This is a genomic window from Halomonas sp. C22 (assembly GCF_007655045.1).
In the GTDB taxonomy this organism is placed as follows: domain Bacteria; phylum Pseudomonadota; class Gammaproteobacteria; order Pseudomonadales; family Halomonadaceae; genus Vreelandella; species Vreelandella hamiltonii.
This window is the reverse complement of record NZ_VBVC01000014.1, coordinates 1-55,643: the sequence shown is the minus strand read 5'-3', so window position 1 is coordinate 55,643 and position 55,643 is coordinate 1. Positions and strand designations below refer to the sequence as shown.

The window sequence follows — 55,643 nt, the reverse complement described above, 5'->3', positions numbered from 1 at the left end:
TACCCTTCTCATCTGGTGTACAACCCTGTGCTCTTTTAGGATATGACTGAACGATCTGGAGTTATGACTCAGGAGGAGAACTACATGAATACGACGATCATCAAGAAGCTGGCGACTGCGCTTTTCATTGCGCTGATGGTAGGTGGTCTGGCGGCCTGTGATAATCAGGGCCCCGCCGAGGAGGCTGGCGAAAGCATTGATAACAGCATCGAAAGCGCCGGTGAAAGCCTGGAAGAGATGGGCGAGAGCATCGAAGAGTCTGCCGAAAACTAAGCAATACATTACCCGCTATCCGAACATGACGGGTCAAGCATAAAAAAACAGCCGCTGAATCAGCGGCTGTTTTGCGTTGCAGCGGTCAATGACACGCGTATCAGGCACCCGGGTTCTGCTCGATGCCTTGCAGGTACCAGGGAGCCTGGTCACGCATGGCGCGTGTGAGGTGCCAGGTTTCGTTGAACTCGGTCTGTTCGCCGTTCTCTTCCAGTAGGCCATGGAAGATGACCGTGGCTTCGGCAACGCCGTCGTACTCATTGATATCGCCAAGCTCGGCGAACAGGCGCACGACCTCCGTGCGGTTGTTGGCAGGCTCCTGCGCGCGCTCTTCGCGCAGCAGGTTGTAGAGCTCGGGGGTCACGTACTCCTGAATCTGGCTGAAGTCGTTATTGTCCCAGGCGCGCTGCAGCGTCATGAAGTGCTCCTTGGCGCCGCCGAGAAAGCGCTCTTTGTCGAACCAGTCAGGCGTGCTTTGCAGGCCGCTGGCTAAACTGCCGGGAGCCGCAGACGAAGAGAAGCTGGTGGGAGCGGGGGCAGCGTTACCATGCTGCTCGCGCTGGTAACCCGCTTGCGTGGCAGGACGACGTTGGCGCATGAAGGCGCGGAACGCAAAGATGGCGAGCGCCGCAACACCTACCATGACCAGCAGGTCCATCATGCGCAGCTCATCGAAGGCACCGCCAAAGAACAGCGCTGCCAGCAAGCCACCGGCCAGCAAGCCGCCCATCATGCCTCCCATACCGCCACGGCGTGCTGCGGCAGCGCCTGCCTGGCCCTGCTGGGCAGGCTGTGCCTGTTGCTGTGCGGGCGTGCTGGCAGGGCGGTCCGCCGAGCGAGACATGCTGCCCACGTTACCACCACCGCCCATGCGTCGTGCTTCGGCATGCTCGATGGCAGCACTCATACCCATCACGCTGACCAGCAGCATGACAAAAAACTGTCGTAACATTGAGGTTTCTCCCTTCAGGATGCAGAAAACGGAAGGCGCTGGGGACCCAGCTCCCAATCCATAAGCGATGGCCAGTGTACCGTGTAACGTCCTGTCTGGGTTATGCTGACACTCACTATAAAGACAAAAGTAGGGTGAAAAAGTGCGTATTCAAAAGACAGATAGTCTGCTGCTGCTGATCGATTTCCAGGCCGGATTGCTGCCCGTCATCGAGGGTGGCGAACTGGCCATTCGCGAAGCGGCCTGGCTGGCTGGAGTAGCCGAGATGCTGCAGGTGCCACGCTGGCTGACCGAACAGTACCCGGAGCGTTTAGGCGGCACGGAGGCGGGGCTGGTAAAGGCCGTGGGCACACATGAACGATGGCAAAAAACGCATTTCAGCGCCATGGAAGAGCCAGATTTTGCACAGGCCCTCAAAGCGCTGGGGCGGCATCAGATCGTCGTGTGTGGCACGGAAGCCCATATTTGCGTACTGCAAAGTGTGTTGGGCCTGCGAGAGGCGGGCTACGAGGTGTTCTGGCTGAGCGAAGCAACGGCTAGCCGTCGCCGCGAAGAGGCGCAGCTGGCCAAAGCGCGTGCCTGTGCGGCAGGCGCGGTGGCCGTCAGCGCCGACATGGTGGCGTATGAATGGCTGCACCGCTGTGACACCCCGCTTTTCAAGGAGGTGCACCAGCGATTCCTCAAACCGCGCTCACCTCAGCCGGTGACCTTTTTCTAGCGGTCCCGGTCGGCTTCCTTGCGTGTAAAGACCAGCGTATCGCCTTCCGATGCAGCCGAGTCGAAGCGATAACCTGCCACATCGAACGATGCCAGGGCATCGGGGTCGTTGATCTGTTGCTGGATGATCCACGCGCTCATCAAGCCACGGGCTTTCTTGGCATAGAAGCTGATGATCTTGAACGTACCGTTCTTTTCATCCTTGAACACTGGCGTAATGATGCGTGCATCCAGCTTCCGAGTGTCGATGGCCTTGAAGTATTCGTTCGAGGCCAGGTTGACCAGTACCCTGGAACCACTGTCTTCCATTGCCTGGTCGAGCGCGGGAGTCACCACAGGTTTCCAGTAGGCATAAAGGTCCTTGCCAGCATCGTTGGGCAGTTTGGTGCCCATTTCCAGACGGTAGGCCTGAATGAGATCCAGCGGGCGCAGCAAGCCGTAGAGACCTGAGAGAATACGCAGGTGCTGCTGCGCAAAGCGGTTGTCTGCCTCGCTGAAGGTCTCGGCCTGCAGGCCGGTATACACGTCCCCTTGAAATGCCTGAACGGCGGGCTTGGCGTTGTCTAGGGAGAAGGGGGGCTGCCATTCGGCAAAGCGCGCGGCATTGAGCCCGGCCAGCTTGTCGCTGATGCCCATCAAATCGCTCAGCTGTTGCGGTGAATAACCACGCAAGATATCGATCAGCGGCTGGCCATGCTCCAAGAAATCAGGCTGTGTCACCTGGTCGGTAGTGGATGGCGTTTCGAAATCCAGCGTTTTGGCCGGGGAAATGACGCTCAGCATGGAGGGCTCCTTTTGCCGTGACCAAGGTTAGGCCACTGCCCCACGTTAACGTGCGGGCAGTGACGAGAAATCGTGCAGCTATTATATCAAGCCTTGGGGTGTGCCAAGGCTATCGGGGTGATAGCGGCAGGGCTATCGGGCAGGGGCATCAGGGGCAGGGGTTTGGCATGCGGCGATGAATGTCATCGATGGCCGTGAGCACGTCCTCGTCCAGTTTGAGCCCTTCGCTGGCGAGGTTGCTTTCCAGCTGGTCCATGGTCGTCGCGCCGATGATGTTGCTGGTCAAGAAGCTGCGCGAGTTGACGAAGGCCAGCGCCATCTGCGCGGGGTCCAGGTCGTGCTCTCGGGCCAGGTCCACGTAAGCCTGTGTCGCCGCTTCCGCTTCTGGCGAGGTGTAGCGCTTGAAACGCTCATACAGCGTCAGGCGGCCCTTGGGAGGCTGGGCGCCGTTGAGGTATTTGCCTGACAGGACGCCAAAACCCAGTGGAGAATAGGCCAGCAGCCCGACGTCTTCACGATGAGCGATTTCCGCCAGTCCGACCTCGAAGGAACGGTTCAACAGGTTGTAGGGGTTCTGAATGGAGGCGACCCGGGGCAGGCCCAACTGCTCCGACAGATGCAGCATGCGCATGACGCCCCAGGGGGTCTCGTTGGAGAGACCTACGGCGCGAATTTTGCCTGCATCGACGAGTTCCTTCAGTGCCGACAGTGTTTCTTCGAGCGATGTGGTCTCTTCTTGGGCATCGTGCACATAGCCCAGCTTGCCAAAAAAGTTGGTGCTGCGCTCGGGCCAGTGCAGTTGATAAAGATCCACGTAGTCGGTCTGGAGCCGCTCGAGACTGGTGTCGATGGCCTGATGAAGGTGCTCCCGGCTCATCTTGGGCCCGCCGCGAATATGATCCAGGCCCGGGCCGGCTGCCTTGGTGGCGATGATCACGTCATCACGGGCGCCGCGCGCCTGCAGCCATGTGCCAATGTAGCGTTCGGTGAGCCCCTGCGTCTCTGCCTTGGGGGGAACCGGATACATTTCCGCCGTGTCGATGAAGTTGATGCCAAACGCAACGGCGCGATCCAACTGTTCGTGAGCTTCGGCTTCGCTGTTTTGCTCGCCAAAGGTCATGGTGCCTAAACACAGACGACTGACGTCGATGCCCGTTCTACCCAAGGGGCGCGTTTGCATTGACTCTCTCCTTAATTGAGACGTGATGTGCTCGGGTGGCAAGGCGCTGAGAAGCGCCATATTCGACCACTGGCAGCCATGTTAACGAGGCGCTACAAAAGCAGCAAATCAATAGGGTTGAGTCGGCGCCAAGGCAAGCGTATGCTTGCCAGCCCATTGATCGGCCCAGCGCTGATTTATCGCGTGGTTAGCGGCTCCTGAACGGCGCTAGCCGAAGTTTTCCAAGCAAAAGAGGCAGGGTGGTTTGCCATGCCGCAAGTATCATCGCTGTTGACTCGGCTGGAGTTTCGTCTGGCCGAGCAGCTGTTTCACACGCGTTGGCTGTTGCCGCGCTCGCCGCGTACCCAACGGCTGACGATGCGTCTTTTCAAGCGTTGTGCGGAAGCGGGTCACCCCGATGCGCAGTCGCTGTACGGACACATGCTGTTTCACCGTAGCGTGTCGCCTCAGGATAAAGCGCGCGGGGCTCGCTATGTATTGGAAGCTGCCCAGGCGGGTGATGTAAAGTCACAGTATCAGGTTGCGCATATCTACGAGCATGGCTGCGTGCAGTATCCGCGGCGCGAGGATTACGCGGTGACCTGGTATGCACGAGCGGCTCAAGCAGGCCATTATCTGGCGGCACAGCGTTTGGCACGTGCTTACAGCCGAGGTGAGCTAGGGCTGGTGGTGGACCAGGCTCAGGCAGCCTACTGGCTGCGCCTGGCTGAACAGCCTTTACTGGCAGGGCGCAGGGCTGCGGCGTGAGTGCGCTTGCAGCAGGTCGTTTGCCCGACGATAGACTGATGAGGAATGCAGTGTCCGAGACGCTACCAACAGTGCTGGATATTGAAGCGTCCGGATTTGGACGTGGCAGCTACCCGATCGAGGTTGGCATCGCGCGTGCCGACGGCAGCTGCTGCGCGTTTCTGATTCAGCCCCTCGAAGAGTGGACCCACTGGGATCCGAAGGCCGAACTGCTGCATGGTATTTCCCGTGATCGCTTGATCAAGGAGGGCTACCCGGTGCGCCAGGTGGCCCACTGGCTCAACGACGAGCTGCGCGGGCTTGGCAAGGCATACAGTGATAGCTGGGGCTACGACAATACCTGGCTGTCGCTGCTGTTCCATCATGCGGGCATGCTGCCCCGGTTTCGTCTGGAGGCGCTACGCATTCTGATGAGCGAAGAGCAGCAGGCGATCTGGAGTGCCACCAAGGAAGCCATCGTGGCCGAACGCAGTATCCATCGCCATCGGGCAGGCGAGGATGCGCGCCTGTTGCAACTGACGTATCAGCGCACCCTCGCCCAGCTGGTTCGCGCGTCCTGACTAGCGGAGCTGCGCTTCCAGCATGTCCAGCAAGTGAGCAGGCGTGGGCGCGTCCAGCAGCATGTCCCGCGTTGCCTGGGCCATGAATCCGTGGCCAACGGTGCCATCCAGGAAGGTCAGTAGCGGGGCATAGAAACCGTCGGTGTCCAGCAGGCCCATGGGCTTGTCATGGAGACCCAGATAGCCCCACGTCCATATCTCGAACAGCTCTTCAAACGTGCCAATGCCGCCGGGCAGGGCGATGAATGCATCGGCGTTGGCCGCCATGGTCGCCTTGCGTTCGTGCATGTTGGGTACGCGAATCAATTCGGTCAGCCCGAAGTGCGCCTGTTCGCGCTCCACCAGGTGGTCCGGCATGACGCCGATGACGTCACCGCCCGCAGCCAGGACTGCATTGGCCAGCTCCCCCATCAGACCAACCCGTGCGCCACCATATACCAGGGTGTGGCCGCGCTGTGCCAGTGCGCTTCCCAGCGTATTCGCAGCGTGACGAAAGGCGGGGCTGCTGCCCTCGCGTGAACCGAGGTAGACACATATCCGTGACATGGTGACGAGTCCTTATCGTAAACGGGTAGGGGCGATATTTTGCTGCCGTATCAAGCCAGGCAGCGTTGCACGTCGTAATGCTCATCCATCCATTGGCCGATCACATTGTGGCCGCACAAGTGGTGTGCATACTGCGTGTGCAGGCAGCGTACCTGCTGCCAGTTGCTGATGCCGCCAACGCCACGCTCGGTGAGCACATCGGTATAGCCAAGCCGCGCGACTGCTTCCCGCTGGGCCTCGCTCATGAAATGCCAGCGTGCCGCCACGTAATCCTCATGGCTTTGTCGATAGGCGGCGAGAAACTCGGGTTCCTCCTGCAGGCGCTGCTCCAGCGACTTGATGACGCCCACGGCCTCGATACGCGAGATCTCGATCTTGAGCAGGTCCGAGCAGAGCCAGTACAGGGTAGGAAACGGTTTGTCGTCAACGATGGGGGCCATGCGCAGCACGAGAGGGGTGCCATGCGCATCGGTGGCTGCAACGGCTTCGATACCGCGTGGGGCGCGCCCGAGCTGCTGGGTGATAATCGCCAGTTGGCGTTCGTCGGGTGCTTGGTCGGTACGAATAACCATTGCTGAGGGGTCTCACTGTTGGTCGTCTTGGACGAATTTGGTCGAACGGCCTACGGCTCTGAAAAAGCAGCGGTTCAGCTGTTCCGGTGACGCCACGTAGCGCCATTTCTCTTCACAGTACTCCGCCGCACGGGCCATCAGGGCGTCGTAGAGCCGATTGAACGGGGCATCATAATCGTAGGGGTCTGCGCCAAACAAGCGGATGTGCGGGTAATCGGCAAAACGCTCCATGAAATAGCGCTCCAGGTCGGCCTCGACGGCGCGGTGCTGCGCCGTATTGTCGGGATCGATCCAGAGATTGTAGCGGATAGCCATAAGGACTCCTGATGCCCTGCCCTGGGTGGCCCAAGCGGATCAGGCTGTTGCGGGCTCGGCGACTAAATGGGTGGAAAGTGCCCGACGCAGCTCTCCTTCGAGGGGGACGGCACGCTTGGCATGATGGTCATAATGCACCATGACCGTGTGTCCCAGGTTCGTCAACGTTTCGCGCTGGCGAGCTTCCTGTGTCACGGTGAAGGAGCTGTTGCCCAGCCGAGTCAGGTAGGTACGTATTTCGATATCGTGGCCATAAAACAGTTCAGCACGATAATCGATTTCCATTCGGGCCATGATCAGCCGCCACTGGCGTGGGTTCAGGTCGGGGGTGAAAAGCTTGAACAGATCGTTGCGTGCCAGCTCGAACCAGGCGGGCAGGCGGGTATTGTTGATATGGCCCAGAGCGTCGGTGTCGTAAAAGGCAGGCTCGATGATACGTGTAAACATCGTTTTATCCTTGTTATGGAGGCGTCAAAACACCTTGTCAGCATTCACCCAAGCGAGCGCTTGGTCAAGCGCGGCGTCGATGATACCAGGCAGTGAGCTGCATCCAGCCCAGCAGCCAGAGCGTCGCCACGGCAAACCCGGCCAGCGTGCCCCAGAAAAGCCCCAGCGTGTCATAGGTATAGGAAACGCACAGCGCATAGCACAGCAGTGAGCCCAAGCCCATGGGGTAGTGTTTGATGACCGTGGCCACCGGCGCATGTCCGTGATTCAAGTGCAGGATGAGCAAAAAAGGCAGCATGGTGACGGGGAAAGCCGCCAAGGTTCCCGCCCACTGAGGGGGCACCCAATGGGCAATCCGAGTGATGGTGAAGATGATGACGGTGGCCAGCGTGGCGCGTGCCAATAACGCTGACCAGGAAAACGCTCTGCCTGCCGAGCTTTTGACATCGGGCACCGTGCGAAATAGCCAGCTGAACAGCACGATGGCACACAGCGTGACCAGCGTACCAGTGACCCGCGTGAAGCTGAATTGTGCCAGCAGCGTACTGACGGCCAGCCAGGCAGCGAAACCGCCGAGTACGCCGCCGAGTACGCCCGGCATGCCGGGTCGGCGCCCCGCCACGATATAACCAGCCCCAAGGGCCATGGTGGCGGTAAAGCCCGCCAGGGTGTGAACGGCGCTTTCGCTGGCAAAGGCGGGTGAGATTTCCAAACCGATGAAAAACAGCGCCAGTGCCGTGCCCAGCGGATAGCCCGAGAGCAGTCCAGCCACGCGTGGGCTGGCGCGAACGGCGACCGCCCCCAGCCCCAATACCATGCTGACTGACAACCCCAGTTTGGCCAGTTGCCAGGTGAGCGGAACTTCTATCATGCGGCGTTTTCCTTGCTTTATTATGTGATTTATTAGTGGTGTGACAAACGTACGAGGCTCCAGACCGTGACGCGGACGACCCCCTCAAAACAGCATGCGCTTTCACCGCCCCCCAAGCCGCCGTGCTGTGAGCTATGTCAGCGCGACACCGCATTGACCAAGCATCACCTGATCCCCCGCACGCTGCATGACAAGCCGCGTTACCAGAAGCGGCATAGCCGTGAAGAGCGGCTGACGGCGATCGTCTGGATCTGCCACCCCTGCCATAAGCATATCCACCGCCTCTATAGCGAGCGTGAATTGGCCGACCGCTTTGCCAGCCTGGAAGCGCTGCAGGCAGACCCGGAGATTCACGCCTTCGTGACGTGGCTGGCTACCAAACCTGCTGGTTTCAAGCCCAAATCGCCGGTGCGCAAGCGCTGCTGAGCCCGTTTTCAGCCAGAGCCTAAACCAGGCGCAGCCCCTGCTGGTCTTGCCAGGCCGCCTCCAGCGCTTGCTCGAGCGGTGCCTTGAGATGCTCGGGCAGTGCGGCGTGGGCATCGTTCAGCGACACGAAGTCACGGTTGCGCAGCCAGCAGTAGGCCCAGGCGCACGCCTCTTGTTCGCTTTGCGGCGCAGGGCGGGCAGGCATCTGGTTGAGCAGAAACACCGCCGTACGAGGCGCCCAGAGCGGTATTTCAGCGCTCTTCTCTACGCTCCACTGTCGGAGTGTAGCGCCATTGGGGGTCGATTCCGGCGTGCCCAGCTTCGCGACGCGAGCCGTTTCCGCCAGAATCAGCGCCAACTGGTCTCCATCGGCTCTGCCCAGCGACAGCCACTGACGCAGCAGCGCCGGGAGCCCCCTGCGCACCTTGGTATAAAAGTCATCTTGCGGCATGCTGCGTGACTACCTCGTAAACATAAGTGAGACCGATCATGGCATTCGATTTTGCCACGCCTGTTGAGCGACGCGCCCCTGCTGGAGGTTATGCATCCCAAAAATGGCACCGCTTTGATGCCGACGTGTTGCCGCTGTGGGTGGCCGACATGGACTTTCGCTCGCCCCCTGCCGTGATAGACGCGCTGCGGGCACGGGTCGATCATGGCGTCTACGGGTACGGCGAAGTGCCCGCCAGTTTGCCCGATACTCTCTGTCAATGGAGCGCCCAGCACTATGGCTGGACGATTGAGCCGAGCTGGCAGCAGTGGCTGCCAGGCGTGGTGCCGGCGCTGCACTTTGCCGCCATGGCGCTGACCCAGCCAGGCGAAGGCATCTTGACGGTCGCCCCGATCTATCCCCCCTTCATGGCGGTGGCTGCCCGTACAGGGCGCGTGGCGCAGCAGGCGATGTTAGCCGAGCCCGCCGCCCCTGGCGAGCCCTGGACGCTGGATATTGCCGCGCTGGAAGCGGCCATTACCCCACAAACGCGGCTGCTGCTATGGTGCCATCCCCACAACCCAACGGGGCGCGTCTGGTCCACAGAGGAACTGACGGCCCTGGCAGCGTTGGTGGAGCGCCATGACCTGTGGGTGGTCTCGGATGAACTGCACTGTGACCTGCTATTGGGAGAGGGCGACAAGCATCGTCCGTTGGCGGCCATGTTTCCCACCCTGGCCAAGCGCACCATCACGCTGTGGGCACCGTCCAAAACCTTCAACCTGGCCGGGTTGACCAGCGCCTGTGCCGTCATCGCCGATGCCGAACTGAGAGAGCGCTTTGCCACGGCCACCAAAGGGTTCTTGCCCGATGGCAATGTGCTGGGACTGGTGGCTGCCGAGGCTGCCTACCGTGACGGGGAGCCGTGGCGGCAGGCGTTGCTGGAGGTGCTTCGTAGCCATCGGGCAACGCTGGAAGCACGCGTGGCCACGTGGCCCGGTGTCTCGCTGAGCGCGCCAGAGTCCACCTATCTGGCGTGGCTGGATATGCGTGAGGCGGGTCTGGGGGCGTCTCCCGCCCAGGCGCTGTTGGAGCAGGCAGGCGTCGCGTTGTCGGACGGTGCCGCGTTTGGCTGCCCGGGGTTCGTACGGCTCAATTTTGGAACCACCGCTTCCCAGTTGGAAGCGGCGTTATCGCGGATGGATACGCTATTAAAAGCGTGATGCGCAGTGCTGGTTGTACAGCATCAATAAAGCAGGGCGAACAGCTTGCGGCGGTAGGTGACCGTCAACGGGTGGTCGGCTCCCAGCGCATCGAATACCTGCAGTAGCGTTTTGCGGGCCGCGTCGTCGTTATAGGCGCGGTCCTGCTTCATCAGCGCCAGCAGGGCTTCCAGGCCTGCGTCGTACTGGCCATCGGCCACCTGGCGCAGCGCCCGCTGGTATTGAGCTTCGCTATCCGTGCGCTCGCCCAGTGCAGCGATCTCTTCGGCAGGTAGCGCCTGTTCGCTGAACTCGATGCTGGCGCGCACGCCGCGCGCGGGCGCGGCATCGCGCTCTTCGGGGGGCAAATTGTCCAACACACTGCGCGCCTCTTCACCGCGGCCTTCGGCGACCAGCGCTTTGGCCAACCCCACCTGATACGCGTAGTGCTCGGGATATTGGCCCATCAGCGTTTGGTAGATCTCCCGTGCGCCAGCGGCGTCGCCAGCCCCCAAGGCTTCCTCTGCCTGCTCTTCGGGGCTGAGCGGTGCATCACCGGGAGCAGGGAAGTAGCGATTGAGCCACTCGCGGACTTCTTTCTCTGGCAACGCCCCCTGGAAGCTATCCACCAGGCCACCCTGGCTCACCAGCTTCACGTCTGGCACCGAGCGCACGCCAAGCTGGCTGGCAATTTCCGGGTTGGCTTCCACGTCCAGCGTGGCCAGCAGAAACGCCCCGGCATACTCGACGGCCAGCTTCTCGAGCACCGGCATCAGGTTTTTGCACGGCTCGCACCAGGGTGCCCAGCAATCCAGGAGTACCGGTACCTGCATGGACGCTTCCAGCACCTGCTGAATATTGCCCGCGTTCAGTTCGATGATGACCTCTTCGCGAGTAACGGAGGGGCGCTCGCCCTGTGCAGCAGCACTCTGGCTGGTCGCGGGGTCGGCCGTCAAAGGGTTGCCGGTGCGTGGATCGATAATCGACATGGGTAAACTCTGCATCGCGTGAAAAAGGGATTACCCTTGGATATGCAGGCGCGAGGCGGAGGATTCAAGCAATGTGTTGGAAATAAAACGTTGGCCGCAAAAGTTTTGCTGCACAAATGACACGCACAAAAAAGCCGATCCTCGAAAGAATCGGCTTTTTCTATGTTTGGTAGCGGGGACCGGATTTGAACCGATGACCTTCCCGGGGTGATCAAGAGCTGAGCCCGACGAGCTACCTCTCTGTGCACTTACCGCACAGGCACAAAAAAGCCGATCCTCGAAAGAATCGGCTTTTTCTATGTTGGGTAGCGGGGACCGGATTTGAACCGATGACCTTCCCGGGGTGATCAAGAGCTGAGCCCGACGAGCTACCTCTCTGTGCACTTACCGTGCAGGCACAAAAAAGCCGATCCTCGAAAGAATCGGCTTTTCTATGTTGGCTAGCGGGAAGCGGATTTGAACCGATGACCTTCCCGGGGTGATCAAGAGCTGAGCCCGACGAGCTACCTCCCTGTGCACTTACCGTGCAGGCACAAAAAAGCCGATCCTCGAAAGAATCGGCTTTTCTATGTTTGGTAGCGGGGACCGGATTTGAACCGATGACCTTCGGGTTATGAGCCCGACGAGCTACCAGACTGCTCCACCCCGCATCAACGTGTGGCGTATTCTACGCATTTTTATCGCCAAGTCAACCCCTTCGATAAAACGCTTTTATGCTGGCGGTCATGGTCATCGTGCTGCAACATGGCCAGAGTATAGCTATGCTTTCAATAGGCATAATAAAAAGCATGCTGTCAGCAGGCCGTCTCGACATTCACGCGGCGTGCTGTAAGTGAAAAAAGCGTGAAGGCGCTTATTCAAAGTGGCTTGCGACGCCATAACAGTGCTTACAGTCCAAGCCATTTGTCATATCAGGGAGGTAGTCAATGGCCAATCAAGCCCCCGTCGCCTGGGTAACTGGTGGAACTGGTGGAATCGGAACGGCAATCTGCCGCGCGTTGGCAGATGCGGGTTATTTGGTAGTGGCGGGGTATCACAACCCTGACAAGGCCAAGACGTGGCTGGAAGCGCAGCAGGCCGATGGCTATGACAACATTGCATTGTCCGGTGTGGATTTGTCCGACCACAATGCCTGTGTCGAAGGTGCCCGCGAGATCCACGAAAAGCATGGGCCCATCAGTGTGCTGGTCAACTGTGCCGGTATCACTCGCGATGGCACCATGAAAAAGATGTCCTACGAACAGTGGTATCAAGTCATTGATACCAACCTCAATACGGTATTCAACACGTGTCGCAGCGTGATCGAGATGATGCTGGAGAATGGCTACGGCCGGATCATCAACATCTCTTCCATCAATGGACGTAAAGGCCAGTTTGGCCAGGTGAACTATGCGGCGGCCAAGGCCGGTATGCATGGTTTGACCATGTCGCTGGCGCAGGAAACGGCCACCAAGGGGATTACGGTCAATACCGTGTCGCCGGGCTATATCGCCACCGATATGATCATGAAGATTCCCGAGCCGGTGCGCGAAGCGATCCGCGAAACCATTCCGGTGAAGCGCTACGGCACACCGGAAGAGATTGGTCGCCTGGTGACGTTTCTGGCGGACAAGGAGTCAGGGTTCATTACCGGCGCCAATATCGACATCAACGGCGGCCAGTTCATGGGTTAAGCCTTGCTGCCAAGCGCGGCGCTTCACAAGAGCGACGTGGAAAACGGGAGGCCATGCGCCTCCCGTTTGCATGCGTGCCGAATGACGTGTTCGGTTAGCTCAAGGCTGGGGCGGTCTGGCCAGCCGCTGCAGCATGCGGTCGATTTCAGACGCTTCTTTTTGCCACAACGGGCTGGGTAACGGCCCCAGGGCGAGCAGTTCGGCCAAGACGTCATTCAGCTCATCGACGGGGCTGCGCATTTGATGGATACCGCTGTTGAGCCGCTCGACCTGAATGGCCAGGCGCAGCGGCTCGTCACGTTGATTGACGGTTCCTAGCGCCAGCAACGAAAGATGCACCCTCAGGCGGGCCAGTGGCTCTTCCAGAGCGTTATCCTGCGCGGGCGTGCCGGCGGCAAGCAGTGCTTGTCGCGCCTGATTGCGCTGTTGATGAGCGTGTGCAAAGGGCTCGGGTAGCGGTCTGTCATGCACGTCGGGCACCTCGACGTCAGCAGCAGGCCCGCCTTGCAACGCTTGCTGATCGGCCTGCAGGTGCGCATGGACGAGTGGCGTCAGCGCTTGCCATTGATGCACGGCCTCGGTCATGGCCAGCCGGTTCAGACGCTCGCGTTTGGCGCGCACGATGCCGCCCAAACGGCGCTGCATGCCCTCGCTGCGCCGATGCCTGGGCAGGGGTTCCCACTGCTCGATACGAGAGAGATACTCCTCGAGGGTGCGGGTATCGCTGGCGCGGGTGGGCTGCCAGCTTTCCATTTCATCGATGATCTCCTGCAACTGGTCCAGGGACTGCTGTTGTCGCGTGGCTTGGGCCTGCTTGCGTGCTTCCCGCTGTGCAAACAGCTGGTCGCAGGCGCTGCGGAAGGCTTTCCAGAGGGCCTGTTCCTCACCTTTTGGCGCACGTCCCAGGGTTCGCCACTGCTGTTGCAGCTGTTTGGTGCGCGCAATGCGCGCTTCCAGCGGCTGGGCGTCATCGCTTTGCAGAGCATTGACCTGTTCGATCAGATCGCGCTTTTGGTTGGCAATCTGCTCCGCACGCTGATCGATCAAGGCCTGGAGGCGATGGCGAATGGCGCCAAATCGTCGGCCAATCGCTTCGCCATGCTCGCGTGGCACGGGAGAGTAGTGGCGCCACTGAAGACGTGCCTTGTCACGAATTTCTCGTAGCGCGTCCGGGTCGGCATCCTCGGCCGGCTGGGCCAACAGGGTTTCGAGCTGTTCGCAGAGCGCTTCACGGCCACGCAGATTGGCGTCGCGCTCGGCGTCGAGCTGAGCGCGCCAAGGGGCCAGGCGCTCGTGAATCCGGTCGGAGGCGTGGCGAAAGCGTGCGGATTGCTCGCGATTGGCGGCGGCATCTCCCAGCGCTTTCCACTCCTTGACCAGTTGACGGTGATGGCGGTCCAGTGCCGCTTCGGCCATGTGCTGGTCATCGGCCAGGGCCTCGATGCTGGCGCACAGCTGTTCACGTTTGGGGCCTGCCACGAAGCCGCGCCAGTCCCGCAGTTCGGCCAGCCGGGCGCCTAGCTGCTTGAGTCGGCGCTTGAGGGGCTGGGCCTCGTCGCCGGACAGCGCTTCTATCAGAGGCTTGAGACGCTGGTGCTGGCGGCTAGCGCTTTTGAACGAGCCGCGCTCCAGCAGATGCTCGAAGCTGTCCAGGTCGGCTGCCAGGGCCTCGAGCGAGGGCCCCGCGGGTGGTGAAGCGCTGGTCTTGAGCGTATGTGCCAGCTGTTTTTGCGCCTGGATCAGCAGGGCGGGAGGCGTCAAGGTGGCAGGCCAGTCGCACTGGGTCATCAGTGCGCGGAGCGCCGTGGTGTCATGCTGGACCACCGCTTGTTCCAGTGCGCTGCGTACCGACAGCCAGCGCTGCCAGGCCTCCAGGCAGTGTTCGTACTGTTGCAGCACTTGGAAATAGCGCTGCTGGGCAGTCTCGTGAGGGGCGTGCTGATCGGAGAGCGCTTGCCAACGCTGGTCCAGCAGCTGTCGCTGGGCGCGCAGGCTATCGATATCCTGAGCCGTCAGGTCGGTGCCGTGGGTCAGGCCTTCCAGCGTTTCTTCGAGCCCGCTCAACAGCTGATCGCGAGTGTTCTCTACTTCGGCTCTTCTTGCCAGGCTTTGCTGGCGTGCCTGCTCCTGTGCTTCATGGTCTTGCAGCGTTTTGCGGCAACCCAGTACGGCCTGCTGGAAGCGTTGCTCCTGTTCGGCAGTGGCCGGATGATCCAACTGACGCCATTCCCGCTCGAGGTGGCGAAAGCGACCGCCATAGAGTGGTTCCCAAGGCGCGTGAGCGTGCTTTTCCATTTGCGTCAGGAGGTGTTCGCGTTGAGCCAACTGATCGGCCAGCCATTCGGCATCGTCGCGACGCTGGGTGAGCTTTTCCTTGGCCAGCCGCACCACTTGTCGGTCGCGCCGGGCTTCTTTCAACAAGCGCTTGAGGTTGTCTTCTCCGGTGATGCGCTCGGCTGCCTGCTGGCGAACGACTGCCACGCTGTTATGACAGGCGTGCTCCACCAGGGCCTGCTCATCGGTAATCCGCTCCAGGGCGGCCAGGCGCAGGCTCAGGTTGTCGCCTTGGCCAGCCAACGCGTTCAACACTCGTGGGTCGCTCAGCTCGGCCACCAGGGTTTGGCGCGTGGCGAGGTCGGTGCGGCCCTCGGCCCCGGCAAGTCGCTGGCAAAGCGCATTGAACCACGCCTCATTAGCGGCTTGCCCGGAGTAGCCTGCCATCAAGCCTTTCAGGTCATCCAGCGCCAGCAAAGCGGCCAGTGCGACGTCGGCGTTGTCGTCCCGGGCGAGCGTGACAAGCGCGGTGCGCTGCTCAGGATGCTGCGGGTCCAGCGTGTGAAGTGCCTTGAGACGCACCTCGGGATCGGGGTGTTGCCAACGAGGAGCGAACAGGCGTCGTAACAGTCCGTGCATGGATCATCCTGCCAAGAGGTGCGTAACATGAAAAAAATCAGCCATCGATGAGTAGGCGGTTGCAGTCATCGTCGCTGTCGCTTAGCTTTGCCCTATGGTTGTGAGTTTTCCAGTCAATCACAACCCAAGGCGCGAGATTGCGCTACCCTTATTTTACCTGAACAAGACATGGAGTTCGGCCATGAGCCTCAACGCCAACAGTGCCGACATAGCCTTCACCTTCAAAGGCGGCATGCTGCCGATGACCGTCATGGAGTTGACCAGTGCTGATCCGGAGCGCATCCGGCGTCAGTTGGCAGGCAAGTTGTCGCAATCACCCGCGTTCTTTCAGCATACACCGGTTGTGTTGAGTGTGGAAAAGCTCGATGAGCCGCACCTGGCGCTGGAGCGTATCTGTGCCGTATGTCGCGATCACAAGCTGTTGCCCGTGGCCGTACGCGGAGGCGCCGAGCCGATCCGCCAGTCTGCCTGGGCGCTGGGGCTGGGCTGGTTTGCCCCGGTAGAAGAGGGGCGTGCAAGGGCGTTGGAAAGCGTCGCGCCGCTGGCTGAACCAACCCAGGAAGATGAGGAAGAAGCGCTTCAGCCCGCGCAAGTGCCGGGGGTTACGCGCCTCTACAGAGGGACGGTGCGCTCCGGGCAGCAGGTAAGCTCTGCCGCAGGCGACCTGATCGTGATTGGCGCGGTGAACGCAGGCGCCGAAGTATTGGCGGCAGGCAGTATCCATATTTACGGTGCCTTGCGAGGGCGTGCCCTGGCAGGTATCCATGGCAATACCGATGCCGGCATCTACTGCCGGGAACTGGAAGCCGAGCTGCTGTCCGTGGCGGGCAACTACAAGCGCCTGGAAGATATCGACTCTCAACTGCTGGGGCGGGCAGCTGAGGTGCATTTCATCGCGGAACAGCTGGATATCAAACCTTTGGACTGAGCCGAGTGGCTGAACCGCCGGGCAGAGGCTGATGTTTTCTGCCTAGCGACGCCGCCGCCGCGATCCGTTACAGTACCGCTTTTGACGACATTGATGTTCCCGTTAGGTGAATAGCGCCACGGCGCTCGCCATAAACGACTTCAAGAAGGAAGTGACTCTTGGCCAAAATTATTGTGGTGACCTCTGGTAAAGGGGGGGTCGGTAAAACTACCAGCGCTGCGGCGATTTCGACGGGCCTGGCACTGCGCGGCAAGAAAACCGTAGTGATCGATTTCGATGTGGGGCTGCGTAACCTGGATCTGATCATGGGGTGCGAGCGTCGCGTGGTCTACGATCTGGTCAACGTGATTCAGGGAGAGGCTGGTCTGAATCAGGCTTTGATTCGTGACAAGCGGGTAGAGAACCTGTTTATCCTCCCCGCGTCGCAAACCCGTGACAAGGATGCGCTGACCCAGGAAGGCGTGGAAAAGATCCTGGAGCAGTTGAAGGAAGACTTCGACTTCATCCTGTGTGACTCCCCGGCAGGTATCGAGCGTGGCGCCCAGTTGGCCATGTACTTTGCTGACGAAGCCATCGTGGTGACCAATCCCGAGGTGTCGTCGGTACGTGATTCGGATCGTATTCTGGGGCTGCTGGGCTCGAAAACCCAACGTGCCGAGCAGGGGCTGGAGCCGGTCAAGGAGCACCTGTTGATCACCCGCTACAACCCGTCGCGTGTGACCTCGGGCGACATGCTCACGCTGGAAGACATTCGCGAGATTCTGGCCATCGACCTGTTGGGGTTGATTCCGGAATCCGAAGCGGTGCTGCGCGCTTCCAACCAGGGGGTGCCGGTGACCCACGATGCGGCCAGTGATGCTGGGCAAGCCTACACCGACACTGTGTCTCGGCTGCTGGGTGAAGAGATGCCGCTGCGTTTTCATGAGCTTCAGCGCAAGGGATTGCTGAGCCGGATGTTTGGGGGTAGTCGTCGATGAAACTGCTGGAATTCTTGAAGCGTGAGCGCAAGAAATCCGCCTCGGTGGCCAAGGAACGATTGCAAATCATCGTGGCGCATCAGCGTAGCCAGCGTGGTCAGCCAGACTACATGCCGCTGCTTGAGCGCGAACTGCTGGAAGTCATCCGCCGCTATGTGCACGTGGATGACGATGCCATTCAAATCTCCCTGGACAGTGAAGACAACTGTTCGGTGCTGGAGCTGAACGTGACGTTGCCCAAGAGCTAGGGGCTGGGCGATGTAGCGGCGATAGGCGTCGTGGGTGTGCTAGTCTTGAGCTTTTGTTCCCACCCGACCCGCATGGGCGTTGCCTGTGGGTGGGGGATTTCGCTCAAGGGAGTATGCATTCATGGCGCCATCCCATGCCGCCCCGGCCAGTTTTCTATGGCACGACTACGAGACTTTCGGTGCTGACCCACGCCGTGATCGGCCTGCCCAGTTTGCGGCACTGCGCACCGACGCCGAGCTCAACGAAATCGGCGATCCCATCGAGCTCTACTGCAAGCCCGCCGATGACTACCTGCCGCATCCGGCAGCCTGTCTGATTACCGGCATCACGCCTCAGAAAGCCCGTCGCAAAGGGCTGCCGGAAGCCCAGTTTGCCCAGCAGGTACAGCGCGCCATGAGCGAGCCGGGCACCTGTGTCGCGGGTTACAACAGCCTGCGCTTCGACGATGAAGTCTCCCGCCACCTGTTTTATCGTAACCTGCTCGACCCCTATGCCCGTGAGTGGCAGAACGGCAATTCTCGTTGGGACCTGATCGACGTCGTACGGGCTTTTTACGCGCTGCGCCCGGAGGGTATCGAGTGGCCGCTACGTGACGATGGCGCACCCAGCTTCAAACTGGAGCATCTGACGGCGGCCAACGGCATTGCCCATGAAGGGGCCCACGATGCGGTGGCCGATGTGCGTGCCACCATTGCCCTGGCCAGATTGCTCAAGACGCGTAATCCCAAGCTGTTCGACTACTTGCTGGGCCTGCGCGGCAAACGGGCGGTGGCCCAGCAGCTGGATTTGCCGAATGCCAAGCCGCTGCTGCATATCTCGCGCCGCTACCCGGCCAGTCGTGGCTGTAGCGCCCTGGTCATGCCCTTGGCCGAGCATCCCACCAACCCCAACGGGGTGATCGTCTATGACCTGAGCGTGGCACCGGACGACCTGCTCTCATTGAGTGCGGAGCAGATTCGTGAGCGGGTGTTCGTCAGCCAGCAGGATCTTTCTGAAGGCGAGGCGCGTATTCCCCTCAAGGTGATTCACATCAACCGCTGCCCGGTGGTCTTTCCAGCCACGGTGCTCAAGGATATCGAGGGTGAGCACAAGGGAGAGTACGGGGCGATTGCTGCCCGGCTGGGCGTCGATATTGCGGCCTGCCGAGGGCACTGGAAAACCCTGCGCGCTGCCGCCGGGGTGGCCCAGAAGGTCAGAGAGGTGTTTGATGCCAAGCATGACGCATCGCCCCAGGACCCTGACCTGATGCTGTACGCCGGCAGCTTTTTCTCGGCGGCAGACCGCCAGCAGATGGAAAGCGTGCTGGCCATGGAGCCGTGGGATCTGGTGGGCCAGCGCTTTGCCTTTCAGGACCCGCGTCTGGAAGAGATGCTGTTCCGTTTCCGCGCCCGTAGCTATCCGGAAACGCTGGAAGGCGATGAGCGTGAGCAGTGGGAAGCTTTTCGCTGGATGCGCATGAACGATCCGGCGTTATCCGGGTTTACCTTGAAAGCGTTTGCCCGAGAAATCGAACGGTACAATCAGCAGTCGCTGAGTGACCATGAGCGGCAGATACTGGAAGAGCTGGTGATGTACGTGGAGGCCATGATGCCCGCCCAGGCGTTCGACGCCTGAGCGGGGTGGAAGGCTAGCGCTCGTTGAAGGAGGCGCGTGCGTTTCGGTAGGCCGTGATGTCGCTGGGCGCGTCACCTGGGTCGAAGCGGATGTCCAGACGATGGCCGAGCAGCTCGGGCCACAGTGTCTGCAGCGCTTCCGGGGTAACGTCCAGAGCCAGCTCGGCCAGCCGCTCGCGGCGGTCAAAACGAATCTCTTCCAGCGCCGTGGCCTGCCAGTAGCGGTTGGCCATGCCCTGCAGGCTGGTGTCCCGCTGGCGCAGCCGGTCGTGCACGGCCTGACGGTGCGCGGCCAGCTCCTCATCGCTCAGCGCCTCGAGGCGCGCTTGCGCCTGGTGCAAGAAGTCATCCATACGCTCGGCGATCGTGGCGCTATCCACATCGGGCGACTGCACGATCAGCGCAACCCCCGGTGCTTCCAGTAGCGGCGAGTAGCCCGCATTGACGATATAGCCCAGCTGCTCTTCGGTACGCAGCTGCTGGTAGAACGGCGTATCCAGCCACTGTGCCAGGACGCTGAGTCGTGCCTGCTCTTCGAGGCTCTGATCGCGCCCTTGCAGGTAGCGGAGTACCAGCGACTCTTCACGGGTGCTGTGAGGCTGTAGCGTGGTGGATTCATCGGCCACCCGCAGCGGCTGCAGGGTGGGAATGTCGTCACGGCTCAGACGTGGCGTCAGGGCGCCGCGGATCAGACTGGCCTGCTCCCGTGCCTGGTCGGCGGTCAGGTTACCCACGGCCATGGCGTCGATGTACAGATTGCCCAGGAAGCGGCGCCGGAAGTTGTCCAGGTGCTGTTTCTCCAGGCGCTGGCTTGCTTCCAGCAGCTCGGCACTGGACCACTGCGGGGTCAGCAGGGCTTCGCCCAGCGCGCGGCTGGCCTGCCCGGTGAGCGATGCCTGCGGTGCATTACGCCACTCGCGTTGCAGCTGGTAGCGCACGCGCTCGAAGGCACTTGCCGAAATGTCGGCCTGCTGGAGCTGCGCAATGGCCTGCTCGATCAGCGGCGTTTGCCCATCCCGCCAACCCGAGAACGACAGCGTGATGCCGCGTGCATGGGGGTAGGCGCTGAAGGCTTGCCCTGCCAGCCAGGCGGGGTAGAGCGATTCGTTGAGGCTGTCGTTCAGCCAGCTGGCCAGCAGACGTGTCAGCACCGCTTCTTCGGCTGAGTAGCTGGCGCTGGGGTGCTGGAGGCTGACCCGCCATTCGACGCTGGGCGTGTTGAATCGGCTGTCCTGCATGTGCCAGGCGGCAAAGGTCTCCGTGTCGATGAGCGAAGAGGGGCGCTCGTCCTGGCCGGGCTGCAGCGTCAGGTCTTCGGCAATGAAGGGGTTGGGTTCTGCCAGCGCCAGGCCCTCCAGTGCCCGGCCCGGCTGGGCGGGCGTCTGCTCGCGCCACTGGGTGTTGAACCAGGGCGAGACCTGTTCGCTTTCGATATCCGGGGCGGAGTAGAAACGCAGCATGTTCTGAGGCGTCAGCGCATCCAGGTACTCCTGCTGGCGCTCGCTATCCATGCCATCCATACGATACGGCGCGTACTGCACGTCTTCCACGGGGTAGCGCGAAAGGCTCATGGCCAGGCGCGTGGCTTCCTGTTGGGGCGCGCCGTGCTGCTGGAAGCGGAAGGCTTGCTCGCTCAACCGCTGCTGTTCCTCATAGCGCCATTCGGCCAGGCCCTCTTCGCGGATCTGTTCGATGGCGGCAAAGAGGGTAGCCTCGATATCGTCCAGCCGCTCGGCCCCGGCGGGGGTCAGGCTGATGGAGACGGTGAACAGAGCGTCGTTGCCGTCACCGCGGCCCACGCCGGCTGACAGCCCATCGGCCAATCCTGCCTGGCGGAGCACGGCCAGTAAGCTGCCGTCGCTCTCGTCACCCAGCAGATGGGACATGAGCTGGGTAGGCTTGGTGCGGTACTCGTCCGTGGGGTCTGGGATCGGAAAATAAAAGCGCAGCTGGCGGCGGTCCTGCAGTGACTGACGCTCGATATAGCGGGGGAGCGTGTCCGAATCCACCAGCGGTGCATCGATCACCGGCACGCTGAGACCGTGATCCGGGATCTCGGCAAAGCGCTCGACCACCAGGCTTTCCAGCTCGTCCAGCGGCTGGGGAGCGACCACGGCCAGGTTCATCACATTGGCATCGTAGTAGCGATGATAGAAGTCGATCACCCTTTCGCGCAGCGTGGCCTCGCCCTCTGGCGGGCTGGCCAGGGTGTCACGGCTGCCCACGGCAAAGCCGGTGGTGGCGTTCGCCGGGTTGAGCAACTGGTTCAGGACGTCGTTCTCGCGCCGCGATTCGTCACGTATGCGCGCCATGTACTCGGAGTGGACGATATTGCGTTCGCTCTCCAACTGGTCGGCATTGAACAGCGGTGAGAGGAAGAATTCGCTGAAACGATCCAGGGCGCCGGGCAGTGCCGAGGGCGCGACATCGAAGAAGTAGTTAGTGTCCTGCTGGGCAGTGAAGGCGTTATGGGAGCCCGCATTATCGGAAATGAAACGCTGGTAGGCATCCGACTGGGGGTAGGGTTCGGTGCCCAGAAACAGCATGTGTTCCAGGAAGTGCGCCAGCCCCTGCAGGTCTTCCGGGTCTTGTGCACTGCCGACCCGCACGTTCATGGAGGCCGCCGCCTTGTCGGCATTGGGATCGCTGACCAGCAGCGCCTGCAGGCCATTTTCCAGCGTCAGCACCCGGTAGTCACGCTCGTCGAAGGGGCTGACGGTGGGGGTCACGACGTCGGCAATGGGGCTCTCTTCGGCCCAGGCGCCGGGCAGAGCCCCCCAAAGTAGCCCTGTAGACAGGCCAAGGACGATGTGCCGCGCAGCAAGGCGCGGCGGGTAAGCAGGGATGAGTCGCAGCATTACAGCTCCTGTGGCACGGTCCAGCGCAGCATGGGCCCAACGGGATGCGCGCAGGAGGGTGACTGAAAGGCAGGGTTGTTCACATGCCTTGATACCGGAAAAGCGCCCAACAGTTCCAGAGGGGCCGGCATCAATAGCGGTGTCAGTTGGTCGGGGTCGGTGTTCGGGTCCAGCCATGTCGTTACGTCTTCGGGGGCGATCACCACCGGCAGGCGGTCAGTCAGCGGTGACAGGCAGGCATTGGCCGGCACGCTGATCAAGGCCGTCGAGTCGGTAAAGGTCGTCAAGGTGGTGTGGTAGCGGCACCAGAGGGCGCCCAGCAGAAGGGGCGCGCGCTGCACGTGGGTCACCAGATAAGGCTGCTTGTTGCGCGCCTGGGGCTTCCAGACATAAAAGCCGCTCACCGGGATCACGCAGCGCCGGACGTTGAACGCCTCCTGAAACATGGCGCGTTTGCTCAGGGTTTCGGCCCTGGCACAGTGGGGGGCGTGGTCGAGCACTTTCAGCCAAGGGGGGGTAAGGCCCCAGAACAGCGGTGCCAGCGTCATGCGGCCCTGCGCCATGCGAATGGCAGAGACGGGCTGGCGCGGGGCCATGTTCGGCGACTCGATCAGCGGCGCCGCCGAGGCCAGCGCTGGCAATAGACGAGCGAGCGGTAAGCGCTGTACGTGTAGGCGTCCCGTCATGCGGTCTCCTCGAGTGCAACGCGGTCGCTTGACTGCCACTGGGCAAGGTCAAAACGGTGTAAGCGGTGTGAATACGTTAAATGTCGTGTTTTAGTGTCGAAAACAGTGTTCGATGTAAGGTATCCTATCGTAGTCCTTGCTCTCGCTAAAGCGCGATGAGGCAATCTTTCCTGTTTGCCGTTGACCCTAAGAGATCGCCATGGCCCGTCCCAGACAGCATGCGCCCGACGCCCTCCATACGCAGGTCATGCACGCTTGTGATGAGTGGTTGGCTCAGCAGCCAGTTCATGGCCTATCACTGCGTGCCCTGGCCCGAGAAGTGGGCTGTGCGCCCAGTACCCTGCTCAAGTTATATGGCAGCTTCAATAACCTGTTGCAGCATGTCAACGTTGAGACCCTGGCCCGGTTGCAGCAGACCATTACCGGCTTGGCGGCCGATGATCCTGAACCCTGGCTGCGTGCCCTGGCGCATGCCTATTGGCGCTTTGCCGAGCAGGACTGCTACCGCTGGCAGCTGTTGTTCGACTATCCGCTGGCCCAGGAGGGTGAGCTGGATCAGCGCCAAAGCGATCTCATCGAGGCGCTGTTTACTCAGGTGGAAACCTCACTGAAACAGTACCAGCCCGCGCTGGACGACCTCGAAGCGCGCCGCCTGGGGCGCACGCTGTGGGGGAGTGTACATGGCCTGGTGCAGTTGGGGTTGAATGAACGGCTGGGCTACTGGCAGGGGCAGCAGCTGAAGGTCGATGAGTTGCTGGACCAGTTGATGAGCACGGTTCTGGCCGGATTGCGGCACCGGGAGGCGGTGACGTGACAGGAGGGGTGAAGGCGCTGCGCCGCCTGCTACGTCGATTGATCTATCTCGCCATGCGTGGCTGCTATCGGCTGACGGTGCATGGGCAAGGGCATGTGCCGAAACAAGGCGCTGCGCTGGTGGTGTGCAACCATGTCAGTTTCATGGACGCTCTGGTATTGGGAGGCGCCAGCCCCCGACCGCTGCGGTTCGTGATGGACCAGCCCATCTTCGAGTCCCGCTGGCTCAAGTGGTGGTTTCAACTGGTAGGTGCCATTCCCATCGAGTCGGAGCGCCATAGCCCCGGCGCGCTGCGGCGCACGCTGGACGAGGTCAGCAAGGCGCTGCGCGACGGCGACGTGGTCATGGTGTTTCCAGAAGGGCGCTTGACCCCCGATGGCGAGATTCACACCTTTCGGCGTGGGCTGGAGACCATTCTGGCTCGTGACAACGTGCCGGTGATCCCTGCCGGGCTGGCCGGGCTGTGGGGTTCGTGGACGTCACATCACGGCGGAAAAGCCTTGAAGAAGTGGCCGTCGCGGTTCAGAGCGTCGGTCAGCCTGCACTTTGGCCCGCCCATTGCCGTACAAGAGGTGGAGGGCGTTGCCCTGCGGCGCTACCTGGAGACCCGGGTAAGGGCGCTCAAGGCAGCGGCCGATAGCGACATCGCGCACCGTTAGCCGCGTCAACGACGCGGCAGGCGGAGCTTCTGCCAACAGCGGGCGGAAGTGATCAGGTTGTCGCGAATCTCGAGAATTTCCATCCGCGTATTGCCTATCTGCAGGCAGGCCGGGCCGTCCGGGAAAGATTCCAGATGTTCGAGAATCAGCCCGTTGAGGGTTTTCGGACCGTCAGTGGGCAGTTGCCAGCCCAGCATCTTGTTGATCTCGCGGATATTGGCCGTGCCTTCTATGACGTGGCTGCCATCGTCCTGCTGATGAATCTCTTCGTCTTCGGACACGTCGGTGGTGAACTCGCCGACGATCTCTTCCAGAATGTCTTCCAAAGTGACCAGTCCTTCCACATCGCCATACTCGTCGACGACGATGCCGATGCGCCGTTTCTGTTTCTGGAAATTCAGCAGTTGGGTATGCAGCGGTGTCGACTCGGGAATGAAATAGGGCTCGCGTGCTTCCTGAACGATGGCGGCCTTGGTGACTTCATCGCGGGATAAAAAGCGCGCTGCGTTACGCAGGTGCAGCATGCCGATGATGTTGTTGATATCACCTTTGTAGACTGGCAAGCGAGTATGCTGGCTGGTGCGGATCTGGGTCAGGATCTCTTCCAGGGAATCATCCAGATCGATGCCCAGCACTTCATGCCGCGGCACCATGATGTCGTTCACCGTGACGTTTTCGAGATCCAGAATCGACAGCAGCATGGCCCGGTGGCGGTAAGGAATCAGGGTGCCTGCTTCATGCACCACGGTACGCAGCTCGTCGCGGGTCAGGCTGTCACCGCCGTTGTCGACGCTTTTCACGCCAACGAGCCTCAGCAGTCCATTGGAGACTACATTGACCAGCCATACCAGCGGGTAGAGCAGCTTGAGCAACGGCTCCAAGGCCATCGAAGTGGGGTAGGCGATGCGCTCGGGCTTGATGGCCGCGTAGGTCTTGGGCGTGACCTCGGCAAAGACCAGGATTGTGATGGTCAGCAATGCTGTCGAGATGGCCGGGCCCGTGACATCGCCAAAAAAGTGAATGGCGATGATGGTCGCGATGGATGCGGCCAGGTTGTTGACGAAGTTGTTGCCAATCAGGATGACGCCAATCAGGCGGTCGGGACGTGTCAGCAGGCGCATGACCCGTTTGGCACGGCGGTCGCCGCTGTTTGCCTGGTGGCTGAGTCGATAGCGGTTGATCGACATCATGCCCGTTTCGGAGCTGGAGAAGAAGGCAGACAGTAAAATCAGCAAGGCTAGCAGGCCGAACAGTAACCCCAGGGGGAAGTCGTCGCTCAAGTCGAATGTTCCTTTATGGCGTATCAGGCTCGATTTGTAGAGTCATGCGGGTAGCGTGTCAAGGAGCGCTTAGCGATTCAGCAGGATTTCCAGCACGAACTTGCTGCCGAAATACGCCAGCAGCAGCAGAGCGCAGCCCCCGAGGGTCCAGCGCACCGCGCGCATGCCACGCCAGCCGAAACGGTAGCGGCCCACCAGCAGCGTCGTGAAGATGATCCAGGCCCCCAGCGACAGCACGGTCTTGTGGGCCAGGTGTTGTGCAAACAGGTTGTCCAGGAAGATCAGGCCGCTGGCGATGGATACCGTGAGCAGCAGAATGCCCGCCCACACTAGCTCGAACAGCACCCGCTCCATGGTGGTCAGCGGTGGCAGTGACTGCACGATGCCGCGAATGTGGTGATGGCGCAGGGCTTGATTTTGCAGCCCCACCAGTACCGCCTGCACGGCAGCGATGGCCAGCACGGCGAAGGCCAGGGCCGAGCTGACCGCGTGCAGCAGAATGCCGGGGGTCAAGCCGCTGTGGCTACCCTGGCTGGGTAGCCATGTGGCGACGATGAGCGCGATGCCCGCCAGCGGAAACAGCACGATACCGGCGTTCAAGACGGGCTTGAACAGGCTGGCCACCAGCACCACGTTGACCGCCACGGCCATCAATAGCGTCGCGCTGGTGGTGAAGCCCGGCAGCAGGCCGGGGGCGGCGCCCACCAGCTTGACCACCACGGGGATATGCAGCAGCAGGCCCAGGGTGCCCAGCAGGCGCACCATGCCCTGGCGTGGCGGCACGCGGCGAAACAGCGTCATGCCCTGCCAGATGGCAGCAGCAACATAGAGTACAAAGGCAATCGTGGCGAAAGGTAGCGCCTGCATGATGCTATCCGTGCGCCTGGCAGCGCGTCATGGGGTAAACGTGGCGACCGGCCAAACGTTTCTGCAAAACGCCGCAGGGCCCGGTCACTGCCGCTCCTTCCAGAGCGGTACTGCTACTATAACGAATCATGGCAGCGTCGCACAGTCATGGCTAGCCAACGCTCGCGGCCATGGAGACTCGCGGCGTGAGCGCGTATAATCGGCGCCACATTCGTCCGGTGAGGACTCCCGGCGACAGCGACGGAGGCAGAGGCCCCATGTTTCAGAATTTGAGCGAGCGTCTATCCCAGACGCTGAAGTCTATCAAGGGTCAGGCGCGCCTGACCGACGACAACATCAAAGACACGCTGCGAGAAGTGCGCAAGGCATTGCTCGAAGCCGACGTGGCGCTGCCCGTGGTCAAGGCGTTCATCGAGCGGGTGCGTGAGCGTGCGGTAGGCCAGGAAGTCTCCAAGAGCCTGTCGCCGGGCCAGCAGTTCGTCAAGATCGTCCAGCAGGAGCTGGAAGCCATCATGGGTGAGGCCAATGAAGGTCTCTCCCTGAAAGGCTCTCCTGCCGTGGTGCTGATGGCTGGTTTGCAGGGCGCGGGCAAGACCACCTCGGTGGCCAAACTGGCCCGTTACCTGCGCGAGCGCGAAAAGAAGAAAGTGCTGGTGGTTTCGGCAGACGTCTACCGCCCTGCGGCCATCGACCAGCTGGAAACCCTGGCCAAAGAGGTGCAGGTCGACTTCTATCCATCGCGCTCCGACGAGAAGCCGGTCGATATCGCCACGGCAGCCATCAAGCATGCCAAGATCCAGTTCCATGACGTCGTACTGGTAGATACCGCTGGCCGCCTGGCCATCGACGACGCCATGATGGCCGAAATTCAGGCGCTGCATAAAGCCATTGCTCCCCAGGAAACGCTGTTCGTCGTCGACGCCATGACCGGCCAGGATGCGGTGAATACCGCCAAGGCCTTCCATGAAGCGCTGCCGCTGACAGGTGTCATTCTGACCAAGGCCGACGGTGACGCCCGTGGCGGTGCCGCGCTGTCGGTGCGCCACGTAACCGGCAAGCCGATCAAGTTCATGGGGGTGGGTGAAAAGGTCGATGCCCTGGAACCCTTCCATCCCGATCGAGTAGCCTCGCGCATTCTGGGCATGGGCGACATGCTGTCGCTGATCGAAGAAGCCGAGCGCACCGTCGACAAGGACAAGGCCGCGAAGCTGGCCAGCAAGGTCAAGAAAGGCGATGGCTTCGACCTGGAAGACTTCCGCGACCAGCTCCAGCAGCTCAAGAAAATGGGTGGCATGGGCGGCCTGTTGGGCAAGCTGCCGGGTATGGGTCAGATGGCAGAGATGGCCCAAGGCCCCGGGCCAGAAAAGGAGCTGGGCAAGCTGGAGGCGCTGATCAACTCCATGACGCCCAAAGAGCGCCGCAAGCCCGATATCATCAACGGTTCGCGCAAGCGCCGCATCGCGGCAGGTGCCGGACTTCAGGTGCCGGACCTGAACCGGCTGCTGAAGCAGCACAAGCAGATGCAGAAAATGATGAAGAAAGCCGGGCAGAAGGGCGGCATGCAGAAGATGATGCGTGGCATGTCTGGCCTGATGGGCGGTAAAGGCCCCGGCGGCCCAGGTGGCCCCGGCGGTATGGGAGGCATGGGCGGAATGGGTGGCCCGGGTGGTTTGCCCTGGCGCTGAGCCCGCCTGATGCTCCTTTGCAAGGTTGACGGCCTGTGAGTTTTCTGGCTGTCAGGCTTTCCAAGCAGGTCGCATTTGCGTAGAATGCGGCCTCTTCATGTTTGGGTGTTGCTGAAAAGTGCTCTGGCACTGGGCGATATTCCATGGATGAAGGTCCTGAAGGTGCCCTCTGCTGGGCCAGGCAAGCGCTTCGCAAGCCCTGGTGAGGCAGGAGCACCAAGAAAACAGTATGACGAGTGTTCTGATAGCGCATTGGCGCTATGCCCCACTCGCGTAACCTCAACCGAAGGATAGTTATCGTATGGTTACCATTCGTTTGGCACGTGGTGGCGCCAAGAAGCGTCCCTTTTATCACCTGACCGTGACCGACTCTCGCAACGCCCGTGACGGCCGTTTCATCGAGCGTATCGGTTTCTTCAACCCGGTTGCCCGTGGTCAGGAAGAGCGTCTGCGCGTTGATCTGGACCGTGTGACTCACTGGCAGAGCCAAGGCGCCCAGCTGTCTGGTCGCGTTGCCGAGCTGGTCAAGGAAGCACGCAAGCAGGCGTAAGCCTGAGCGTTGTGTGAGATATCGCCGTTCATCAATGCTGTTGTGGAGTGGTCGTCAATGACGCGTTTTGAAACCAGCCCGACTGACGACACGCACGTTGTGCTTGGTAAGCTGACCAGCCCTCACGGGATCAAAGGTTGGCTGAAGGTCTACTCCTATACCAATCCCATGGACAGCATTCTGGAATACCCTGAGTGGTGGGTGCGTCAAGGTAATACGTTGACCCCCATGCGCGTCGTTCAGGGCAGTCGGCAAGGCAAGGGACTGGTTGTGCAACTGAAAGGGGTCGATGACCGTACGGCGGCCGAAGCGCTGGCCCAGGCGGACATTCTGATGCCCAAGGACGCACTGCCCGAGCTTTCCGACGATGAGTATTACTGGCATGAGCTCGAGGGCCTCGCGGTCTTTACTCAGTCAGGCGAGCGGCTGGGACGGGTCAGCTACCTGTTCGAGACCGGCGCAAACGATGTCATGGTGGTACGTGGAGACGACGACGCAATCGACAAGCGAGAGCGATTGTTGCCTTTCCTGCCCGATGACGTGATCGTTGAGATCCACCTGGAAGAGGGCCGTATGGTCGTCGACTGGGACCCCGAGTTTTGATGAGCCAGAACGCTTTGACGGAACGAACGGAAACGGATGCGACGATGACTTCACCGGCACCCGTGGAAAGTGCGACAGACGCGCCCGCCATGTGGATTGGCGTGGTATCACTGTTCCCTGACATGTTCGATGCGATTACCCAGCAGGGTGTGATCGGTCGAGCCGTCGAGAAGCAGCAGATTGCCCTGGAGTTCTGGAATCCACGCGACTACGCCACCGACCGCCATCGCAGTGTCGATGATCGTCCTTACGGGGGTGGCCCCGGCATGCTGATGAAGGTCGATACCCTCAGGGCTGCGATTGCCGATGCCCGCCAGCGCGCGGAGCAGGCAACCGGTTTGACGCCCACCGTGATCTACTTGTCGCCCCAGGGGCGCAAGCTCGATCAGCAGGGAGTTCAGGCGCTGGCCGCCGCAGGACCCCTGGTGGTGGTTGCCGGGCGCTATGAAGGTATCGATGAGCGTGTGGTGGAGAGTGACATCGATGAAGAGTGGTCGATCGGTGACTATGTGCTCAGTGGCGGCGAACTGCCGGCCATGGTACTGATCGACGCAGCGGCAAGGCTGATACCCGGTGTACTGGGTCATCAGGACTCCGCTATCGAGGACTCGTTTAACGACGGCCTGCTGGACTGCCCGCACTATACTCGCCCGGAAGTGATCGACGGGCGCAAAGTGCCTGACGTGCTGTTGAGCGGTAACCATGCCGCCATCAAGCGCTGGCGGTTGAAGCAGTCTCTGGGGCGTACCTGGCAGCGTCGACCTGACCTGCTGAGCGGACGTACCCTGAATGCCGAGCAGCAACGGCTGCTGGATGAGTTCATCGAGGAACACGCCTCGTCTGTGGTGTCGACAACGACACCCTAGAGGATGGCGGCGGTGCAGGGCGAAGGCGTTGGCCAGCGCACCTGTGTCACCCATAACGACTCCCGCGTGGCTCGCTTCGAGCGCCGGGATCACGGTTTGCCCCTTCCACAACTGCGCGGCAAACCACTACGTTATTTAGGAGCATGAAGATGAGCAGCAAGAACAAGGTGATCCAGGCGATCGAAGCCGAGCAAATGAGCAAAGAGATTCCTGCTTTTGCACCGGGCGACACCGTTGTCGTTCAGGTTAAAGTAAAAGAAGGTACTCGCGAGCGTCTGCAGGCGTTTGAAGGTGTGGTCATCGGCAAGCGTAACCGTGGCCTGAACTCCGCTTTCACCGTGCGCAAGATTTCTCACGGTGTTGGCGTTGAGCGTACTTTCCAGACTTACAGCCCGCTGGTTGACTCCATCGAAGTCAAGCGTCGCGGTGACGTTCGTCAAGCCAAGCTTTACTACCTGCGTGAGCGTAGCGGTAAATCTGCACGTATCAAGGAAAAGCTGGTTTAATCACCACGCTTTCACGGGCGCTTGGCGCTCGGATACGGAAAACCCCGTTACCGCTTTGCGGAGCGGGGTTTTTGTTTATCGTTCTAGCATGAGACCGTTTGCGTATGAGCATGATCGATGCCTATCTGGACGCCCTTTGGCTGGAACAGGGTGCCAGTGACCATACGCTAGCGGCCTACCGGCGCGACTTGACGGCCTGGCAGCAGTGGTTGGCGGAGGAGGGCGAGACGCTGTTGACGGCCTCGCCGGATCGCCTGAGCGTGTGGCTCGACCAGCGCCGTGAGCAGGGGTATCAGCTGCGCAGCAATGCGCGCCTGGTGTCGTCGCTGCGCAGCTTTTATCGCTGGGCGCGGCTGTACGGACATATCGATGCCGACCCGTTGGCCCGCGTGGCGCTGCCACGGGTGCGCCCCAGCCTGCCCAATACGCTGGAAGAAGACGAAGTGGAGCGGCTGTTGCTGGCGCCGGACATCGAAACGCCGTTGGGCGTGCGTGACCGCGCCATGCTGGAGTTGCTGTACGCCTGTGGGTTGCGGGTTTCCGAGCTGGTGGGTTTGACCGGCGATGCGGTGAACCTGCGCCAAGGGGTGGTGCGGGTGCGAGGCAAGGGCGACAAGGATCGCCTGGTGCCCATGGGAGAAGAGGCTGCCGAGTGGCTGGAGCGCTACCTGCGCACGGCGCGTCCTGCCTTGATGCAGGACCCGACGCGGCCTGCACTGTTTCCCGGTCGGGGTGACCGTGCCATGACCCGCCAGACCTTTTGGCACCGTATCAAGGCCCACGCCATCACGGCCGGTATCTCGAGGCCACTGTCGCCGCATACGCTGCGTCATGCGTTTGCCACCCACTTATTGAATCATGGTGCCAATTTACGTGTCGTACAGCTGCTGCTGGGTCATAGCGATCTATCGACCACGCAAATTTATACGCACGTCGCCCAGGCGCGCCTGGAGCAGCTGCACGCCGACCACCATCCAAGAGGTTGAGAAAACAATGCGTCAACGTATGCCTGAATGTGTAGCATCCCGTGCCCCCTGGTGGGTGCTGGCAATCAGCCTGCTGCCCTCGCTGGCCCTGGCGGACGCCACGGCCGACCGCCTGGCCGAAAGCCTGAGCGTCAATGGCCAGCCGATGCCGGTAGAGCAGGTCAGCGTCACGCCGATGGAGGGCATCTACCATGTGCGCCTGGAGAGCGGTGAGTCGTTCTACTCCAATGCCGATGGCAGCCACTTTCTGGTGGGGGATCTGTTTGAAAACGCCGATAATGGGCTGGTCAACCTGACCGAGCAGTCGCGCAATCAGCAGCGGGCCGAGGCGCTGGCCGCGGTCCCCGAAGACGAGCGTGTCATTTTTCGCGGCGTCGGTGAGCCCAAGGCAACGGTCATCGTGTTTACCGATCCTACCTGCCCTTACTGTGAGCGTCTTCACGAGACGATTCCAGAGCTCAACGAGCGCGGGATTGCGGTACACTATCTGGCCTTCCCGCGCGCGGGCATGAGCAGCGCCGCTGCGGAAACGCTTCAGCAGGTATGGTGCTCCGACAATCGCAGCGAAGCGATGAATCAGGCCAAGGAGCGGCTGGCCATTGGCGCCAGTGCGCGGTGTGACAATCCGGTGGCCGAGCAGTATGCGCTGGGCCAGGCGCTTGGGGTTCAAGGTACCCCTGCCATCGTGCTGCCCAGCGGCCAGATGGTGCCGGGTTTTGTGCCTGCCGAGCGGCTGGTGGCCATGTTAGGCTTGGAAGATGAATAACGTCACCCGAGTGACGAACATAGCGCTGAGACACTGAATCACGAGGCGGTGCCCAAGGGCGCCCAACACGAAAGGGGAAGTATTTTGAAACCGGTAAGAGTAGGCATTTGTGGGCTAGGTACGGTCGGTGGTGGCACGTTCAACGTGCTGACGCGTAATGCGGACGATATCAGTCGCCGCGCGGGCCGTCCCATCGTCATCGAACAGGTCGCTCACCGCAGTATTCATGCTGACTGCGATATTACCGGCATCAACGCCACCACCGACGTGTTCGCAGTGGCCAACAACCCCAACGTGGACGTGCTCGTCGAGCTGATCGGTGGCTACGACATCGCCCGTGAGCTGGTGCTGACGGCCATTGCCAATGGCAAGCACGTGGTGACGGCCAACAAGGCGCTGATCGCGGTGCACGGCAACGAGATCTTCCGTGCGGCCCACGAAAAGGGCGTGATCGTGGCGTTCGAGGCGGCGGTGGCTGGCGGTATTCCCGTCATCAAGTCCCTGCGTGAGGGGCTGGGTGCCAACCGTATCGAGTGGGTGGCCGGTATCATCAATGGCACCGGCAACTTCATCCTGACCCACATGCGTGACGATGGCCGTGCCTTTGAAGACGTGCTGGCCGAAGCCCAGGCGCTGGGCTACGCGGAAGCCGACCCCACCTTCGACGTGGAAGGCATCGATGCGGCGCACAAGCTGACCATTCTGGCCTCCATCGCCTACGGCGTGCCGCTGCAGTTTGAAAAAGCCTTTACCGAAGGCATCTCGCGGATCACCGCCGAAGACGTGGAGCAAGCCGACAACCTTGGCTATGTGATCAAGCACCTGGGCATTTCCAAGCGTACCGATCAAGGGCTAGAGCTGCGGGTGCATCCCACGCTGATTCCAAAAGAGCGTTTGCTGGCCAATGTCCACGGGGTGAAAAACGCCATCGCGGTCATGGGCGATGCCGTCGGCCCGACGCTCTATTACGGCGCCGGTGCCGGTGCCGAGCCAACGGCTTCGGCCGTGGTGGCCGACCTGCTGGACGTGGCGCGTGATATCGCCACCGACCACCACTATCGAGTGCCTTACCTGGCGTTCAGCGGCATCGACGAAGACGTCAGCCAGCTGCCGATCATGCCCATGGAAGAGATCACCACGGCCTACTACCTGCGCTTGCTGGCGGTGGACCGTCCTGGTGTGCTGGCGCGTGTGGCGACGATTCTTGCCGAGCAGGGCATCTCCATCGAAGCGCTAATCCAGAAAGAGGCCACCGAAGGTGAGCTGGTGCCGATCATTCTGCTGACCCATCGCACCAAAGAGCGCCAGATGAACGAAGCGATCCGCGAAATCGAGGCCATGGCCGATATCGCAGGCCCCGTCACCCGCATTCGTGTGGAAGCTCTGGACGAAGGAGAGTGAGCATGCGCTACGTCAGTACTCGCGGTCAGGCCCCCGCGCTTTCGTTCGAGGAAGTCGTGCTCACCGGCATGGCCAGCGACGGCGGCCTCTACGTGCCGGAAAGCGTCCCGACCTTCAGCCGTGAAGAGCTGGCCAGCATGGCCGGGCTCTCCTATGCTGAGATCGCCTTCCGGGTCATGAAGCCCTTCGTCAACGGCGAGATCGACGACGAGACGTTCCATGGCCTGGTCACCGATGCCTACGCCACGTTCAACCACGACGCGGTGCTGCCGCTGAAGCAGCTGGACGCCAACCACTTCCTGCTGGAGCAGTTCCACGGTCCCACGCTGGCGTTCAAGGACGTGGCACTACAACTGCTGGGGCGGCTGCTGGATCATTTCCTGAAAAAGCGTGACGAGCGTGCGGTGATCATGGGCGCCACGTCCGGGGATACCGGCTCGGCGGCCATCGAAGGCTGCCGCCACTGCGACAACCTGGATATCTTCATTCTGCACCCCCACAACCGCGTGTCGGAAGTGCAGCGTCGCCAGATGACCACGGTACTGGCAGACAACGTGTTCAACGTGGCCATCGAGGGCAACTTCGACGATGCCCAGGCCATGGTCAAGGCCAGCTTTGCCAACCAGGGCTTCCTGAACGGCACCCGGCTGGTGGCGGTGAATTCGATCAACTGGGCGCGCATCATGGCCCAGATCGTCTACTACGTGGCCGCCGGGGTGGCGCTGGGCGCACCGCAGCGGGAAGTGAGCTTCTGTGTGCCGTCGGCCAACTTCGGCAACGTCTTTGCGGGCTACATGGCCTACAAGATGGGGCTGCCAGTGAAGCAGTTCATCATAGCCACCAATGCCAACGACATTCTGCATCGCACCCTGGCGGCCAACGACTTCTCCAAAAAGGAGCTGGCTGCCACGCTGGCGCCCTCCATGGACATCGTCGTGTCGTCCAACTTCGAGCGTCTGCTGTTCGATGCCTACGAGCGCGATGGCGACGCCGTGGCCGCCCTGCTGGAGCGCTTCCAGCAGGAGCCCACGGCGCTGGCCGATGCGCCGCTGGCCAAGCTGCGGGAGAAATTCGCCAGCTACAGCGTGGATGACGCCACGATTCTGGAAGTCATTCGCGAAGCCCATCACCGCACGGGTGAGATTCTCGACCCCCACACCGCCACCGGTTATCGCGCGGCGGAGCGGGCGCGTCTGGATACCACCACGCCAATGATCACCCTGGCCACGGCCCACCCGGCGAAATTTGCCGAAGCCGTGGTCAAGGCGGGCTTCCAGGGCGTGCCGCTACCCACGCACATGAACGACCTGCTGGAGCGTGAAGAGCGCTACACCGTGCTGCCGGCGGAGCTGGGTGCGGTGCAGCAGTTCGTTGCCGACAACCGTCGCTGAGGTGGCATGACGACAGTGTCACCCCTCTCAGCCAGTCACCCTCGCCTCGAGCCTCGTCCCCTGGACGAGGCTGTTTACATGCGCGCCCAGGCGCAAGGGCTAAGCGAGCTGCAGGCACGCCTGTTGGCGTCGCGGCTGCCCGGCTATACCGGCGAGCTAACGCCGCTGGTGTCGCCCAGCCTGCGCTATCTGGTGCATCCTGAGAAGCTGGCCGATGGTCGGCGCGCCGCGGAGCGTATCGCCCAGGCCGTCGCCGAAGGCGAGTCCATCGGCATCCTGACCGATTACGATGTCGATGGCATCACTTCCCATGTGGTTATCCGGCGCACTCTGGTTGAGCTGTTTGGCGTGCCCGAGCATAAGCTGCACAGCCTGATTGGCCACCGTATTCACGACGGCTATGGCATCAGCCTACCGCTGGTGGAGCGTACGCTCGGCTTGAAGCCGCTGCCCACGCTGGTGATTACCGCCGACTGTGGCAGCTCCGATGAGCCGCGTATCGCGCGCTTGAAAGCGGCGGGGATCGACGTGGTGGTCAGCGACCACCATGCGCTGCCCTTGGAAGGCCCGCCGCCCTCGGCCTACGCCTGCGTCAACCCCACCCGCAGCGACTGTCGCTATCCGGATAAAACCATCGCAGGCTGCATGGTGGCGTGGCTACTGATGTCACTGGCCCGTAGCGTGCTGGTGGAGTGGGGCGCGCTGCCGGATGCCACCCCCAAGCTCTCGCCCTGGCTCTCCTACGTGGCCCTGGGCACGGTGGCCGATTGCGTCTCGTTGGGGGGCAGCCCTGCCAACCGAGCGGTGGTCAGTCATGGGCTGACCCTGATCAACCGCATGGATGCCGCCTGCTGGCGCGCCATGGCCGCGCGGCTGGGAGCCGACAGCGTCCCGTTCAACGCCGAAACCCTGGCGTTTCAGATGGGCCCGCGCATCAATGCCCGCTCGCGGCTGGACGACCCCTATGCAGCGTTGCACTTCATGCTGGCCGAGAGCGACGGCGTCGCCAATCGGCAGTTGGAGGTGCTGGATCAGGATAATCAGTCGCGCAAGGCCATCGAAGCCGACATGACCGAGGAAGCCAAGGCGCTGGCGGTCGCGGCTCTGGAGGCCAACGAGCCCGCTATCGTGGTGCTGCTGGAAGATGGACACCCCGGCGTGCAGGGGATCGTCGCTTCCCGCCTGGTACAGGCCTATGGCCGTCCGGCGCTGATACTGACGCGGGCCGCTGCGCCCAACATGCTGACCGGTTCTGGCCGCTCTATCGACGGCCTGCATCTGCGCGACGCGCTGCAAAGAACCTTCGAGCTGGCACCAGAGGCGCTGCCGCGCTTTGGCGGGCACAGCGGTGCCGCAGGGGTCGGTGTGCCTAGGGAGCAGTTGGCGGCCTTCAAGGCGGCTTTTCTGCAGGCCGTTGGCGAGCAACTGGGCAACATGCCGCTCTACCCTCGCCTATGGACCGATGGCGAGCTGTCGACGGCCCAGCTTAGCCTGGCCACGCTGGAAGAGATCGAGACCCTGGGCCCCTATGGCCGGGAGTTCGAACCTCCGCTGTTCGAAGGGCGCTTCATCGTGGAGGCGCTGCGCCCGGTGGGGGCCGAAGGCTCGCATCTGATGATGGAGCTTTCCATGGGAGCGGTGACCAGCAAGGCGATCTGGTTTCGCGCCCTGACGCCGGGCGAGCTGCCCTCGTTTGGGGTGGGCGACACCCTGCACTGCGCCTACAAGCTCAACCGCAACCGCTGGCGCGGTCGCGAGGCACTGCAATTGATGGTGGAGCACGCTAGCCCCGTTTGACGCGCTCCGCTATCCTCGCGTCCCTGGCCGATGCCCCGGCCGCTCCAACAATCCTAAAAAGGACGCATCGATGCGTATGGAAGATCTTCCCAAGGACCCCCACAAGCCCTACGAGGACGTGATGGCGATGCTGCTGGGCACGCTGTTCGTGTCGCTGGGAGTCACCCTGTATACCCACGCGGTGCTGCTGACAGGCAGCACCGCCGGGATGGCGCTGCTGCTGAATTACCTGACCGGATGGGGGTTCGGCGTGTGGTTCTTTGCCATCAACCTGCCGTTCTACTATCTGGCGATCAAGCGCATGGGCTGGAGCTTTACGCTGCGTACCTTTGCCGCCATTGGTCTGGTCTCGCTATTCTCCGAGTTGACCCAGCGCTGGGTTAGCTTTGAAAGCGTCCCTTCGCTGTACGCCGCCGTGATGGGCGGCGCGCTGATGGGCATCGGCATGCTGATGCTGTTTCGCCACCGTACCAGCCTCGGCGGCATCAACATTCTAGCGCTCTACCTGCAGGACAAGCATGGCCTGCGGGCAGGATTTGTGCAGCTGGGAATCGACGCCGTCATTCTGCTCATCGCCCTGACCCAGCTTCCGCTGGACCGGGTGGGGTACTCGGTACTCGGCGCGCTGACGCTCAACCTGATCATTGCATTGAACCATAAACCAGGGCGTTACATCGGCGTGAGCTGATGCCTTGCTCAGCGTGGCGTGCCGCCCCAGAACCACCAGACGATGGCCGCGATCAGCGCAAGGCCTATCAGGTTCACCAGTAGGTTCATGATCGTGGCTCCTGTGGCGATAGGGCAGTGGCCGGGCGCCAGCGCCTCAAGCGGTTGGCGTTGCTCACCACGGTGATGGAAGAGAGCGACATGGCGGCCCCGGCAATCATGGGCGAGAGTAGCATGCCGGTGAACGGGTACAGCACACCGGCGGCGACAGGAATGCACAGCACGTTGTAACCGAACGCGCCCACCAGGTTCTGCTTGATATTGGTGAGCGTTGCCCGGCTGATGGCGATGGCGTCCGCGACCCCGTGCAGCGAGCCGCGCATCAAGGTAATTCCCGCACTCTCGATGGCGACATCGGTGCCTTGGCCGATGGCAAAGCCCACGTTGGCGCGCGCCAGAGCCGGGGCGTCGTTGATGCCATCGCCCACCATGCCAACGATCTCTCCCGCTTGCTGCAAGCGCTCGATTTCGGCGTGTTTGTCTTCTGGTAATAGCCCCGCACGGTACTCCTCGATGCCCACTTCCCGGGCAATGGCAGCAGCGGCGTGGGAATGGTCTCCTGTCAGCATGATGACGTTGACGCCTTCTTGCTGCAGTCGCGCGACGGCCGCTTTGGCGTCGCTGCGCAGCGGGTCGCTGATGCCGAAGAGGGCGATCAATTGGCCGTCCACCGCCAGATACACCAGCGTGCGTGCTTTGTGTTCCAGTGGGCCGGCAATGGCCTGCCCAGCCGTCAGGTCGACGCCTTCGTTGACGAGCAGCAGTGCGTTACCCAGCAGCAACGTTCGGCCATCCTCGGTACGCGCCTTGACTCCGCCCCCGGTCACGCTATCGAAGCCGCGAATCTCAGCAGCCTTGGCACCCGCTGCTTCGCTATAGTTGGTCAATGCTGCGGCGAGCGGGTGCTCCGAGCGGCGCTCTAGTGCCAGGACATAGCCGAGTGCGGTGTTGGCATCGCCGTGCAGTATCTCGGCGTCTGTCACGCGGGGCTTGCCCTCGGTCAGCGTACCGGTTTTGTCCACCACCAGGGTGGTGAGTTTGCTGGCGGTTTGCAGGGCCTCACCGTTTCTGACCAGCACTCCCTGTTCAGCGGCCTTGCCCACGCCGATCATGGTGGATATCGGTGTGGCCAGGCCCAGCGCGCAGGGGCAGGCGATGATCAGCACGCTGGTGGCGGTGACCAGCATGTGGATCACCCGAGGCTCGGCGCCCAGGTTGAACCAGGCCAGCGCAGTGAGCACGGCAATGATCATCACCGAGGGCACGAAGATACTCGAAATCCTGTCGGCCAGCTCGCCAATCGGCGGGCGCGAGTTCTGTGCACTGGCCACCTGCTCGGTGATCTGCCCCAGGCGTGTATCGGCCCCGACGCGGGTGGCCTGGTAGACCAGGCTGCCTTTGCCGTTCACGGTGCCAGCGCTGACGTCGTCTCCCATGCGCTTTTTGATGGGCAGCGGCTCACCGGTGAGCATGGACTCATCAATATGGCTCTCGCCTTCCAGCACTTTGCCGTCCACCGGCAGGCGCTCGCCGGGGCGTACGCGGATGTGGTCGCCTTGACGGACTGCGTCGATGTCGACTTCTTGCTCTTTACCATCGCGCACCACCCGCGCCGTGCGGCTTTGCAGATCCAGCAGGCGTTTCAAGGCGTTGCTGGTGCGACCGCGGGCCTTGAGCTCCAGCGCATTGCCCAACAGAATCAGGCCGATCACCATGGCAGAGGCTTCAAAATAGATGCCGTGCGCCACATCAGGCAACCAGGGGGCAAAGGCCACTACCACCATGGAGTAGAGCCAGGCGGTGCCGGTGCCCATGGCCACCAGGGTGTCCATGTTGGCTTGATGATGCTTGAGGTTCTTCCATGCATTCACAAAGAAATGGCGACCAGGAAAGACCAGGATGGCCAGGGTGAGCAGGCCAATCACCAGCCAGAACAAGCGCCCCATCCCCACCGGGTGTGGGTGATAGAAAAACATACTGAGCATGAGCGGTAGCGCCAAGGCGAGTGAGTACGCACTACCCTTCAGGCGCGTTTGATAGAGCCGCGCTTCTTGTTCTGCACGCGTCTCTTCGGCGGCGCGCATATCGACAATCGGTTCGGCGCTATAGCCTGCGGCATCGACGGCGGCCAGCAGCGTTGCTGCATCGACATGGCCAAATACCTGGGCGGTATGGGTCGCGAAATTGACGCTGGCCGTATCCACGCCTTGTGCGCGTTCCAAGGCTTTCTGGACGCTTTTGACGCAGCTGGCGCAGGTCATGCCGGTGATGGCCAAGCGTATTCGCTGGCTGCCTTGGCGGGAGCGTGGCGTGTCAGCCGTGTGGGTCGCTGCCGTCGAGTCGTTACCTTCGACCTCGGTTTTGGTGTCGTCAACAGCTGGCGGGGCCAGCTCGCTGGGGGGGTAGCCTGCCTGTGCGAGGGCGTCATCCAGAGCCGTCATGCTCAGGGTGGTGGCAACCTCCAGGCGTTTGTCGGCTGGGAAGCCGATTACCTCGGCAGTGGCGTCCTCGGCGAGAATTGCTTCCCGCATGCGCTTGACGCAGCCCTGGCAGTTCATGCCGGGCACGGTGCGGGTCAGCGTTGTGGGCGGTGCGGGGCGTTGGGGCATGCTGCCTCCTCGGGAAAACTTTCGATCAAGCGGCACAGGCTGTGGCCATCGGGGGTGCCGTCGGGCATGGCCTGCCAGCTCTCCAGCGCCTGCTCCATGCGGTGCGCCAGCGCTTCCAGCTCGGCAATGCGCGCCCTGATTTGCGGCAGGCGATGGGCCAGCAGGTCGCGTACCAGCGGGCAGGGCGAGTCGCCCTGGTCGGCATGGGCCAGAATGTCGCGTATTTCGGCTACGCTAAAACCCAGTTTGCGGGCGCGCTGAATGAAGTGCAGGCGCTCCAGGTCCCCAGCGGTGTAGAGCTGATAGCCATTGTCTGGATGCCTGCTCGGCGTTAAGAGGCCTTCACGGGTGTAGTGACGCACCGTTTCCGCCGTGACGCCACCGCGTTTGGCCAGTTCACCGACTTTGATGGCGCTCACGAAGCCTCCTTTTTGACACCGCTTTCGAAAAAGATAGTGTAAAACCCTTGGGTAACCCATAGGTCAAGGGCTGCCCTTATCTCCATCGAAATGACTAAAACACTGATTTCAAACGACCGTGCGACTAATGTATAAGTAAAAAACAAAATAAAACGCTCGTTTGCCCTTGAACCAAACCCTACATTGGGCGAAAACTTAGGTGTCAGAACAATGCGGATGGAACGCACCGTCCGACGGATCATCGGGAGAGAGGCCCACCATGAATAATAACTTCAAGAAGCTGACCCTTGCGGCTGCCATCGCAGCGGTGGCCTTCACTGGCCAGGCGCAGGCGGGCGGGTACCAGATCAACGAACAGAGCGTCAGTGGCCAGGGCTATGGCCATGCTGGGCGTAGCTCGAACGTCAACGACGCCACCATCGTGTTCGGTAACCCTGCGGGTATGTCATTCCTGGATCGCGCCCAGGTGACGGCGGGCGGTACTTACCTGAACGTGAACTCCGACATTCGTAACGTGGAAGCCAGCCGCACACTTGATGCGGGCGTGGCGGTGGGTGGCGCACCTGCCGGTATGCAGGTGCCGATTGGTGGCGTACCCGGTACCAACGATGGCGACATGGTGCCAGGCACCCTCATACCGTTTGCTTTCTATGCTCAGCCGGTCAATGACCGCTTGGCCTTTGGCTTTGGCGTGTATGCTCCCTTTGGTTCCAAAACCGACTACGAAGATAGTTTCCAGGGCCGTTACTTTGGCGACTACACCGAAATCCGCGTGGTCAGTGCACAGCCCACGGTTTCCTACCGCTTCAACGACCAGTGGTCGGTAGGTGCCGGTGTGACCTATAACCGCGTCGACGGTGAGCTGCGTCGTCAGCTGCCCACGGGGCCTGGGTTCGACCCGGCCACGGATGTCGATTCTCGCGTGGAAGGGGATGACGATGCCTGGGGTTACAACCTGGGGGTGATCTATCAGCCTGTTCCTGAAACCACGTTCGGCCTGACCTATCGCTCCAAGGTGGACTACACCCTGGATGGCACCTTCGTGGCGCGTGACCCTGCGGGCAACGTGGTGCGGGCGGATGATAATGCAACGCTGGATTTGACCACGCCTGAAACCATCAACTTCTCGTTGACGCAACAGATGAGTGATCGGCTGAAGCTGATGTTTGGCACTTCGTGGGTACGCTGGAGTCGCTTCGATCAGATTCTGGTCCAGGGCAGCCAGGGCGATACCATTACCCAGGAGCAGCAGGATTACTCCAACGCCTGGGCGTTCGCGACCGGTGGCGAGTACCAGTTGACACCGCAGCTTGCCCTGCGTGCAGGCGTCACGCTCGACTTCACGCCCACCAGCGATGAGTTCCGCAGCGTACGTATTCCGTCAGATGACCGGCGCATTTTCTCGATTGGCGCAGGCTGGAGCCCCACGCCAGACCTGACGCTTGACTTCGCCTACTCCTACCTGACCGAGCGCGGCACCTTCGTCGAGCAAGAACGGCGCGACCTGCTGGCCAGCGCACAAACCGGCGGCCAGCCCATTGGCGGGGTGAACTACTCGGCTGACTACAAGAACGAAGCCCATGGCTTCGGTGCTCAGCTGACCTATCGGTTCTGATGTGACGGCTCGCGCTTACTGATCGACTGACCCGGCTTCGGCCGGGTTTTTTGCTTTCTCAGGGTGGGTGCGATTGGCAGCGGGTTTGGTTACAATGCCTGCCAGAATGTCGCCGTTGGGGTGGCGGGCACCGTCTCAGGTGGCCAGGCCGTCCCAACGGCGACTGTCTCTTTTGCGGCGCGAGGCGACCCCCGCGTCAGCGAGCTTTATTTACCGACCAAGATTAGGGCGATCCATGCTGGAAACCAACCCGATTCACAACCAGATCAAGGACCTGTCTGAGCGGACAGACGTTCTTAGGGGGTATCTTTGACTATGCCGAGCGTAAAGATCGGCTAGAAGAAGTTTCCCGCGAGCTCGAAGACCCCAACGTCTGGAACGACCCGGAATACGCCCAGAAACTGGGCAAGGAACGGGCCTCCCTGGAAGCCATCGTGGCCACCATCGACGAGCTGGAGCAGGGCCTGGCGGATAGCCGCGACCTGTTGGAGCTGGCCGAGATGGAAGAAGACGAGGCCACGGTCGAGGAAGTCCGCAAGGAGCTGTCCGGGCTGCAAGATGCGTTGGAAAAACTCGAGTTTCGCCGCATGTTCTCGGGAGAAATGGACGAGAACAACGCTTATCTGGATATTCAGTCAGGATCGGGCGGCACCGAAGCTCAGGATTGGGCCAACATTCTGCTGCGCATGTACCTGCGCTGGGCCGAAAGCCACGGCTTCAAGACCGAGATCATCGAAATCTCTGCCGGGGAAGTCGCGGGTATCAAGTCGGCGTCGCTGCATATTCAGGGTGACCATGCCTTTGGCTGGCTGCGTACCGAAACCGGCGTCCATCGTCTGGTGCGCAAGAGCCCCTTCGACTCGGGTGGTCGTCGCCACACCTCGTTTGCCTCCGTCTTTCTGTCGCCAGAAATCGACGACAGCTTCGAGGTCGAGATCAACCCGTCGGACCTGCGCGTGGATACCTACCGCTCCAGCGGTGCGGGTGGCCAGCACGTCAACACCACCGACTCGGCGGTGCGGATCACCCACGAGCCCACCGGCATCGTGGTGGCCTGTCAAAACCAGCGTAGCCAGCATGCCAACCGCGACTTCGCCATGAAGCAGTTGAAAGCGAAGCTGTGGGAATTCGAAATGCAAAAGCGCAACGCTGCCAAGCAGGAAGCGGAAGACTCCAAGGCCGATATCGGCTGGGGTAGCCAGATTCGCTCTTACGTACTGGATGATCAGCGCATTAAAGATCTGCGTACCGGCGTTCAGTCCAGCAACTGCGACAAGGTGCTCGACGGGGATTTAGATCAGTTTATCGTCGCCAGCCTGAAGCAGGGTTTGTAATCTTTTTAGCGTTTGAACATGAATAGGGTGCCCGATGGCTAACCAAGACGCGTCTTCTCTCGATAACGAAAATCACCTGATCGCCGAGCGCCGTGCCAAGCTGGCGGCCCGCCGTGAGCGGGCGGCCGAGCAGGGCAAAAGCGCTTTCCCGAACGATTTCCGCCGCGACAGCCTCACCGTTGAGCTACATAACCTGCTGGGCGAGAAAGACAAAGCCGAGCTGGAAGCGCTGGACCACCAAGCGTCGGTGGCCGGGCGCGTGATGCGCAAGCGCGGCCCTTTTATCGTGATTCAGGATGTGGCTGGCCAGATTCAGCTCTACGTGGACAAGAAAGGGCTGCCGGAAGACGTGCTGGAGGACATCAAGGGCTGGGACATCGGCGATATCGTCGCGGCCCGCGGCCCGGTGCACAAATCCGGCAAGGGCGACCTTTACGTCATGATGGTGGAAGCGCAGCTGCTCACCAAGAGCCTGCGCCCCCTGCCGGACAAGTTCCATGGCCTGACCGACCAGGAAGCGCGCTATCGTCAGCGTTACGTAGACCTGATCATGAACCCGCAGTCGCGCAAGGTATTCGAAACCCGTGCGGCGGTGATCAGCTCCATGCGGCGCTTCTTCGAAGCGCGCGGCTTCATGGAAGTGGAAACGCCCATGCTGCAGCCGATCCCCGGTGGAGCTGCGGCGCGCCCTTTCATTACCCACCACAATGCGCTGGACATCGACATGTACCTGCGCATCGCGCCCGAGCTGTACCTCAAGCGTCTGGTGGTCGGCGGTTTCGAGAAGGTCTTCGAGATCAACCGTAACTTCCGCAACGAAGGGCTCTCCACGCGCCACAACCCCGAGTTCACCATGGTGGAGTTCTACTGGGCCTACGCGGATTACCGCGACCTGCTGGACATGACCGAAGCCATGCTGCGCACGGCGGCTCAGGAAGTGCTGGGCACCACCACGCTTACCTACCAGGGGGCCAGCTACGACTTCGGCCAGCCCTTCAAGCGCCTGACCCTGCGCCAGGCGATTCTGGATCACGGCGACGGCATTACCGAGGCCGACCTGGCGACGCTGGACGCTGCTCGCGCGGCTGCCGAGAAGCTGGGTATCAAGGTGAAAGAGAGCTGGGGCCTGGGTAAGCTGCAGACCGAGATCTTCGAGGAAGTGGCCGAGCACAAGCTCGACCAGCCCACGTTCATTACCGAATACCCCGCCGAGGTGAGCCCCTTGGCGCGTCGCAACGACGCCGACCCGTTCGTCACCGACCGCTTCGAGTTCTTTGTCGGTGGGCGTGAAATCGCCAATGGTTTCTCGGAGCTGAACGACGCCGAAGACCAGGCGGAGCGTTTCCGTGAGCAGGCAGCCGAAAAAGACGCCGGGGACCTGGAAGCCATGTACTACGATGCCGACTACGTTCGTGCTCTGGAGTACGGCATGCCGCCCACGGCAGGCGAAGGCATCGGGATCGACCGGCTGGTGATGCTGTTTACCGACAGTCCCTCCATTCGAGACGTGTTGTTGTTCCCGGCGATGCGCCCCGAGGTTGATTAACGTTAAACGTCGCACGGGCGGACGAAAAGTTGGTAAGGGCGCGTTTTAGCGCCCATAATGGTCAACGTTTCGACGGCGAGGAGAATCCCATGAAACTGCTAAATCGCTCTGCCTTGAGCGTCAGGCCGACCCAGACCTTCGTGGACTGGATCAATGCGCTCGAACCCACCATGGGAGACGACGACCTGACCCTGGCCGACGTCGAGCGTGAAAGCACGGTGTATCTGATTCCCGAAATGGATACCCCGGAGGCGCTGGAGACGTTTGTCCGCGACCGGCACGTGGAGATTCTGGAAACCGAGCTGCGCGCCTGGGAAGAGGATGAGCGCCAGTGGCCCGAAAAACTCGACTGGGCACTGTTCGAGGATTTCCTGCGCGTCGAGCACAGCTATCTGGCCATCGACCTGGATGACGAGACGGCCCTCGAGATCTCTGACGTTGACGATGCCCTGCTGCTCGACAACGAACAAGATTAGCGTGCTATTATTTTTAGCGTAAGCGCACTGTGGAACCGGCTTCGGCCGGTTTCGTCGTTTCAGAGGGGGTTGTTCAGGAAGTGATGACCATGCGACTGTTCGAAACTCGTCCAGGTGACGACGGCCTGCCCGGGCCAGAGCGACGACTGGCCGTGCTGGCCTTGGTGACCGGTACCTTGATGGCGGTCATGGATACCACCATGATCAATCTGGCGTTACCGACGATTGCCGCCGACCTGGATATCCCGGCGTCTCGGGCCGTCTGGATCACCAACCTGTTTCAAGTGGTATGCGCCGCCTTTTTGCTGGTGTTTGCCGGTATCAGCGAGCTGGTCACTCGGCGGCGGCTGTACCTGTTCGGCATCGGCCTGTTCATGGCCGCTTCGCTGGGGGCAGCGTTATCCCGCCAGTGGGAGTCATTGCTGGTGTTTCGCGCCTTGCAAGGGCTGGGCGCTGCCGCCACCCTCTCCATAGGGCCATCGCTCTATCGAGCCATCTTCCCGTCGCGGCTGTTGGGCAGCGCGCTCGGCTTGAGTGCGCTGGTGGTGGCCGGGGGCTACGCGGCTGGCCCGACCTTGAGTGGCGTCATCCTGTCGTTCGCCGATTGGCCGTGGCTGTTTGCGCTGAACGTGCCCCTGGGGCTCTGCTCGCTCTGGCTGGCGGGCCGGGCCTTGCCACGTGACATTCCCCGGCAGGGCGCCTTCGATACCCTGGGTGCGCTCTACTCCATGCTGATGCTGGCCAGCTTCTTCGTGGCCATGGACGCCGTCGGGCACGCTGCGCCCCTGTGGCAAAGCGGGGGCTGGGCACTGCTGGCCGTACTGGCGTGCGGGCTGTTTATCCGCCGTCAGCGGCACGCCCCTTATCCGCTGCTGCCGCTGAGCGTCTTTGCCGAAAAGCGTTTTACCCTGGCCGTGTCGGCTTCTGGACTGGCGTTTATCGGCCAAGGGCTGACCTTCGTGGCGCTGTCGTTTTTCTATCAGGAGCAGATGGGCTTTTCACCGCTGGAAACGGCCTGGCTGTTCACCCCGTGGCCGCTGGCCATCATGCTGGTGGGGCCGCTGGCGGGCAGGTTGGCAGATCGTATCAACCCTAGCCTGCTGTCGAGCACGGGCCTGGTGCTGCTGATCATCGGGCTGGTGGCGCTGGCGCAGGTCGATGAAGGCACTGGCGTGGCGGGAAGCCTGTGGCGCACGGCGCTGTGCGGCATCGGTTTTGGCCTGTTTCAGCCGCCCAACAACCGCGAAATGATGGGCAGCCTGCCGCCGGAGCGTAGCGCCAATGTGTCAGGGGTCATGAGCACCATGCGCACGGTCGGGCAGTCTTTCGGGGTGGCCCTGGTGGGGGCTGCCCTGGCGCTAGGAGCGCCCGTTCAGCTGACCCTTTGGCTGGGGGCGGCCACCACGCTTCTGGCGCTGCTGGCCAGCCTGTCGCGTATTCGCGTGGCGCAGCAGGCGTTATTGGCGCGGCGGGCATCGTCGGCTGGCAAGTAAGGGCGTACAATGGTGGCGTTGCGGACAGAAGGAGAACGCCCCATGGCGATACAGACACAGATCGAGCAGAAGTTGGCGGCGCTGACCCCTGAGCTGCTCCAGGTCGAAAACGAAAGCCACATGCACAACGTGCCGGCCAACTCTGAAACGCATTTCAAGGTCACGCTGGTCAGCGACAGCTTCGAAGCCATGATGCCGGTGAAACGCCACCAGCAGATCTATGCGCTGCTGGCCGACGAGCTGTCGGGGCCGGTGCACGCCCTGGCGCTGCACCTCTACACGCCCACCGAGTGGCAGGCCCGAGGCGGTGCGCGCCCCGATTCGCCCAACTGTCGTGGCGGCGAAAAGTGACACCGGAAGCCGCGCGAAGGCACTATCTGGAGGCCATGGGCATTACCGCCTGGGCCTCCCGCTATCAACTGCCCAACGCACTCCCCACGCAAGCCTGTGAATGGGAAGACGCCCCTGCCAAGGCGCCGCCGCGCGAGCGCCTGCACGCCCTGCTGGACGATGCTCCGCCGCCGCGCCCACGGCCCGCTGCGGCAGAGGCCAGCGCCCCCGCGCCTGCCAGTTCCCATGCCGCCCCCCAGGCGGTGCGCGCGCTGCTGGGCGGCCAGCCTGTCGAAACGCCTGCGCCGCAAGCGTCAGACGATGCCGTACCCGAGACCCCCAAGGCAGTGGCCAAACCGCTGGAGTTCAGCCTGTCCTGCGTCTGTCTCGGTGGCCGCTGGCTCAGCCTGTGCGAAGGCGACATGTCGCCTCCCGAGCAGCAGCTGTTGGCCAATATGCTGCGTGCGGCAGGATTTTTGAAAGGCGAGCTGCCCACGGTGGTCACTTTCAAATGGCCGCCGATGGCCACCGCATTTACCCCAGAGGACCCGTTGGAAGAAGCCCAGGAGGGACTGGCTGCCTTCGTCTCCGGCGCGGCCAGCCGTCAGGGCTGGGCGTTGGAAAACGTGCTCTGGTGGGGCGCGAGCGATGCCGTCGAGGCATCGGCCATGGCGCAGGTGATGGCCCTGACCGATGGGCGGAGCCGCAGCTTGTCCTTGCCGGTATGGGAGGCGCCAGGGTTATCGGCATTGATGCAGCAGGCCGGGGCCAAACGTGCCCTGTGGCCACGGTTGGTGGCATTGGGGCAGCAATGGAGCCCGCATGATCACTCGGCTTGATGGCCAGCACGCCGAAGGAGTGTGCTCGCTCGAAGCGCAGGCGCGCAGCGGAGCAAGTCGCGCCCAGTTGCTGGCAGCGCTGCAGGACGAGCAAGCCTGGGTGGCAGGGTATTGGCAAGAGAGTGTTCTGCTGGGCTATGCGCTGCTGGTCAGGCTGCCCTTCGATGCCGAGCTACAGGCCATTGGCGTAAGCCCTGAGGCACAGGGGCAAGGAGTGGGGAGGCAGTTGCTGGACGCCTGCGTGGCTGTGGCCAGGCAGTGGTCATCCGAGCGGCTATTGCTGGAAGTGCGCGCTGGCAACCAGCGGGCCATAGCGCTTTATCGTCGGGCGGAGTTCGCACAGGATGGGTGCCGTAAAGGCTACTACCCGGCCGCTGAAGGGACGACCGGGCGAGAAGATGCGCTGCTGATGTCGCGGTCGTTGCTTTAAGAGGCGCTGCCCCCTTCGATACCGTCGAACTTGCTGAGGACACCCTGCAGGCGACGCTCCCACTCTTCGCGCTCCTGCTTCAGCTGGCTGTTTTCATTGCGAAGCTCTTCGTTTTCCAACTTCATCATCTCCAACGCCTCGACGGTGTCGGTGACTTTCTGCTCCAACTGATTGAAAAGCTCCAGGCTCATGCCTACCTCCGGTGACGATCGGCAGGCAGCGGCCTGCCGACATGGGAATGAATAACGATGTCGATGCGCCGAGCGTAACGCTGCGGAGAGTCGTCGGCAAGCGCTTTACGCAGGCCCGCGACGATAGAGTCGGGCAACGCTTTCACCCGCCCGGGTTTCTCTATGCAACTGCCAGTTGGCCGGGACTTCCGGGGTTAGCGTGTGCTCGGTTTCGAGATAGATCATGGCGTCGTCGGCCAGCCAGCCACCTGCCTCCAGTTGGGCGCAGCAAGGTGCTGCCAGCCCCTGATGGAAGGGGGGGTCGAGAAACACCAGCGCCATGGGGTCGCCGGGCTGGGCGAGAAATGCCTGCGCCTCCTGGGTCACCACGTGCCCCTTGAGTGTGCCCAGGGTGGCCAGATTGTCGCCGATGAGTGACGCCACCGCCGGGGTGCGCTCGACGAAGGTCACGGCAGCCGCTCCCCTGGAGAGCGCTTCGATACCCAGCGCACCGGTGCCTGCGAACAGATCGAGGACGCGCTGGCCGTAAAGCGCCTGGCCCAGCCAGTTGAACAGGGTTTCACGCACCCGGTCCGGCGTGGGGCGCAGCCCCGGCTGGTCGAGTACCGGCAGCAAACGGCGGCGGTAGTCACCACCAATGATGCGCAATTTTCCCGGTGGCCGAGTCGTGCCATGGGATGCAGAAGCGCCGCGAGGCGTTGAGCGAGAGGAGCGTTGTCGTTTCATGACGCGGATTGTAGCGGGCAACTTATCCAAAGTCTTGGCCTGCGGTGGTAGGATAATCGCAATGTTCACCTATTCAGTCGGATGACCCTTATGTTCGGTTTTTTCAAACGCAAGAAAAAGCACGACTCCCAGCAGGAGCCGCAGGAAAGTCAGGATCCGTCGCTAGGCGCTGAGCCCTCCGTCAGCGAGCGTGACACACCGGCTCCCGCGGCGGAAGAGGCCGCGCCAGAGGTGCCGCGCGAAGACGCGCCCGCCAGCGCCAAGGCGCTGGATGAGCCGCTATCTTCGCCAGCCACCGAGGAAGAGGCGCCGCTGCCCCAGGACGAAGAGCCGGTGCACAGTGAGCTTGTGGAACATACTCTGCCAGAGCCAGAGCCAGAGCCAGAGCCAGAGCCAGAGCCAGAGCCAGAGCCAGAGCCAGAGCCAGTCAAGCCCGCGCTACAAGAGAAGCCGGTGGCCGAGCAGGGCGAGAAGAAGGGCTGGTTTGCACGCATCAAGTCGGGGCTGGGCAAGACCCGCGCCAACCTGACCGATGGCTTGGCCGATCTGTTTCTGGGCAAGAAGCATATCGATGACGAGCTGCTGGAAGACCTGGAAACCCAGCTGTTGATGGCCGATGTGGGCATCGAAGCCACCAGCGAGATCATCGAGCGCCTGGAAGCGCGGGTGTCCCGCAAGGAACTGAACAACCCGGAGGCGCTGTATCGCGGCTTGCAGGAAGAGCTGGCCGCGCTGCTGGGACCGGTCTCCACGCCGCTGGATGTCCAGAGCGCCAATGGCGGGCCCTTCGTCATTCTGGTGGTGGGGGTCAATGGGGTGGGGAAAACCACCACCATCGGCAAGCTCACCCAGCGTTTTCAGCGCGAAGGCAAGAGTGTCATGCTGGCCGCGGGGGATACCTTCCGGGCGGCCGCCGTGGAGCAGTTGAAGGTCTGGGGTGAGCGCAACAGCGTTCCGGTGATTGCTCAGCACACCGGCGCGGACAGCGCATCGGTGATTTACGATGCGGTGGCGGCGGCCAAGGCTCGTGGGGTGGACGTGCTGATTGCCGACACGGCCGGGCGGCTGCATAACAAGAGCCACCTGATGGAAGAGCTCAAGAAGGTGCACCGTGTCATGCAGAAGCTGGATGACACCGCACCCCACGAGGTCATGCTGGTGCTGGATGCGGGCACGGGCCAGAACGCCATCTCCCAGGCCAGCACGTTCAATGAAGCGGTGCCGATCAGCGGCATCACGCTGACCAAGCTGGACGGTACCGCCAAGGGCGGCATCATCTTCGCGCTGGCCAAACAGCTGGAGACGCCCATCCGGTTCATTGGCGTGGGTGAAGGTCTGGACGACCTGCGCCCCTTCGATGCCCACGATTTCGTCAACGCACTGTTTGACCGCCAGGGAGACGATGGCCGCGCATGATTGCCTTCGAGCATGTGGGTAAGCGCTATGGAGGGCGCTTTGATGCGCTGGCGCACCTGAACTTCCGCGTGGCCAGAGGCGAAATGGTCTTTTTGACCGGCCACTCGGGGGCAGGCAAAAGTTCGCTGCTGCGGCTCATCATGCGTCTTGAAACTCCTAGCCGGGGCCGGGTGGTGGTGGCGGGGCACGATATTGCCCAGCTGCACCCCAGTCAGGTGCCGTTCTACCGCCGCCAGATTGGCGTTGTGTTTCAGGACCACCAGCTGCTGTTCGACCGCAGCGTGTTCCACAACGTGTCGCTGCCGCTGGAAATCCAGGGCGTCGAGCCACGAGAGGCCGCCCGGCGGGTGCGTGCCGCCCTCGACAAGGTAGGTCTCTTGCATCGCGAGAAAGCGCTGCCCATCGAACTTTCTGGTGGTGAGCAGCAGCGGGTGGGCATTGCGCGGGCAGTGGTCAACAAGCCAGCCTTGCTGCTGGCGGATGAGCCCACCGGTAACCTCGACCCACAGCTATCGGCGGATATCATGGGGCTCTTCGAGGATTTCAATCGGATTGGCACGACCATCATGATCGCCAGCCACGACCTGGCGCTGATTGCCCGGTTGCGTCACCGCATTCTGCGTTTGCAGGATGGTCGTCTGGTGGGTGACGAGGGAGCCTTATGAAGCGTTCGACACCCCGCCACCCTGCCACGCCGCGCCAGGGTGGCGCTGCCCCGCGAGCCAGACGCGCTGCACCCACCCCGTCTTCACCGAGCGAAGCGCCAGCACGCAAGGGGGCGCGTTCGCAGCAGACACGTTTCAGCAGTCGCCTGCGTGCCTGGGGCAGGCACCATCGTGCCATGGCCATCGACAGCCTGTACCGGCTGGTGCGCCAGCCGCTGGGCAACCTGCTGACCATGCTGGCCATTGCGATTGCGCTGGTGCTCCCGGCCGCGCTCTGGCTGACACTGGACAGCGCTCGCCTGCTGAATACCGAGCTGGATGAAAGTGCGACGCTGACGGTCTACCTCGACGTTGCCGTGGACGAAGCGCAGGCGGCGCGCATAGAAGAGGCGGTCGTGGCAGATGAAGGCGTGGCGCAGACGCGCATGATCAGCCCGGAAGAGGGCATGGCCGAATTCCAGCAGTCGCTGGGTATCGATGACACTTTGGCGGGGCTGGATGACAACCCGTTGCCCACCAGCATCGTGATCGCACCGCAAAGCGTCGACCCCGATGCCATGGCGGAGCTGGCCCATCGGCTCGAAACCCTCACTGGCGTAGACGAAGTTCGTGTCGATCTGGCCTGGGTGGAGCGGTTGCGCCATTTAGCCGAGCTGGGACGCCGGGTGGCGCTGGCGCTGGGCGTTCTGTTCGGCTTTGGCGTCTTGCTGGTGGTGGGCAACACCATACGCCTGGCGGTGGAAAGTCGTCGCCGAGAGATCGAGGTGGTGATGCTCATGGGGGCCACCCATGCCTTTGTCAGGCGGCCATTTCTCTACAGTGGTGCCTGGTACGGCATTGGGGGAGGCGTGATTGCGCTCGGGTTGCTGGGGTTGGGAAATCACTGGCTATCGCTGCCAGTGGCGGCCCTGGCAGCCAGCTATGGCGCCAGCTTCACTTTGCCGCAGCTGGATGTGACGGGCTCTACAATTCTGCTATCTTGCAGTACACTATTGGGCTGGTTAGGCGCATGGCTGGCAGTGACCCGCCACCTTTCCAGTATCCGCCCGCGTTAGGTTCACGGCGCAGGACATCGGGCAGTCATGGTCATGTCATCTCAGGTTAATGGACCAGTGACAAGCTTGAAAGAGGTGCTACCGCTGATGAACTGGCCTAGTGAACCTTGACGGTTGGCCAGGGTCTTATCAGTCAATTCCAGATGCGCTGGCCGAGTATCGCTTGCGCGTCGACCACGAAAGGTTTTAAGGGAGGCCATCTGCACATGAGCACTAGTCTTCTACCGGTGGGACAGCTTTCACCAGGCAATGACCTGGGTGGCTACATTCAAGCGGTGAATGGCATCGCGGTGCTGAGCGTCGAAGAGGAGCGCGAGCTGGCGTTTCGTCTTTACGATGAGGGCGATCTTGAGGCAGCACGTCGATTGGTGCTATCGCACCTTCGTTTCGTGGTGCACATTGCTCGCAGCTACTCCGGTTACGGTCTGCCGCAAGCGGACTTGATTCAGGAAGGCAACGTCGGTTTGATGAAAGCCGTCAAGCGCTTCGATCCCAATCAAGGGGTACGCTTGGTGTCGTTTGCCGTGCACTGGATCAAAGCCGAAATTCATGAGTTTGTGCTACGTAACTGGCGTATCGTCAAGATTGCCACCACCAAGGCACAGCGCAAACTGTTCTTCAATCTGCGCAGCGCCAAGAAGCGTCTGGCCTGGTTGAACAATGACGAAGTCAACGCCATCGCCAAGGACCTGGACGTCAAGCCGGAAATCGTGCGTGACATGGAAGGCCGCTTGTCGGCGTTCGACGCTGGCTACGACGCAGCGCCCGGCGATGACGACGAGAGCGCTTATCAGGCACCTGCCTACTTCCTCGACGACGCTTCGGCAGACCCGGCGACGCAGCTGGAAGATAGCGACTTCGAAGAGGATTCGACGCGCCGCCTTCAGCTGGCCTTGCAGGCACTGGATGACCGCTCTCGGGATATCCTCCAGCGCCGCTGGCTGACCGATGACAAAGCCACGTTACATGACCTGGCCGATGTCTACGGGGTGAGCGCCGAGCGTATTCGCCAGCTCGAAAAGAACGCCATGAAAAAGCTTCGTCAGAAAATGGGTGATACCGCTATCGCCGCATGATGAAAGGTGGTCGGGTGGCGCTGCTGCCTAATGTCACTGTCCTATGCTGAAAAGCCCATGCTGAAAAGCCCGAGCCCGAAAGGGGTCGGGCTTTTTGCTTGGTGCAGGTTGCCTGATACGGCAACGCCCGCGACTATTTCCGCACCTTTGCTGTTTTCCTGTCGGGTTTTCCTGCTAGATTCCCCTTTGGGCATCGGGCCCGATGGCGGAGAGACAAGGATGGGTAAGGTTCACTTTATTGGCGGTGAGAAGGGTGGTGTAGGCTAGTATGCCAAGCTCCCACAAAAAATCGACTTCAATAACAGCAGTTTCTGGGCAGTGGCCAACGACCGCCGTTTGATGAACATTGCTGAACGCCAGCGTATGAAGGTGTGGTTACGTCTTGCTTATGCGCAGCTAGAAGAAGTGTTAATGGTACAAGGCCGGTAAGAGTCGTGCTTACTACTGATGCTTTCTAGTTCCAAAAGATCATAAGAAGGAGGTTTATTATTTCTTTTTTGCTGGTATCTTGTCTGCATTGCGCTGGTGGTCAGTATCTCATCGCCAGCGCCTCCGTATCAGCTGTGGGCCCAAGGGTCTAATGAGGAAATACCATGTTGAACGTAAGCCGTTTGAAAAAAACTGTGATGGCGCTCTCCTTGGGCGTTGTGGGCTTAGTGTCTGCTGCCGCTCAGGCCGATACACTGCGTGTGGGCATGTCCGGTGGTTACTTTCCGTTCACGTATGTTGAGCAGAACGAGCTGAAAGGCTTTGAAGTTGATGTGATGAATGCGGTAGGGGAGATCACCGGCGACGAGATCGAATTCGTGACCGCGAGCTTCTCGGGCTTGGCAGGCATGTTGGAATCGGGCCGCATTGATACTATTGCCAACCAAATCACCATTACCGATGAGCGCAAAGCCAAATATGCCTTTACCGCGCCTTATGTATACGACGGTGCCCAAGTGGTCGTGCGTGCAGGTAACGATACCATCAACGGCGTTGAGGATTTGTCCGGTAAAAGCGTGGCGGTGAACCTAGGATCTAACTACGAGCAGCTGCTGCGCGAGCAGCCGAATGCCGATGAAATTGATATCCGCACCTACGAATCCAATGTGGAGCAGGATGTCGCGCTAGGCCGTGTCGATGCCTTCGTGATGGATCGGGTGAGCGCTAGCCAAGTGATCAGCGAGCGCGGTTTGCCGCTCGCGTTGGCAGGTCAGCCGTTTACCACCATCGAAAACGCGCTGCCGTTCCGTGACGACGAGGAGGGGCGGGCGCAGCGCGACCGCGTCGACGCTGCGCTGTCTGAACTTCGAGAAAACGGCACGCTGGGTGAAATCTCCCAGAAATGGTTCGATACTGACATCACGACGCCATAAGCTCGGCGAACCTCTGATGATGGCGGCCGTGGCATGACCACGGCCGTTTTGCTTATAAGCGAGGGTATACGGATTTAATGGTTGATGGGGCACCTTTACCCCACCAACCTGATACCATTATCAGATGGTTGATAGATCGACTCCGTAGTTGAGTTCCTCTGCGAAGTCCGGCAGTCCGTAACCGATGGTTTTCTTGTAGAAAGGAGAGACCTTCGCAGTCGGTGCCTTCTTCTTGTGCTTCGTGGTGTAGAGCATTCG

General features: G+C 61.5%; 56 protein-coding genes, 1 tRNA gene and 1 pseudogene. 37 read left to right on the top strand and 21 right to left on the bottom strand.

From position 1 onward, the window contains the following. Positions 1–84: 84 nt before the first annotated feature. Positions 85–273, top strand: coding sequence for a hypothetical protein (locus tag FEU76_RS17735; protein WP_016915953.1), 189 nt, complete (start codon positions 85–87; stop codon positions 271–273). Positions 274–373: 100 nt separating this feature from the next. Here the strand turns inward: FEU76_RS17735 and FEU76_RS17730 are convergent, their stop codons facing one another. Then, positions 374–1,225: a Tim44 domain-containing protein gene (locus tag FEU76_RS17730; protein ID WP_144984767.1), complete on the bottom strand. Its 852-nt coding sequence runs from the start codon at positions 1,223–1,225 to the stop codon at positions 374–376. 142 nt (positions 1,226–1,367) lie between these two features. Between FEU76_RS17730 and FEU76_RS17725 the strand changes: the two genes are divergently transcribed. Next, positions 1,368–1,943: an isochorismatase family protein gene (locus FEU76_RS17725; protein WP_144984764.1), complete on the top strand. Its 576-nt coding sequence runs from the start codon at positions 1,368–1,370 to the stop codon at positions 1,941–1,943. On the opposite strand, the gene yaaA is transcribed toward FEU76_RS17725, so the two are convergent. Further along, positions 1,940–2,725 (bottom strand): peroxide stress protein YaaA, encoded by a 786-nt coding sequence (gene yaaA / locus FEU76_RS17720; RefSeq protein ID WP_039183450.1) that lies wholly within the window; start codon positions 2,723–2,725, stop codon positions 1,940–1,942. The two genes, FEU76_RS17725 and yaaA, sit on opposite strands and share 4 nt — an antisense overlap. A 148-nt stretch (positions 2,726–2,873) precedes the next feature. Beyond that, positions 2,874–3,905 carry an NADP(H)-dependent aldo-keto reductase gene (locus FEU76_RS17715; RefSeq protein ID WP_144984761.1) on the bottom strand — a complete coding sequence of 344 codons (1,032 nt, stop codon included), beginning with the start codon at positions 3,903–3,905 and terminating at the stop codon, positions 2,874–2,876. Positions 3,906–4,154: 249 nt separating this feature from the next. On the opposite strand from FEU76_RS17715, the gene FEU76_RS17710 reads away from it, so the two are divergent. Continuing rightward, positions 4,155–4,652 carry a tetratricopeptide repeat protein gene (locus FEU76_RS17710; RefSeq protein ID WP_039183448.1) on the top strand — a complete coding sequence of 166 codons (498 nt, stop codon included), beginning with the start codon at positions 4,155–4,157 and terminating at the stop codon, positions 4,650–4,652. Positions 4,653–4,702: 50 nt separating this feature from the next. After that, entirely contained in the window at positions 4,703–5,212 is a 510-nt protein-coding gene (locus FEU76_RS17705) for a hypothetical protein (protein WP_039183447.1), read from the top strand. Here the strand turns inward: FEU76_RS17705 and FEU76_RS17700 are convergent, their stop codons facing one another. From FEU76_RS17700 to FEU76_RS17680, 5 genes are all read right to left on the bottom strand, one after another. Then, the gene (locus FEU76_RS17700; protein ID WP_144984758.1) at positions 5,213–5,758 is read right to left on the bottom strand and encodes an LOG family protein; all 546 of its coding nucleotides are present in this window, start codon (positions 5,756–5,758) and stop codon (positions 5,213–5,215) included. It abuts the gene before it with no gap. Positions 5,759–5,808: 50 nt separating this feature from the next. Beyond that, on the bottom strand, positions 5,809–6,330 hold the full coding sequence (locus FEU76_RS17695; protein WP_144984755.1) for a DUF501 domain-containing protein: 522 nt from the start codon (positions 6,328–6,330) through the stop codon (positions 5,809–5,811). A 12-nt stretch (positions 6,331–6,342) separates the two neighbouring features. Continuing rightward, positions 6,343–6,645: a hypothetical protein gene (locus FEU76_RS17690; protein ID WP_016915962.1), complete on the bottom strand. Its 303-nt coding sequence runs from the start codon at positions 6,643–6,645 to the stop codon at positions 6,343–6,345. A 39-nt stretch (positions 6,646–6,684) separates the two neighbouring features. After that, positions 6,685–7,092, bottom strand: coding sequence for an acyl-CoA thioesterase (locus FEU76_RS17685; RefSeq protein WP_039183441.1), 408 nt, complete (start codon positions 7,090–7,092; stop codon positions 6,685–6,687). 64 nt (positions 7,093–7,156) lie between these two features. Then, the gene (locus FEU76_RS17680; RefSeq protein WP_096921557.1) at positions 7,157–7,963 is read right to left on the bottom strand and encodes a hypothetical protein; all 807 of its coding nucleotides are present in this window, start codon (positions 7,961–7,963) and stop codon (positions 7,157–7,159) included. 66 nt (positions 7,964–8,029) lie between these two features. Between FEU76_RS17680 and FEU76_RS17675 the strand changes: the two genes are divergently transcribed. Beyond that, positions 8,030–8,389 carry a hypothetical protein gene (locus FEU76_RS17675; protein ID WP_144984752.1) on the top strand — a complete coding sequence of 120 codons (360 nt, stop codon included), beginning with the start codon at positions 8,030–8,032 and terminating at the stop codon, positions 8,387–8,389. 19 nt (positions 8,390–8,408) lie between these two features. Here FEU76_RS17675 and FEU76_RS17670 read toward each other — a convergent pair whose 3' ends face one another. Then, positions 8,409–8,840: a hypothetical protein gene (locus tag FEU76_RS17670; protein ID WP_144984749.1), complete on the bottom strand. Its 432-nt coding sequence runs from the start codon at positions 8,838–8,840 to the stop codon at positions 8,409–8,411. A 38-nt stretch (positions 8,841–8,878) separates the two neighbouring features. On the opposite strand from FEU76_RS17670, the gene FEU76_RS17665 reads away from it, so the two are divergent. Beyond that, complete coding sequence (locus FEU76_RS17665) at positions 8,879–10,042, top strand: MalY/PatB family protein (RefSeq protein ID WP_144984746.1); 1,164 nt, start codon at positions 8,879–8,881, stop codon at positions 10,040–10,042. A 23-nt stretch (positions 10,043–10,065) separates the two neighbouring features. Here FEU76_RS17665 and FEU76_RS17660 read toward each other — a convergent pair whose 3' ends face one another. Further along, positions 10,066–11,010: a tetratricopeptide repeat protein gene (locus FEU76_RS17660; protein WP_081193835.1), complete on the bottom strand. Its 945-nt coding sequence runs from the start codon at positions 11,008–11,010 to the stop codon at positions 10,066–10,068. Between the two features lie 573 nt (positions 11,011–11,583). Next, positions 11,584–11,660: transfer RNA gene (locus tag FEU76_RS17655), tRNA-Met, on the bottom strand. 276 nt (positions 11,661–11,936) lie between these two features. Here FEU76_RS17655 and phbB point away from each other — a divergent pair. After that, positions 11,937–12,683 carry an acetoacetyl-CoA reductase gene (gene phbB, locus FEU76_RS17650; protein ID WP_144984743.1) on the top strand — a complete coding sequence of 249 codons (747 nt, stop codon included), beginning with the start codon at positions 11,937–11,939 and terminating at the stop codon, positions 12,681–12,683. 99 nt (positions 12,684–12,782) lie between these two features. Here phbB and FEU76_RS17645 read toward each other — a convergent pair whose 3' ends face one another. Beyond that, the gene (locus FEU76_RS17645; protein WP_144984740.1) at positions 12,783–15,596 is read right to left on the bottom strand and encodes a DUF349 domain-containing protein; all 2,814 of its coding nucleotides are present in this window, start codon (positions 15,594–15,596) and stop codon (positions 12,783–12,785) included. A gap of 181 nt (positions 15,597–15,777) precedes the next feature. Between FEU76_RS17645 and minC the strand changes: the two genes are divergently transcribed. The 4 genes from minC to sbcB all read left to right on the top strand — a co-directional run bounded on the left by minC (position 15,778) and on the right by sbcB (position 19,364). Further along, on the top strand, positions 15,778–16,524 hold the full coding sequence (gene minC, locus FEU76_RS17640) for a septum site-determining protein MinC (RefSeq protein WP_144984738.1): 747 nt from the start codon (positions 15,778–15,780) through the stop codon (positions 16,522–16,524). Between the two features lie 158 nt (positions 16,525–16,682). Then, complete coding sequence (minD, locus tag FEU76_RS17635) at positions 16,683–17,501, top strand: septum site-determining protein MinD (protein ID WP_144984735.1); 819 nt, start codon at positions 16,683–16,685, stop codon at positions 17,499–17,501. Further along, positions 17,498–17,749 (top strand): cell division topological specificity factor MinE, encoded by a 252-nt coding sequence (gene minE / locus FEU76_RS17630; RefSeq protein ID WP_016915987.1) that lies wholly within the window; start codon positions 17,498–17,500, stop codon positions 17,747–17,749. Before minD ends, minE begins: the two co-directional genes overlap by 4 nt. A 121-nt stretch (positions 17,750–17,870) precedes the next feature. Further along, the gene (gene sbcB / locus FEU76_RS17625; RefSeq protein WP_039183416.1) at positions 17,871–19,364 is read left to right on the top strand and encodes an exodeoxyribonuclease I; all 1,494 of its coding nucleotides are present in this window, start codon (positions 17,871–17,873) and stop codon (positions 19,362–19,364) included. Between the two features lie 13 nt (positions 19,365–19,377). Here the strand turns inward: sbcB and FEU76_RS17620 are convergent, their stop codons facing one another. Continuing rightward, positions 19,378–22,221, bottom strand: coding sequence for an insulinase family protein (locus tag FEU76_RS17620; protein WP_144984733.1), 2,844 nt, complete (start codon positions 22,219–22,221; stop codon positions 19,378–19,380). Beyond that, positions 22,221–22,907: an SOS response-associated peptidase gene (locus FEU76_RS17615; RefSeq protein WP_144984730.1), complete on the bottom strand. Its 687-nt coding sequence runs from the start codon at positions 22,905–22,907 to the stop codon at positions 22,221–22,223. Before FEU76_RS17615 ends, FEU76_RS17620 begins: the two co-directional genes overlap by 1 nt. A 199-nt stretch (positions 22,908–23,106) precedes the next feature. Between FEU76_RS17615 and FEU76_RS17610 the strand changes: the two genes are divergently transcribed. Together FEU76_RS17610 and FEU76_RS17605 are read left to right on the top strand one after the other, a co-directional pair. Next, on the top strand, positions 23,107–23,721 hold the full coding sequence (locus FEU76_RS17610) for a TetR/AcrR family transcriptional regulator (RefSeq protein ID WP_039183407.1): 615 nt from the start codon (positions 23,107–23,109) through the stop codon (positions 23,719–23,721). Continuing rightward, positions 23,718–24,380, top strand: coding sequence for a 1-acyl-sn-glycerol-3-phosphate acyltransferase (locus FEU76_RS17605; protein ID WP_144984727.1), 663 nt, complete (start codon positions 23,718–23,720; stop codon positions 24,378–24,380). The genes FEU76_RS17610 and FEU76_RS17605 overlap by 4 nt, the downstream gene beginning before the upstream one ends. 5 nt (positions 24,381–24,385) lie before the next feature. On the opposite strand, the gene FEU76_RS17600 is transcribed toward FEU76_RS17605, so the two are convergent. Continuing rightward, positions 24,386–25,660, bottom strand: coding sequence for an HlyC/CorC family transporter (locus FEU76_RS17600; protein ID WP_039183401.1), 1,275 nt, complete (start codon positions 25,658–25,660; stop codon positions 24,386–24,388). 69 nt (positions 25,661–25,729) lie between these two features. Further along, the gene (locus FEU76_RS17595) at positions 25,730–26,527 is read right to left on the bottom strand and encodes a cytochrome C assembly family protein (RefSeq protein ID WP_096921549.1); all 798 of its coding nucleotides are present in this window, start codon (positions 26,525–26,527) and stop codon (positions 25,730–25,732) included. A 257-nt stretch (positions 26,528–26,784) separates the two neighbouring features. On the opposite strand from FEU76_RS17595, the gene ffh reads away from it, so the two are divergent. The 11 genes from ffh to FEU76_RS17540 all read left to right on the top strand — a co-directional run bounded on the left by ffh (position 26,785) and on the right by FEU76_RS17540 (position 37,766). Next, entirely contained in the window at positions 26,785–28,212 is a 1,428-nt protein-coding gene (gene ffh, locus FEU76_RS17590) for a signal recognition particle protein (RefSeq protein WP_039183396.1), read from the top strand. A gap of 301 nt (positions 28,213–28,513) precedes the next feature. Beyond that, on the top strand, positions 28,514–28,762 hold the full coding sequence (rpsP, locus tag FEU76_RS17585; RefSeq protein WP_009098555.1) for a 30S ribosomal protein S16: 249 nt from the start codon (positions 28,514–28,516) through the stop codon (positions 28,760–28,762). A 57-nt stretch (positions 28,763–28,819) separates the two neighbouring features. Further along, entirely contained in the window at positions 28,820–29,365 is a 546-nt protein-coding gene (rimM, locus tag FEU76_RS17580; RefSeq protein ID WP_016915997.1) for a ribosome maturation factor RimM, read from the top strand. 89 nt (positions 29,366–29,454) lie between these two features. Next, positions 29,455–30,231, top strand: a complete 777-nt coding sequence (gene trmD, locus FEU76_RS17575) for a tRNA (guanosine(37)-N1)-methyltransferase TrmD (RefSeq protein WP_144984778.1) — start codon at positions 29,455–29,457, stop codon at positions 30,229–30,231. A gap of 149 nt (positions 30,232–30,380) precedes the next feature. After that, positions 30,381–30,737: a 50S ribosomal protein L19 gene (gene rplS, locus FEU76_RS17570; RefSeq protein ID WP_016915999.1), complete on the top strand. Its 357-nt coding sequence runs from the start codon at positions 30,381–30,383 to the stop codon at positions 30,735–30,737. Positions 30,738–30,841: 104 nt separating this feature from the next. Then, positions 30,842–31,723, top strand: coding sequence for a site-specific tyrosine recombinase XerD (xerD, locus tag FEU76_RS17565; protein ID WP_144984724.1), 882 nt, complete (start codon positions 30,842–30,844; stop codon positions 31,721–31,723). Between the two features lie 19 nt (positions 31,724–31,742). Beyond that, positions 31,743–32,489, top strand: a complete 747-nt coding sequence (locus FEU76_RS17560) for a DsbC family protein (protein ID WP_186299165.1) — start codon at positions 31,743–31,745, stop codon at positions 32,487–32,489. A gap of 84 nt (positions 32,490–32,573) precedes the next feature. Further along, entirely contained in the window at positions 32,574–33,890 is a 1,317-nt protein-coding gene (locus FEU76_RS17555; protein ID WP_144984718.1) for a homoserine dehydrogenase, read from the top strand. Positions 33,891–33,892: 2 nt separating this feature from the next. After that, entirely contained in the window at positions 33,893–35,281 is a 1,389-nt protein-coding gene (gene thrC, locus FEU76_RS17550) for a threonine synthase (RefSeq protein ID WP_144984714.1), read from the top strand. A 78-nt stretch (positions 35,282–35,359) separates the two neighbouring features. Beyond that, complete coding sequence (locus tag FEU76_RS17545) at positions 35,360–37,078, top strand: single-stranded-DNA-specific exonuclease RecJ (RefSeq protein ID WP_422822529.1); 1,719 nt, start codon at positions 35,360–35,362, stop codon at positions 37,076–37,078. 70 nt (positions 37,079–37,148) lie between these two features. After that, complete coding sequence (locus FEU76_RS17540; RefSeq protein ID WP_144984709.1) at positions 37,149–37,766, top strand: YitT family protein; 618 nt, start codon at positions 37,149–37,151, stop codon at positions 37,764–37,766. Between the two features lie 85 nt (positions 37,767–37,851). Here the strand turns inward: FEU76_RS17540 and FEU76_RS17535 are convergent, their stop codons facing one another. Together FEU76_RS17535 and FEU76_RS17530 are read right to left on the bottom strand one after the other, a co-directional pair. After that, the gene (locus FEU76_RS17535; RefSeq protein ID WP_144984706.1) at positions 37,852–40,413 is read right to left on the bottom strand and encodes a heavy metal translocating P-type ATPase; all 2,562 of its coding nucleotides are present in this window, start codon (positions 40,411–40,413) and stop codon (positions 37,852–37,854) included. Next, positions 40,380–40,823: a MerR family transcriptional regulator gene (locus FEU76_RS17530; RefSeq protein WP_144984775.1), complete on the bottom strand. Its 444-nt coding sequence runs from the start codon at positions 40,821–40,823 to the stop codon at positions 40,380–40,382. Before FEU76_RS17530 ends, FEU76_RS17535 begins: the two co-directional genes overlap by 34 nt. A gap of 268 nt (positions 40,824–41,091) precedes the next feature. On the opposite strand from FEU76_RS17530, the gene FEU76_RS17525 reads away from it, so the two are divergent. The 8 genes from FEU76_RS17525 to rimI all read left to right on the top strand — a co-directional run bounded on the left by FEU76_RS17525 (position 41,092) and on the right by rimI (position 48,895). Further along, complete coding sequence (locus tag FEU76_RS17525) at positions 41,092–42,447, top strand: OmpP1/FadL family transporter (protein WP_144984703.1); 1,356 nt, start codon at positions 41,092–41,094, stop codon at positions 42,445–42,447. Positions 42,448–42,682: 235 nt separating this feature from the next. After that, positions 42,683–43,781, top strand: a protein-coding gene (prfB, locus tag FEU76_RS17520; RefSeq protein ID WP_139790145.1) for a peptide chain release factor 2 whose coding sequence is annotated in 2 segments (ribosomal slippage) — positions 42,683–42,757 and positions 42,759–43,781 — 1,098 coding nt in all. Because the reading frame shifts where the segments join, the coding sequence is not laid out codon by codon here. A 34-nt stretch (positions 43,782–43,815) separates the two neighbouring features. Further along, complete coding sequence (lysS, locus tag FEU76_RS17515; protein WP_144984700.1) at positions 43,816–45,327, top strand: lysine--tRNA ligase; 1,512 nt, start codon at positions 43,816–43,818, stop codon at positions 45,325–45,327. Between the two features lie 89 nt (positions 45,328–45,416). Continuing rightward, positions 45,417–45,803: a hypothetical protein gene (locus FEU76_RS17510; protein ID WP_016916012.1), complete on the top strand. Its 387-nt coding sequence runs from the start codon at positions 45,417–45,419 to the stop codon at positions 45,801–45,803. A gap of 89 nt (positions 45,804–45,892) precedes the next feature. Further along, positions 45,893–47,296 (top strand): MFS transporter, encoded by a 1,404-nt coding sequence (locus FEU76_RS17505; RefSeq protein ID WP_096923341.1) that lies wholly within the window; start codon positions 45,893–45,895, stop codon positions 47,294–47,296. A 42-nt stretch (positions 47,297–47,338) separates the two neighbouring features. Next, positions 47,339–47,647, top strand: a complete 309-nt coding sequence (locus tag FEU76_RS17500; RefSeq protein WP_039183366.1) for a BolA family protein — start codon at positions 47,339–47,341, stop codon at positions 47,645–47,647. Beyond that, positions 47,644–48,465 (top strand): hypothetical protein, encoded by an 822-nt coding sequence (locus tag FEU76_RS17495; protein WP_260851421.1) that lies wholly within the window; start codon positions 47,644–47,646, stop codon positions 48,463–48,465. The genes FEU76_RS17500 and FEU76_RS17495 overlap by 4 nt, the downstream gene beginning before the upstream one ends. Further along, positions 48,449–48,895, top strand: a complete 447-nt coding sequence (rimI, locus tag FEU76_RS17490) for a ribosomal protein S18-alanine N-acetyltransferase (RefSeq protein WP_144984697.1) — start codon at positions 48,449–48,451, stop codon at positions 48,893–48,895. The genes FEU76_RS17495 and rimI overlap by 17 nt, the downstream gene beginning before the upstream one ends. On the opposite strand, the gene FEU76_RS17485 is transcribed toward rimI, so the two are convergent. Next, positions 48,892–49,086, bottom strand: coding sequence for a cell division protein ZapB (locus FEU76_RS17485; protein ID WP_016916017.1), 195 nt, complete (start codon positions 49,084–49,086; stop codon positions 48,892–48,894). The two genes, rimI and FEU76_RS17485, sit on opposite strands and share 4 nt — an antisense overlap. A gap of 105 nt (positions 49,087–49,191) precedes the next feature. After that, entirely contained in the window at positions 49,192–49,812 is a 621-nt protein-coding gene (rsmD, locus tag FEU76_RS17480; protein WP_186299164.1) for a 16S rRNA (guanine(966)-N(2))-methyltransferase RsmD, read from the bottom strand. Between the two features lie 90 nt (positions 49,813–49,902). On the opposite strand from rsmD, the gene ftsY reads away from it, so the two are divergent. From ftsY to FEU76_RS17450, 5 genes are all read left to right on the top strand, one after another. Then, complete coding sequence (gene ftsY / locus FEU76_RS17475) at positions 49,903–51,228, top strand: signal recognition particle-docking protein FtsY (RefSeq protein WP_144984694.1); 1,326 nt, start codon at positions 49,903–49,905, stop codon at positions 51,226–51,228. Next, positions 51,225–51,893, top strand: coding sequence for a cell division ATP-binding protein FtsE (gene ftsE, locus FEU76_RS17470; RefSeq protein ID WP_016916020.1), 669 nt, complete (start codon positions 51,225–51,227; stop codon positions 51,891–51,893). Before ftsY ends, ftsE begins: the two co-directional genes overlap by 4 nt. Next, a complete protein-coding gene (gene ftsX / locus FEU76_RS17465) occupies positions 51,890–52,948 on the top strand; it encodes a permease-like cell division protein FtsX (protein WP_144984691.1) in 1,059 nt (352 codons plus the stop codon). The genes ftsE and ftsX overlap by 4 nt, the downstream gene beginning before the upstream one ends. 206 nt (positions 52,949–53,154) lie before the next feature. Then, positions 53,155–54,024, top strand: coding sequence for an RNA polymerase sigma factor RpoH (gene rpoH / locus FEU76_RS17460; RefSeq protein WP_039182315.1), 870 nt, complete (start codon positions 53,155–53,157; stop codon positions 54,022–54,024). 593 nt (positions 54,025–54,617) lie between these two features. Next, positions 54,618–55,385 carry an amino acid ABC transporter substrate-binding protein gene (locus FEU76_RS17450; RefSeq protein WP_144984688.1) on the top strand — a complete coding sequence of 256 codons (768 nt, stop codon included), beginning with the start codon at positions 54,618–54,620 and terminating at the stop codon, positions 55,383–55,385. A gap of 120 nt (positions 55,386–55,505) precedes the next feature. On the opposite strand, the pseudogene FEU76_RS17440 reads toward FEU76_RS17450, so the two are convergent. Continuing rightward, positions 55,506–55,643: pseudogene (locus FEU76_RS17440) on the bottom strand (ISL3 family transposase); the annotation flags it as partial.

Bases quoted from the DNA above. Each gene is read 5' to 3' on its own strand.
- minE (WP_016915987.1), top strand. From the start codon at position 17,498: ATGAAACTGCTGGAATTCTTGAAGCGTGAGCGCAAGAAATCCGCCTCG.
- rpsP (WP_009098555.1), top strand. From the start codon at position 28,514: ATGGTTACCATTCGTTTGGCACGTGGTGGCGCCAAGAAGCGTCCCTTT.
- rpoH (WP_039182315.1), top strand. From the start codon at position 53,155: ATGAGCACTAGTCTTCTACCGGTGGGACAGCTTTCACCAGGCAATGAC.
- xerD (WP_144984724.1), top strand. From the start codon at position 30,842: ATGAGCATGATCGATGCCTATCTGGACGCCCTTTGGCTGGAACAGGGT.
- FEU76_RS17510 (WP_016916012.1), top strand. From the start codon at position 45,417: ATGAAACTGCTAAATCGCTCTGCCTTGAGCGTCAGGCCGACCCAGACC.
- phbB (WP_144984743.1), top strand. From the start codon at position 11,937: ATGGCCAATCAAGCCCCCGTCGCCTGGGTAACTGGTGGAACTGGTGGA.
- minC (WP_144984738.1), top strand. From the start codon at position 15,778: ATGAGCCTCAACGCCAACAGTGCCGACATAGCCTTCACCTTCAAAGGC.
- thrC (WP_144984714.1), top strand. From the start codon at position 33,893: ATGCGCTACGTCAGTACTCGCGGTCAGGCCCCCGCGCTTTCGTTCGAG.
- FEU76_RS17540 (WP_144984709.1), top strand. From the start codon at position 37,149: ATGCGTATGGAAGATCTTCCCAAGGACCCCCACAAGCCCTACGAGGAC.
- trmD (WP_144984778.1), top strand. From the start codon at position 29,455: ATGTGGATTGGCGTGGTATCACTGTTCCCTGACATGTTCGATGCGATT.
- FEU76_RS17525 (WP_144984703.1), top strand. From the start codon at position 41,092: ATGAATAATAACTTCAAGAAGCTGACCCTTGCGGCTGCCATCGCAGCG.
- sbcB (WP_039183416.1), top strand. From the start codon at position 17,871: ATGGCGCCATCCCATGCCGCCCCGGCCAGTTTTCTATGGCACGACTAC.
- ftsY (WP_144984694.1), top strand. From the start codon at position 49,903: ATGTTCGGTTTTTTCAAACGCAAGAAAAAGCACGACTCCCAGCAGGAG.
- FEU76_RS17505 (WP_096923341.1), top strand. From the start codon at position 45,893: ATGCGACTGTTCGAAACTCGTCCAGGTGACGACGGCCTGCCCGGGCCA.
- FEU76_RS17500 (WP_039183366.1), top strand. From the start codon at position 47,339: ATGGCGATACAGACACAGATCGAGCAGAAGTTGGCGGCGCTGACCCCT.
- ftsE (WP_016916020.1), top strand. From the start codon at position 51,225: ATGATTGCCTTCGAGCATGTGGGTAAGCGCTATGGAGGGCGCTTTGAT.
- rsmD (WP_186299164.1), bottom strand. From the start codon at position 49,812: ATGAAACGACAACGCTCCTCTCGCTCAACGCCTCGCGGCGCTTCTGCA.
- FEU76_RS17695 (WP_144984755.1), bottom strand. From the start codon at position 6,330: ATGGTTATTCGTACCGACCAAGCACCCGACGAACGCCAACTGGCGATT.
- FEU76_RS17665 (WP_144984746.1), top strand. From the start codon at position 8,879: ATGGCATTCGATTTTGCCACGCCTGTTGAGCGACGCGCCCCTGCTGGA.
- ffh (WP_039183396.1), top strand. From the start codon at position 26,785: ATGTTTCAGAATTTGAGCGAGCGTCTATCCCAGACGCTGAAGTCTATC.
- FEU76_RS17685 (WP_039183441.1), bottom strand. From the start codon at position 7,092: ATGTTTACACGTATCATCGAGCCTGCCTTTTACGACACCGACGCTCTG.
- FEU76_RS17690 (WP_016915962.1), bottom strand. From the start codon at position 6,645: ATGGCTATCCGCTACAATCTCTGGATCGATCCCGACAATACGGCGCAG.
- FEU76_RS17620 (WP_144984733.1), bottom strand. From the start codon at position 22,221: ATGCTGCGACTCATCCCTGCTTACCCGCCGCGCCTTGCTGCGCGGCAC.
- FEU76_RS17660 (WP_081193835.1), bottom strand. From the start codon at position 11,010: ATGTCGATTATCGATCCACGCACCGGCAACCCTTTGACGGCCGACCCC.
- FEU76_RS17715 (WP_144984761.1), bottom strand. From the start codon at position 3,905: ATGCAAACGCGCCCCTTGGGTAGAACGGGCATCGACGTCAGTCGTCTG.
- FEU76_RS17700 (WP_144984758.1), bottom strand. From the start codon at position 5,758: ATGTCACGGATATGTGTCTACCTCGGTTCACGCGAGGGCAGCAGCCCC.
- FEU76_RS17545 (WP_422822529.1), top strand. From the start codon at position 35,360: ATGCGCGCCCAGGCGCAAGGGCTAAGCGAGCTGCAGGCACGCCTGTTG.
- FEU76_RS17560 (WP_186299165.1), top strand. From the start codon at position 31,743: ATGCCTGAATGTGTAGCATCCCGTGCCCCCTGGTGGGTGCTGGCAATC.
- FEU76_RS17730 (WP_144984767.1), bottom strand. From the start codon at position 1,225: ATGTTACGACAGTTTTTTGTCATGCTGCTGGTCAGCGTGATGGGTATG.
- FEU76_RS17680 (WP_096921557.1), bottom strand. From the start codon at position 7,963: ATGATAGAAGTTCCGCTCACCTGGCAACTGGCCAAACTGGGGTTGTCA.
- ftsX (WP_144984691.1), top strand. From the start codon at position 51,890: ATGAAGCGTTCGACACCCCGCCACCCTGCCACGCCGCGCCAGGGTGGC.
- FEU76_RS17450 (WP_144984688.1), top strand. From the start codon at position 54,618: ATGTTGAACGTAAGCCGTTTGAAAAAAACTGTGATGGCGCTCTCCTTG.
- FEU76_RS17735 (WP_016915953.1), top strand. From the start codon at position 85: ATGAATACGACGATCATCAAGAAGCTGGCGACTGCGCTTTTCATTGCG.
- rimI (WP_144984697.1), top strand. From the start codon at position 48,449: ATGATCACTCGGCTTGATGGCCAGCACGCCGAAGGAGTGTGCTCGCTC.
- yaaA (WP_039183450.1), bottom strand. From the start codon at position 2,725: ATGCTGAGCGTCATTTCCCCGGCCAAAACGCTGGATTTCGAAACGCCA.
- FEU76_RS17670 (WP_144984749.1), bottom strand. From the start codon at position 8,840: ATGCCGCAAGATGACTTTTATACCAAGGTGCGCAGGGGGCTCCCGGCG.
- rimM (WP_016915997.1), top strand. From the start codon at position 28,820: ATGACGCGTTTTGAAACCAGCCCGACTGACGACACGCACGTTGTGCTT.
- FEU76_RS17485 (WP_016916017.1), bottom strand. From the start codon at position 49,086: ATGAGCCTGGAGCTTTTCAATCAGTTGGAGCAGAAAGTCACCGACACC.
- FEU76_RS17615 (WP_144984730.1), bottom strand. From the start codon at position 22,907: ATGACGGGACGCCTACACGTACAGCGCTTACCGCTCGCTCGTCTATTG.
- FEU76_RS17595 (WP_096921549.1), bottom strand. From the start codon at position 26,527: ATGCAGGCGCTACCTTTCGCCACGATTGCCTTTGTACTCTATGTTGCT.
- FEU76_RS17535 (WP_144984706.1), bottom strand. From the start codon at position 40,413: ATGCCCCAACGCCCCGCACCGCCCACAACGCTGACCCGCACCGTGCCC.
- FEU76_RS17610 (WP_039183407.1), top strand. From the start codon at position 23,107: ATGGCCCGTCCCAGACAGCATGCGCCCGACGCCCTCCATACGCAGGTC.
- lysS (WP_144984700.1), top strand. From the start codon at position 43,816: ATGGCTAACCAAGACGCGTCTTCTCTCGATAACGAAAATCACCTGATC.
- rplS (WP_016915999.1), top strand. From the start codon at position 30,381: ATGAGCAGCAAGAACAAGGTGATCCAGGCGATCGAAGCCGAGCAAATG.
- FEU76_RS17645 (WP_144984740.1), bottom strand. From the start codon at position 15,596: ATGCACGGACTGTTACGACGCCTGTTCGCTCCTCGTTGGCAACACCCC.
- FEU76_RS17710 (WP_039183448.1), top strand. From the start codon at position 4,155: ATGCCGCAAGTATCATCGCTGTTGACTCGGCTGGAGTTTCGTCTGGCC.